The sequence below is a fragment of the Stenotrophomonas sp. Steno-C15 genome (assembly GCF_056393265.1).
Genome location: NZ_JBWJPF010000009.1, coordinates 1 through 57,671, shown reverse-complemented (window position 1 = coordinate 57,671; position 57,671 = coordinate 1). Strand labels below are relative to the sequence as shown.

Annotated in this window: 47 protein-coding genes (1 of these 47 running past the window's edge); 23 read left to right on the top strand and 24 right to left on the bottom strand. The window is 67.4% G+C overall.

Going from position 1 to position 57,671, the window contains the following annotated elements:
* From gyrB to dnaA, 4 genes are all read right to left on the bottom strand, one after another.
* Positions 1 to 1,610, bottom strand: the 5' portion of a protein-coding gene (gene gyrB, locus AC06FB_RS09245; RefSeq protein WP_065174070.1) for a DNA topoisomerase (ATP-hydrolyzing) subunit B. Its footprint begins 850 nt before the window's first position; the window shows 1,610 of its 2,460 coding nt (coding positions 1-1,610); its start codon is at positions 1,608 to 1,610; its stop codon lies off the left edge, out of view.
* A 112-nt stretch (positions 1,611 to 1,722) separates the two neighbouring features.
* Positions 1,723 to 2,817, bottom strand: coding sequence for a DNA replication/repair protein RecF (gene recF, locus AC06FB_RS09240; RefSeq protein WP_478053611.1), 1,095 nt, complete (start codon positions 2,815 to 2,817; stop codon positions 1,723 to 1,725).
* 705 nt (positions 2,818 to 3,522) lie between these two features.
* The gene (dnaN, locus tag AC06FB_RS09235; protein WP_005411731.1) at positions 3,523 to 4,623 is read right to left on the bottom strand and encodes a DNA polymerase III subunit beta; all 1,101 of its coding nucleotides are present in this window, start codon (positions 4,621 to 4,623) and stop codon (positions 3,523 to 3,525) included.
* 275 nt (positions 4,624 to 4,898) lie between these two features.
* A complete protein-coding gene (gene dnaA / locus AC06FB_RS09230) occupies positions 4,899 to 6,230 on the bottom strand; it encodes a chromosomal replication initiator protein DnaA (RefSeq protein WP_065174068.1) in 1,332 nt (443 codons plus the stop codon).
* A 254-nt stretch (positions 6,231 to 6,484) separates the two neighbouring features.
* Here dnaA and rpmH point away from each other — a divergent pair, with 254 nt between their 5' ends.
* The 5 genes from rpmH to AC06FB_RS09205 all read left to right on the top strand — a co-directional run bounded on the left by rpmH (position 6,485) and on the right by AC06FB_RS09205 (position 11,561).
* Positions 6,485 to 6,625 carry a 50S ribosomal protein L34 gene (gene rpmH, locus AC06FB_RS09225; protein ID WP_005411729.1) on the top strand — a complete coding sequence of 47 codons (141 nt, stop codon included), beginning with the start codon at positions 6,485 to 6,487 and terminating at the stop codon, positions 6,623 to 6,625.
* 5 nt (positions 6,626 to 6,630) lie between these two features.
* Positions 6,631 to 7,125 carry a ribonuclease P protein component gene (rnpA, locus tag AC06FB_RS09220; protein ID WP_080375251.1) on the top strand — a complete coding sequence of 165 codons (495 nt, stop codon included), beginning with the start codon at positions 6,631 to 6,633 and terminating at the stop codon, positions 7,123 to 7,125.
* Complete coding sequence (yidC, locus tag AC06FB_RS09215) at positions 7,125 to 8,840, top strand: membrane protein insertase YidC (RefSeq protein WP_478053610.1); 1,716 nt, start codon at positions 7,125 to 7,127, stop codon at positions 8,838 to 8,840. Before rnpA ends, yidC begins: the two co-directional genes overlap by 1 nt.
* 112 nt (positions 8,841 to 8,952) lie before the next feature.
* On the top strand, positions 8,953 to 10,302 hold the full coding sequence (mnmE, locus tag AC06FB_RS09210) for a tRNA uridine-5-carboxymethylaminomethyl(34) synthesis GTPase MnmE (protein WP_461289126.1): 1,350 nt from the start codon (positions 8,953 to 8,955) through the stop codon (positions 10,300 to 10,302).
* A gap of 143 nt (positions 10,303 to 10,445) precedes the next feature.
* On the top strand, positions 10,446 to 11,561 hold the full coding sequence (locus tag AC06FB_RS09205; protein WP_065182139.1) for a glycerophosphodiester phosphodiesterase: 1,116 nt from the start codon (positions 10,446 to 10,448) through the stop codon (positions 11,559 to 11,561).
* 88 nt (positions 11,562 to 11,649) lie between these two features.
* On the opposite strand, the gene AC06FB_RS09200 is transcribed toward AC06FB_RS09205, so the two are convergent.
* Positions 11,650 to 12,420: a rhomboid family intramembrane serine protease gene (locus AC06FB_RS09200; RefSeq protein ID WP_053517228.1), complete on the bottom strand. Its 771-nt coding sequence runs from the start codon at positions 12,418 to 12,420 to the stop codon at positions 11,650 to 11,652.
* 103 nt (positions 12,421 to 12,523) lie between these two features.
* Positions 12,524 to 13,486, bottom strand: coding sequence for a TerC family protein (locus AC06FB_RS09195; protein WP_065174065.1), 963 nt, complete (start codon positions 13,484 to 13,486; stop codon positions 12,524 to 12,526).
* A 350-nt stretch (positions 13,487 to 13,836) separates the two neighbouring features.
* On the opposite strand from AC06FB_RS09195, the gene AC06FB_RS09190 reads away from it, so the two are divergent.
* Both AC06FB_RS09190 and AC06FB_RS09185 read left to right on the top strand, forming a co-directional pair.
* Complete coding sequence (locus AC06FB_RS09190) at positions 13,837 to 15,006, top strand: class I SAM-dependent rRNA methyltransferase (RefSeq protein WP_053517230.1); 1,170 nt, start codon at positions 13,837 to 13,839, stop codon at positions 15,004 to 15,006.
* Between the two features lie 96 nt (positions 15,007 to 15,102).
* Positions 15,103 to 16,344 carry a dipeptidase gene (locus AC06FB_RS09185; RefSeq protein WP_478053609.1) on the top strand — a complete coding sequence of 414 codons (1,242 nt, stop codon included), beginning with the start codon at positions 15,103 to 15,105 and terminating at the stop codon, positions 16,342 to 16,344.
* 51 nt (positions 16,345 to 16,395) lie between these two features.
* On the opposite strand, the gene AC06FB_RS09180 is transcribed toward AC06FB_RS09185, so the two are convergent.
* From AC06FB_RS09180 to AC06FB_RS09170, 3 genes are all read right to left on the bottom strand, one after another.
* Positions 16,396 to 17,823 carry an amino acid permease gene (locus tag AC06FB_RS09180; protein ID WP_053517233.1) on the bottom strand — a complete coding sequence of 476 codons (1,428 nt, stop codon included), beginning with the start codon at positions 17,821 to 17,823 and terminating at the stop codon, positions 16,396 to 16,398.
* Between the two features lie 173 nt (positions 17,824 to 17,996).
* Positions 17,997 to 18,626, bottom strand: coding sequence for a leucine efflux protein LeuE (gene leuE, locus AC06FB_RS09175; RefSeq protein ID WP_053517234.1), 630 nt, complete (start codon positions 18,624 to 18,626; stop codon positions 17,997 to 17,999).
* A 15-nt stretch (positions 18,627 to 18,641) separates the two neighbouring features.
* Positions 18,642 to 19,613, bottom strand: coding sequence for a LysR substrate-binding domain-containing protein (locus tag AC06FB_RS09170; RefSeq protein WP_478053608.1), 972 nt, complete (start codon positions 19,611 to 19,613; stop codon positions 18,642 to 18,644).
* A gap of 91 nt (positions 19,614 to 19,704) precedes the next feature.
* Here AC06FB_RS09170 and AC06FB_RS09165 point away from each other — a divergent pair, with 91 nt between their 5' ends.
* Positions 19,705 to 20,712: a zinc-binding alcohol dehydrogenase family protein gene (locus AC06FB_RS09165; RefSeq protein WP_277381229.1), complete on the top strand. Its 1,008-nt coding sequence runs from the start codon at positions 19,705 to 19,707 to the stop codon at positions 20,710 to 20,712.
* A gap of 72 nt (positions 20,713 to 20,784) precedes the next feature.
* Here the strand turns inward: AC06FB_RS09165 and AC06FB_RS09160 are convergent, their stop codons facing one another.
* Complete coding sequence (locus AC06FB_RS09160) at positions 20,785 to 21,390, bottom strand: glutathione S-transferase family protein (RefSeq protein WP_111187103.1); 606 nt, start codon at positions 21,388 to 21,390, stop codon at positions 20,785 to 20,787.
* A 50-nt stretch (positions 21,391 to 21,440) separates the two neighbouring features.
* On the opposite strand from AC06FB_RS09160, the gene AC06FB_RS09155 reads away from it, so the two are divergent.
* From AC06FB_RS09155 to AC06FB_RS09145, 3 genes are all read left to right on the top strand, one after another.
* Positions 21,441 to 23,003, top strand: a complete 1,563-nt coding sequence (locus AC06FB_RS09155) for a DNA recombination protein RmuC (RefSeq protein ID WP_253118417.1) — start codon at positions 21,441 to 21,443, stop codon at positions 23,001 to 23,003.
* Between the two features lie 71 nt (positions 23,004 to 23,074).
* On the top strand, positions 23,075 to 23,464 hold the full coding sequence (locus AC06FB_RS09150; protein ID WP_065174061.1) for a hypothetical protein: 390 nt from the start codon (positions 23,075 to 23,077) through the stop codon (positions 23,462 to 23,464).
* 68 nt (positions 23,465 to 23,532) lie between these two features.
* A complete protein-coding gene (locus AC06FB_RS09145; RefSeq protein ID WP_065174060.1) occupies positions 23,533 to 24,078 on the top strand; it encodes a glutathione peroxidase in 546 nt (181 codons plus the stop codon).
* Positions 24,079 to 24,135: 57 nt separating this feature from the next.
* Here AC06FB_RS09145 and AC06FB_RS09140 read toward each other — a convergent pair whose 3' ends face one another.
* The 6 genes from AC06FB_RS09140 to AC06FB_RS09115 are packed head-to-tail and all read right to left on the bottom strand — an operon-like array spanning position 24,136 to position 28,222.
* Positions 24,136 to 25,140, bottom strand: a complete 1,005-nt coding sequence (locus AC06FB_RS09140) for an MlaA family lipoprotein (protein ID WP_053517243.1) — start codon at positions 25,138 to 25,140, stop codon at positions 24,136 to 24,138.
* A 1-nt stretch (position 25,141) separates the two neighbouring features.
* Positions 25,142 to 25,453, bottom strand: coding sequence for an STAS domain-containing protein (locus AC06FB_RS09135; RefSeq protein WP_053517244.1), 312 nt, complete (start codon positions 25,451 to 25,453; stop codon positions 25,142 to 25,144).
* Positions 25,443 to 26,105, bottom strand: a complete 663-nt coding sequence (locus tag AC06FB_RS09130; protein ID WP_053517245.1) for an MlaC/ttg2D family ABC transporter substrate-binding protein — start codon at positions 26,103 to 26,105, stop codon at positions 25,443 to 25,445. The genes AC06FB_RS09135 and AC06FB_RS09130 overlap by 11 nt, the downstream gene beginning before the upstream one ends.
* Positions 26,102 to 26,626, bottom strand: coding sequence for an outer membrane lipid asymmetry maintenance protein MlaD (mlaD, locus tag AC06FB_RS09125; RefSeq protein WP_053517247.1), 525 nt, complete (start codon positions 26,624 to 26,626; stop codon positions 26,102 to 26,104). The genes AC06FB_RS09130 and mlaD overlap by 4 nt, the downstream gene beginning before the upstream one ends.
* A 58-nt stretch (positions 26,627 to 26,684) precedes the next feature.
* The gene (locus AC06FB_RS09120) at positions 26,685 to 27,434 is read right to left on the bottom strand and encodes an MlaE family lipid ABC transporter permease subunit (RefSeq protein ID WP_065174057.1); all 750 of its coding nucleotides are present in this window, start codon (positions 27,432 to 27,434) and stop codon (positions 26,685 to 26,687) included.
* Entirely contained in the window at positions 27,434 to 28,222 is a 789-nt protein-coding gene (locus tag AC06FB_RS09115; RefSeq protein WP_065174056.1) for an ABC transporter ATP-binding protein, read from the bottom strand. The genes AC06FB_RS09120 and AC06FB_RS09115 overlap by 1 nt, the downstream gene beginning before the upstream one ends.
* A gap of 190 nt (positions 28,223 to 28,412) precedes the next feature.
* On the opposite strand from AC06FB_RS09115, the gene recC reads away from it, so the two are divergent.
* Genes recC through recD form a run of 3 tightly spaced genes read left to right on the top strand, consistent with a single transcriptional unit; the run spans position 28,413 to position 37,311 of the window.
* Positions 28,413 to 31,763, top strand: a complete 3,351-nt coding sequence (recC, locus tag AC06FB_RS09110) for an exodeoxyribonuclease V subunit gamma (RefSeq protein WP_277381226.1) — start codon at positions 28,413 to 28,415, stop codon at positions 31,761 to 31,763.
* Complete coding sequence (recB, locus tag AC06FB_RS09105; protein WP_478053607.1) at positions 31,760 to 35,434, top strand: exodeoxyribonuclease V subunit beta; 3,675 nt, start codon at positions 31,760 to 31,762, stop codon at positions 35,432 to 35,434. The genes recC and recB overlap by 4 nt, the downstream gene beginning before the upstream one ends.
* The gene (gene recD, locus AC06FB_RS09100) at positions 35,431 to 37,311 is read left to right on the top strand and encodes an exodeoxyribonuclease V subunit alpha (protein WP_478053606.1); all 1,881 of its coding nucleotides are present in this window, start codon (positions 35,431 to 35,433) and stop codon (positions 37,309 to 37,311) included. The genes recB and recD overlap by 4 nt, the downstream gene beginning before the upstream one ends.
* A gap of 47 nt (positions 37,312 to 37,358) precedes the next feature.
* Here recD and AC06FB_RS09095 read toward each other — a convergent pair whose 3' ends face one another.
* The 6 genes from AC06FB_RS09095 to AC06FB_RS09070 all read right to left on the bottom strand — a co-directional run bounded on the left by AC06FB_RS09095 (position 37,359) and on the right by AC06FB_RS09070 (position 43,027).
* Complete coding sequence (locus tag AC06FB_RS09095; protein ID WP_053517252.1) at positions 37,359 to 37,757, bottom strand: hypothetical protein; 399 nt, start codon at positions 37,755 to 37,757, stop codon at positions 37,359 to 37,361.
* A 94-nt stretch (positions 37,758 to 37,851) separates the two neighbouring features.
* A complete protein-coding gene (locus AC06FB_RS09090) occupies positions 37,852 to 39,891 on the bottom strand; it encodes an FUSC family protein (protein ID WP_346480049.1) in 2,040 nt (679 codons plus the stop codon).
* A 3-nt stretch (positions 39,892 to 39,894) separates the two neighbouring features.
* Positions 39,895 to 41,346 (bottom strand): efflux transporter outer membrane subunit, encoded by a 1,452-nt coding sequence (locus tag AC06FB_RS09085; protein ID WP_478053605.1) that lies wholly within the window; start codon positions 41,344 to 41,346, stop codon positions 39,895 to 39,897.
* Positions 41,343 to 42,260 carry an efflux RND transporter periplasmic adaptor subunit gene (locus tag AC06FB_RS09080; RefSeq protein ID WP_478053604.1) on the bottom strand — a complete coding sequence of 306 codons (918 nt, stop codon included), beginning with the start codon at positions 42,258 to 42,260 and terminating at the stop codon, positions 41,343 to 41,345. The genes AC06FB_RS09085 and AC06FB_RS09080 overlap by 4 nt, the downstream gene beginning before the upstream one ends.
* A complete protein-coding gene (locus AC06FB_RS09075) occupies positions 42,257 to 42,466 on the bottom strand; it encodes a DUF1656 domain-containing protein (RefSeq protein WP_053517257.1) in 210 nt (69 codons plus the stop codon). Before AC06FB_RS09075 ends, AC06FB_RS09080 begins: the two co-directional genes overlap by 4 nt.
* A gap of 105 nt (positions 42,467 to 42,571) precedes the next feature.
* Positions 42,572 to 43,027, bottom strand: a complete 456-nt coding sequence (locus AC06FB_RS09070; protein WP_065174050.1) for a MarR family winged helix-turn-helix transcriptional regulator — start codon at positions 43,025 to 43,027, stop codon at positions 42,572 to 42,574.
* Positions 43,028 to 43,654: 627 nt separating this feature from the next.
* Here AC06FB_RS09070 and folE point away from each other — a divergent pair.
* The 4 genes from folE (at position 43,655) to AC06FB_RS09050 (ending at position 49,933) form a co-directional block, all read left to right on the top strand.
* Positions 43,655 to 44,266, top strand: coding sequence for a GTP cyclohydrolase I FolE (gene folE, locus AC06FB_RS09065; protein ID WP_004141296.1), 612 nt, complete (start codon positions 43,655 to 43,657; stop codon positions 44,264 to 44,266).
* Positions 44,267 to 44,378: 112 nt separating this feature from the next.
* Positions 44,379 to 45,848, top strand: coding sequence for a DUF3375 domain-containing protein (locus AC06FB_RS09060; RefSeq protein WP_478053603.1), 1,470 nt, complete (start codon positions 44,379 to 44,381; stop codon positions 45,846 to 45,848).
* Positions 45,835 to 46,536: a DUF4194 domain-containing protein gene (locus tag AC06FB_RS09055; protein ID WP_053520047.1), complete on the top strand. Its 702-nt coding sequence runs from the start codon at positions 45,835 to 45,837 to the stop codon at positions 46,534 to 46,536. Before AC06FB_RS09060 ends, AC06FB_RS09055 begins: the two co-directional genes overlap by 14 nt.
* 16 nt (positions 46,537 to 46,552) lie before the next feature.
* On the top strand, positions 46,553 to 49,933 hold the full coding sequence (locus AC06FB_RS09050; protein ID WP_065176260.1) for an ATP-binding protein: 3,381 nt from the start codon (positions 46,553 to 46,555) through the stop codon (positions 49,931 to 49,933).
* A 105-nt stretch (positions 49,934 to 50,038) separates the two neighbouring features.
* Here the strand turns inward: AC06FB_RS09050 and AC06FB_RS09045 are convergent, their stop codons facing one another.
* On the bottom strand, positions 50,039 to 50,818 hold the full coding sequence (locus tag AC06FB_RS09045) for a sulfite exporter TauE/SafE family protein (RefSeq protein WP_128987800.1): 780 nt from the start codon (positions 50,816 to 50,818) through the stop codon (positions 50,039 to 50,041).
* An 81-nt stretch (positions 50,819 to 50,899) separates the two neighbouring features.
* Here AC06FB_RS09045 and AC06FB_RS09040 point away from each other — a divergent pair, with 81 nt between their 5' ends.
* From AC06FB_RS09040 to AC06FB_RS09020, 5 genes are all read left to right on the top strand, one after another.
* Positions 50,900 to 51,292 (top strand): YchJ family metal-binding protein, encoded by a 393-nt coding sequence (locus AC06FB_RS09040; protein WP_065182154.1) that lies wholly within the window; start codon positions 50,900 to 50,902, stop codon positions 51,290 to 51,292.
* Between the two features lie 84 nt (positions 51,293 to 51,376).
* Positions 51,377 to 52,648: an ergothioneine biosynthesis protein EgtB gene (gene egtB, locus AC06FB_RS09035; RefSeq protein WP_346480047.1), complete on the top strand. Its 1,272-nt coding sequence runs from the start codon at positions 51,377 to 51,379 to the stop codon at positions 52,646 to 52,648.
* Entirely contained in the window at positions 52,645 to 53,619 is a 975-nt protein-coding gene (gene egtD, locus AC06FB_RS09030; RefSeq protein ID WP_053520052.1) for an L-histidine N(alpha)-methyltransferase, read from the top strand. Before egtB ends, egtD begins: the two co-directional genes overlap by 4 nt.
* An 85-nt stretch (positions 53,620 to 53,704) precedes the next feature.
* The gene (locus AC06FB_RS09025; RefSeq protein ID WP_081284397.1) at positions 53,705 to 55,870 is read left to right on the top strand and encodes a lytic murein transglycosylase; all 2,166 of its coding nucleotides are present in this window, start codon (positions 53,705 to 53,707) and stop codon (positions 55,868 to 55,870) included.
* On the top strand, positions 55,867 to 56,424 hold the full coding sequence (locus tag AC06FB_RS09020) for a DUF2628 domain-containing protein (protein WP_065176257.1): 558 nt from the start codon (positions 55,867 to 55,869) through the stop codon (positions 56,422 to 56,424). Before AC06FB_RS09025 ends, AC06FB_RS09020 begins: the two co-directional genes overlap by 4 nt.
* Here AC06FB_RS09020 and AC06FB_RS09015 read toward each other — a convergent pair.
* Positions 56,421 to 57,611: a benzoate/H(+) symporter BenE family transporter gene (locus tag AC06FB_RS09015; RefSeq protein WP_128987795.1), complete on the bottom strand. Its 1,191-nt coding sequence runs from the start codon at positions 57,609 to 57,611 to the stop codon at positions 56,421 to 56,423. The genes AC06FB_RS09020 and AC06FB_RS09015 overlap by 4 nt on opposite strands.
* Positions 57,612 to 57,671: the final 60 nt, after the last annotated feature.

Below are 57,671 nucleotides of genomic sequence, written 5' to 3'. Positions count from 1 at the left end.
AGCTCCGGCATCTGACGGTAGAAGAACGTCAGCAGCAGCGTGCGGATATGGGCGCCGTCGACGTCGGCGTCGGTCATGATGATGATCTTGTGATAGCGCAGCTTGTCCGGGTTGTACTCATCACGGCCGATGCCGGTACCGAGCGCGGTGATCAGCGTACCGACCTGGTCGGACGACAGCATGCGGTCGAAGCGCGCACGTTCCACGTTGAGGATCTTGCCGCGCAGCGGCAGTACCGCCTGGTTCTTGCGGTTGCGACCCTGCTTGGCCGAACCACCTGCCGAGTCACCCTCGACGATGAACAGCTCGGACAGCGCCGGATCCTTCTCCTGGCAGTCGGCCAGCTTGCCCGGCAGGCCGGCGATATCCAACGCGCCCTTGCGGCGCGTCAGGTCACGGGCCTTGCGGGCCGCTTCGCGCGCACGCGCGGCATCGACGATCTTGCCGGCAATCGCCTTCGCTTCGTTCGGATTCTCCTGCAGGAATTCTTCCAGACGCTGGCCGAAGGCACTTTCCACGGCCGGACGCACGTCCGAGCTGACCAGCTTTTCCTTGGTCTGGCTGGAGAAGCTGGGATCGGGCACCTTCACCGACAGCACCGCGATCATGCCCTCTCGCATGTCATCGCCGGTCAGGTTGATCTTTGCCTGCTTGGCGATGCCGTTCTGCTCGATGTAGTTGTTGAGCACACGGGTCAACGCACCGCGGAAACCGGCCAGATGGGTGCCGCCGTCCTTCTGCGGAATATTGTTGGTGAAGCAGTACATCGTTTCCTGGTAGGAATCGGTCCACTGCAGCGCCACTTCCACGGTGATGCCGTTGGATTCGCCGCTGACCGCGATGACGTTCGGATGCAGCGGCGTCTTCAGCTGGGCCAGATGCTCGACGAAACTGCGGATGCCGCCTTCATAGTGGAAGTCGTCGCGCCGGCCATCGCCGCGTTCGTCCGCCAGCACGATCTTGACGCCGGAGTTCAGGAACGACAGTTCACGCAGGCGACGGGCCAGGATGTCGTAGTGGAATTCGACGTTGTCGTGGAACGCGACGGTCGACGGCCAGAAGCGCACGGTCGTGCCGCGCTTGGTGGTGCTTTCCAGCTTGGCCAGCGGGCTGACGGCAGCGCCGTTGCTGAATTCCTGCTGGTAATGGAAGCCGCCCTGGAATACGTCCACCAGCAGCTTCTGCGACAGCGCATTGACCACGCTGACACCCACACCATGCAGGCCGCCGGAAACCTTGTAGCTGTTGTCGTCGAACTTGCCGCCGGCGTGCAGGACCGTCATCACCACTTCGGCTGCCGAGACTTCGCGGCCCAGCTTGGCGCTCATCTGCTCATGCTTGCCGACCGGAATACCACGACCGTTGTCGGAGACCGACACCGAACCGTCGGCGTGGATCGTCACCGCGACATGGTCAGCATGACCGGCCAGCGCCTCATCGATGGAGTTGTCGACCACCTCGAACACCATGTGGTGCAGGCCGGTACCGTCATGGACGTCGCCGATGTACATACCGGGACGCTTGCGGACAGCCTCCAGGCCTTCCAGGGCGGTGATGCTGTTGGCGTCGTAGTTGCCATTGTTTACCGGGGTGTTCTGTTCGTCGCTCATTGCGCTTGCCGTAGGCTCCGCAGGTCGGGCACCACAGGAAGCGGTGCACCGAGAATGAAAGGATTGCAACCCGAATTATACCAGCCAGGGTCGAGCGGCCCTGTTGTACGCACTATGGCACAGCCACGATCTGTCCATGTTCCACGTGGAACCGGGTGATGTCGGTCAGCGCCTGCAGCGCGGCCGGCGTTTCGGTTGCCGTGACGAAGATCTGCGCCGGGCCGGCAAGCAGGCGCTCCAGCACCCGCGCCTGGTGGGTGCGATCCAGTTCGGAGGCCAGATCGTCCAGAGCAATGACCGGCCATTCCCCGCGCTGTTCCGCATAGTCTTCGGCCTGGGCCAGCAGACACGCCAAGGCCGTAAGTTTGGCCTGGCCGCGCGACAGCGCGTCCCGCCCTGGAATATGGCTGAAGTCCACGCTCCAGTCCGCCCGATGGGGCCCAACGGATGTATAGCCCGCCTGCCGGTCCCGCTCGCGTGCCAACAGCAGTGCATCGGCCAGCGGCAGTTCGTGGCGGCGCCATCCCGGACTCAGGTCCAGCGCCTGGATACCCAGCTGGGGGGCAAGACTGGCCGCCAGCGCGATGGTGCGCTCCTGCAGCCGCTCCAGATAACGCTGACGTCGGCTGGTCAACGGTTCGCCGGCCTCTGCCAGTTCGTGATCCCACGTATCGAGCATCCTTGCTGGCCCTCCCTGTTTGAGCAGGGCATTGCGCTGCTTGAGCGCCCGTGAGTAGCGGCGCCACAGGGAGAGAAAATCCGGTTCCACGTGGAACAATCCCCAATCGAGGAAACGGCGACGGGGCTCACCACCACCGCTGACCAGAGCATGGCTGCCCGGCTCGAACGTCACCACCGCCAGTGCAGCACATAGATTGCCAAGCTGGCTGACATCTTCACCATCCAGACGCCCCTTCCAGTCCTGTCCGCTATGGCGGAGACCGGCCTTGCGGCGGTGCGGCGATGACTGGCCGCGCTGTTCGTCCCATTCCACAAAGATGTCCAGCGCATCCTGGCCCTGGCGCACCAGGCCGTCGCGCACCCGACCACGGAAGCTGCGCCCGTAAGCCATCAGATGCAACGCCTCCAGCACACTGGTCTTGCCGGCCCCATTGTCGCCCGTCAGCAGATTCAATCCCGGTTGTGGCGACAGCTCCACCACGCCAAAGCGGCGCAGATGGTGCAGGACGAGGCGACGGATCTGCATGGGGTGCGAAGGACCATCCGCACGAAGCGGTAGAGGGGCAGGGAATCCATCAGCTTACTGCATCGGTCAAGTCCGCCGTTGGCGTCAGGCTATCGCTCTACAGACCATGGCGCTGTTGCGAACGTGTCCTGACCGGCTTACGGACGACGGCCCGCAAAAAACCTGCCGCATTTCTTTGAAATCTGCGCACCAACACCCGTGGCGGTTCCACAGATTTCAAGAATTTCAAGCCAGCGGTTTCACGCTATGCACAGCGGCCCGGTATTACTTATACACAAGGTATGGGCAATCTGTGGATAAAAAAGCCGCTTTGGCCCTGCCTGAAATCTATCCACAGGTTCCCCCCCAGCCCCAGGCGCCGATATGCAGGGGGTTTCAGCACATTAAAAACCAATAAAATCAACGAGATGACCCTGTTTTCCACGAAATCTGGCTCTACCATCACCACCAGGCTTTAGATTTATACCCAGATTTAGAAGCTAGGAAGGGCACACAGCGCCTGCGACGACGTCTGTGGATAGTCGCGTCAGCAACAGGAGCAACTACGCGGATCCGGGCAGGCAGAACAGCTATAGGGATCTGCCACACCGGGGACTGGCCCTTGCAGCACGATGGAGAAACGGGATGCTCCACGTGGAACCCCCCCAAAAAAAACGCCCGGAACGTTCCGGGCGTCTTCTGGTTCCACGTGGAACAGCGCAACCGTCAGAGACGCAGCGGCATCACCACATGGCGGGACTTCTCGCTGCTGGACTCGCGCACCAGCGCCGACGAATTGGAGTCGCGCAGCTGGATGATGACCTCTTCGTCGCGCAATGCGGACAGGGCGTCCAGCAGGTAATTCACATTGAAGCCGATGGCCAGATCGCTGACGGTGGTATCGGCTTCGATCTCTTCCTGCGCTTCTTCCTGTTCCGGGTTATGCGCGCTGATCTTCAGGTTGCCCGGCGAAACTTCCACGCGGATGCCGCGGTACTTCTCGTTGGACAGGATGGCCGCACGCTGCAGCGAGGCGCGCAGTGCCTCACGGTCGACCTTCACTTCGCGGTCGGCACCAATCGGAATCACCGCTTCATAGTCCGGGAAACGACCGTCAATCAGCTTCGAGGTGAACGTGACATCGTCCCGCTTCACGCGCACGTGGCTGCGGCCTACCTCCAGCTCGATCTCCCGATCGCCGCTCTCCAGCAGGCGCTGCAGCTCGGTCACGCCCTTGCGCGGCACGATGATCTGTCGCTTGGAGCCGCTGGGCTTGGCCAGATCCGTTTCACACAGGGCGAGGCGGTGTCCGTCGGTGGCCACCGTACGCAGCGCATCGCCACGCAGGTCGAACAGCAGGCCGTTGAGGTAGTAGCGCACGTCCTGCTGGGCCATCGCGAACGCAGTGCGTTCAATCAGCTCCTTCAGGGTCGCTTCGCCGATCGCCACGCGCTCGGTGGCTTCCACCTCGTCTACCGACGGGAAGTCGTTGGACGGCAGCGTTGCCAGGGTGAAGCGGCTGCGACCCGCCTGCACGGTGATCTTGTCACCGGTCTGCGAGACGGTGATCCGGCTGCCATCGGGCAGGGCGCGGATGATCTCGAACAGCTTGCGCGCCGGAATGGTGGTTTCGCCGTCCTGGGCATCTTCAACCGCGATCCGCGACACCATCTCCACTTCCAGGTCGGTACCGGTCAGCGAAAGCTGGCCGTTCTGCACCTGGACCAGGAAATTGGCCAGAACCGGAAGGGTCTGGCGGCGTTCGACCACGTTGACGACCTGTGCCAACGGCTTGAGAAAGGCTTCGCGCTGCAGTGTGAAACGCATGTGGTTCCGTGCCCCTATGCTTTAAAAAATGTGGAATAAATCAAAAGCTTGGTGGTGCTGGTAGAGACAGAATCGCTGGAAAACAACGTTAAGTCTTTGTAATAAAAAGGATTTCTGGCATCGAAACCCTCTGTATTACCGCCCCCCAGAGGGTGGGGAAAGCTGTGGATAAATTCCACGCGTTGTCAGGCGCCCTTTTTATCCACAGCTCATCCCGCGCTTGCTACCGGATTCTGCACCGTTTTGTGCGATGACGCCTCATCGTCGTCCGTGCATCATTCGCTCAGCTTCCGGATCAGCTTGTCCCAGTCCTCGCGGAGCTTGCCGTCGGTTTCCATCAACGTCCGGATCTGACGGCAGGCATGCAGCACCGTGGTGTGATCGCGACCGGCGAATGCGTCGCCGATCTCGGGCAGGCTGTGCTCGGTCAACTCCTTGGTCAGGGCCATGGCGACCTGGCGCGGACGGGCCAGCGAGCGGGTTCGGCGCTTGGACAGCAGATCCTTGATCTGCAGCCCGTAGTAGTCGGCAACGGTTTTCTGGATGTTGGGAATGCTGATCGCCTGCTGCTGGGCGCGCAGCAGGTCACGCAGGGTTTCCTGCGCGAACTCGGTAGTGATCGCACGGCCGGTGAAGTTGGCGCGGGCGGTCAGGGTATTCAGCGCGCCCTCGAGGTCGCGCACATTGGAGCGCATCTTCTTGGCGATCAGGAACGCAACATCATCGGGAATCTCCGCACCGCGTTCGCGCGCCTTGGCCAGCACGATCGCCGCACGGGTCTCGAAGTCAGGCGGTTCGATTGCGACCGACAGTCCCCAGGCAAGCCGCGACTTGAGGCGCGCTTCCAGCCCTTCGACCTCGCGCGGGTACCGGTCACAGGTCAGGATGATCTGCTGCTTGCCGTCGAACAGGGCGTTGAAGGTGTGGAAGAACTCTTCCTGGGTGCGATCCTTGCCGGCGAAGAACTGGATGTCGTCGATCAGCAGCGCGTCGACCTGCTGGAACTGGCGCTTGAACTGATCCATGGTCTTTTCCTGCAAGGCCCGGATCATCGCGCTGAAGAACTGTTCCGAGCGCAGGTACAGCACCTTCGCACCCGGATTGGCCTGGCGCATGGCGTTGCCGGCGGCGAACATCAGGTGGGTCTTGCCCAGTCCGGTGCCTCCGTACAGCAGCAGCGGATTGTGTGCGCGATCGCCCGGTTTCTGCGCTGCCTGGAACGCAGCGGCGAGGCCGAGCTGGTTGCTGCGGCCTTCGACGAAGTTGGCGAAGGTGTAATGGCTGTCCAGATTGCCGGCGAACGGCACCTGGGGTTCGCTGGCTGCGTGCGCCGAATGCGTGGAAACCGGCGCGGTCTGCGCCTCTACCGGGCGCGGACGGGAGCCGATTTCAAGAAAAACGTCGCTGAAACCAGCGAAATGCGCCAGCAGCTCGCGGATGCGCGGCAGGTACAGCTCGCGCACCTGGTCGACGATGAAGGCATTCGGTGCATACAGCACCAGGCTGTCCACGCGCAGATCGGCCTGCAGCGGCTTCAACCAGGTGTGAACGTCTTCAGGCGGGAACTCCGCTTCGAGGCGTTCGAGACTACGGGACCAGGCATCCATCAGCAATAATCGTCCGATGGCCGGGGTGGGGGCGCGACAAGGCGCCCAAACACAGGCCGGAAAGGGGGGAAATGGATGGCTCAGACTACCACCGAGCGCCCGCCTTCGGAATGCTTGTCCCCTACTTATTCACAAAAACATCCACAGCTATTGCACAGGCCGGTGAACTCGCGTAGTCCCCAGGGCTTGACGCGGGGTGGGGTACCTCTCTAGAATTTCCGGTTCTTTCCGTCCCATTCATACGAGAGGCCCCAATGGCCACCAAGCGCACCTACCAGCCCAGCAACCTCAAGCGTAAGCGCGACCACGGCTTCCGTGCCCGTATGAAGACCGCTGACGGCCGCAAGATCCTGTCGCGTCGCCGCGCCAAGGGCCGCAAAGTCCTGAGCGCCTGATTGCCATGCCGCACATCGCGGCAGACGCAATCCCTTCGACAGTGAATACTGCAGACCCGCGCAAGCGATTCCCTCGCTCTGCGCGGGTTCGCACGCGTGCCGAATACTCAACGGTCTTCAACGGCGCCCGCCGTGTGTCCGATCCGCTGATGACCCTGCACTGGCTGCCGGCTGACCGGCCGGCCAGGCTGGGTCTGGCGGTTTCCCGCAAGGTCGATCCGAACGCCGTCGGGCGCAACCGGATCAAGCGCGTCCTGCGCGACATCCTGCGTCAGACACGAACCGATATCCAGCCAGGCGACTTTGTCGTCGTGGCCCGTAGTGCTGCGCGTCACGCCAGCAATGACGACATCCGCCAGGCCTTCCTGCGCCTGCTGCGCCGCCTGCGTGCATTGCCCGCGCCGGGCGTGGACGGCACAATGCCGCCGCCTGATGGCATCGCAACTCCCTCTTTGACCGAGCCGGCACCGCGTTCCGGCCCCGCCGAGCCTGTCCGCTGATGAACCAGACCCGCGTATTTCTCATTTTTGCCTGGCTGATGGTGGCCGTGCTGCTGTGGATGGAGTGGAGCCGCGAGCAGGCCGCTCCGACCCCTGCTCCGACGACCCGTTCTGCCCCGGCCGCGGCGCAGACCGTGCCGGGCGCCGCCGCAGGCAGCGTTCCCAGCGCCCAGGTGCCGGCGGCCCCGGGCCAGGCGCCTGCGCAGGCCCAGGCCAGCGCGACCCCGACCGCCCAGCGCGTGACCGTCACCACCGACGTCCTGCGCCTGGTACTGGACGGGGGCCGCGTGCTCGACGCCGAGCTGCTGCAGTTCCCGCAGACCAAGGATGAAGGCAGCCCGCCGGTCCGCCTGCTCACCGAAGATCCCGCACATCCGTACAGCGCGATCAGCGGCTGGGCCAGCCAGGACAAGAACGCCCCGGTGCCCGGCGCCGACGGCTTCAAGCTGGTCGGCGACACCCGCGACTTCGTGCTGGCCAAGGGCCAGAACGAACTGCAGATCCCGTTCGTGTGGACCGCCGACAACGGCGTGACCATCAAGCGCACCCTGACCGTCTCGCGCAACGAGTACGCCGTGCGCTTCAAGGATGAAGTCAGCAATGCCGGCGCCACCACGTGGAACGGCTACGTCTACCGCACCCTGGACCGCACCCCGACCATCCTGTCGCGGAGCATGACCAACCCGGATTCCTTCAGCTTCAACGGCGCCACCTGGTACGACAACGACAAGAAGTACCAGCGTCGTGCGTTCAAGGATTACCTGGAGGACGGTGCGCTGAACCAGAACATCACCGGCGGCTGGCTGGCGATGCTGCAGCACCACTTCTTCACCGCGTGGATCCCGCAGAAGGACCAGGTCGCCCACTACGTGCTGTCGCAGGTGGACGGTCGTGACCTGATCGAAGCGCGCGGACCGGCCTTTACCCTGGCCCCGGGCCAGTCCACCAGCACCGAAGCGCGCCTGTGGGTCGGCCCCAAGCTGGTCAACCTGATCGCCAAGGAAGACGTGCCGGGCCTGGATCGCGTGGTCGACTACAGCCGTTTCTCGATGATGGCGGTGATCGGCCAGGGCCTGTTCTGGGTGCTCAACCAGGTGCACAAGCTGGTCGGCAACTGGGGCTGGGCGATCGTCGGCCTGGTGGTGCTGCTGAAGCTGGTGCTGTACCCGCTGTCGGCCGTGCAATACAAGAGTGGCGCCAAGATGCGCCGCTTCCAGCCGCGCATCCAGCAGCTGAAGGAACGCTATGGCGATGACCGCCAGAAGTTCCAGACCGCGATGATGGAGCTGTACAAGAAGGAGAAGATCAATCCGATGGGCGGCTGCCTGCCGATCCTCATCCAGATGCCGATCTTCTTCGCCCTGTACTGGGTGCTGGTGGAGTCGGTCGAACTGCGCCAGGCGCCGTGGCTGGGCTGGATCCAGGACCTGACCGCGCGTGACCCGTACTTCATCCTGCCGGTGATCAACGTGGCGGTGATGTGGTTCACCCAGAAGCTCACGCCTGCGCCGGGCATGGACCCGATGCAGCAGAAGATGATGCAGTTCATGCCGCTGGTGTTCGGCGTCATGATGGCCTTCATGCCGTCCGGCCTGGTCCTGTACTGGGTGGTCAACGGCGGCCTGGGCCTGCTGCAGCAGTGGTGGATGACCAAGCGCCATGGCGGCGACCCGGTCCCGGCCACCGCCGCATCGGCTCCGGTCAAGAAGAAGTAATCGGTAGAGTCGGCCGCTGGCCGGCTGACCGCAGCAGAAGCCCGCCGCAAGGCGGGCTTTTCGCATGAGGCGGTAGAATTCCGCGCGTGCGCAACCGGAGACGTTCCAAGCGATGAATGAGGCAGCCCGCACTGACACCATTGTCGCCATCGCCAGCGCGCCAGGTGCAGGTGGCGTCGGCATCCTGCGCCTGTCCGGGCCGCGCGCCGCCGCCATCGCCAACGCACTGGGCGCAACCGGCCTGCGCCCACGTCACGCGCATTACGCACGTCTACGCGACGCCGACGGCGAGGTGATCGACGATGGCATCGTGCTGTGGTTCCCGGCACCGAACAGCTTCACCGGCGAAGAAGTGGTGGAATTGCAGGGCCATGGCAGCCCGGTGTTGCTGCAGCAACTGGTTGCACGCTGCATCGTGCTCGGCGCGCGGCAGGCGCGGCCCGGTGAGTTCAGCGAGCGCGCCTTCCTCAACGGCAAGCTCGATCTGGCTCAGGCCGAGGCCATCGCCGATCTGATCGCTGCGGGCGACAACCGCGCCGCGCGTGCTGCCCGTCGCTCGCTGGACGGGGTGTTCTCGCGCCGCATCGACGCCGTGGTCGAGCAGCTGGTGCTGCTGCGCGTGCATGTGGAAGCGGCCATCGATTTTGCCGATGAGCCGCTGGATACGCTGGGCGGCGCGCAGGTGCGCCGCGGGCTGGAACTGGCACGCAGCGACCTGGCCCTGCTGCGCCGCGATGCCGAGCGTGGCCGTCGCCTGCGCGATGGCCTGCACGCGGTGCTGATCGGCCCGCCCAACGCCGGCAAGAGTTCGTTGCTCAATGCGCTTGCCGGCAGCGAACGCGCCATCGTCACCGACATCGCCGGCACCACGCGCGACACGCTGCGCGAGACCATCCGCCTGGATGGACTGGAGCTGACCCTGGTCGATACCGCCGGCCTGCGCGACGGTGGCGACGCCATCGAACGCGAAGGCATGCGCCGCGCGCGCGTGGAGATCGAACGCACCGACCTGGCGCTGATCGTGCTGGATGCACGCGATCCGGCGGCGGGAGAGGCGGCCATCGGCGAAGCGGTGCGGGCTGTGCCGCACAAGGTCTACATCCACAACAAGTCGGATCTGCTGCAGGCCGGGCCAACCGTGGACGATCCGGACCGTGTGTTCGTTTCGGCCGCCACCGGTGCAGGACTCGACGACCTCCACGCGCGCCTGCGCGCGATCGCGTCGGCAGGCGCGGGCGAACAGGTGGACGGCGAGTTCTCCGCGCGCACCCGCCACGTGGATGCAATCGAGCGTGCGCAGGAACATGCCCGTCGCGCTGATGGCGAGCTGGCCCACGAACACCTGGAATTGGCAGCCGAAGAGCTGCGGCTCGCGCATGACGCGCTGGGCGAGATCACCGGGCAGATGAGCGCCGATGACCTGCTGGGACGGATCTTCTCCAGCTTCTGCATCGGCAAGTAAGCCGGGGTCAGATTCCCGCAGGGGCTCTGACCCCGTTTGCCACATGGGGTGACAGCCGCTGCGGGGATCCGACCCCAGGTCCCCCACCTGTCACATTGCCGCCGCATACTGCCGCCCATCACCTACCGTTGGGGGACGTTGCAGTGAAGTCGTGGGGTTGTGCGTTGCTGTTGTCGCTGGCCGTGGCACCATCGGTGGCCATGAGTGCTGAATCCTCTCTCCCGGCTGCGGCCAGGGCGTCGGTCTATGGTCATCGCGGCGCCAGCGCGCTGCTGCCGGAACACACCCTGGCTGCGTATGCACAGGCCATCGCCGACGGAGCCGACTACATCGAACCGGACCTGGTGATGACCAGGGACGGGGTGATGGTGGCCCGCCATGAGAACGAGATCGGGGGCACCACCGATGTCGCCTCGCATCCCGAATTCGCCAGCCGCCGCACCCGCAAGGTCATCGACGGGCAGACGGTGGACGGATGGTTCACCGAAGACTTCACCCTGGCCGAGCTGAAGACGCTGTACGCGCGCGAACGCCTGCCCGACCTGCGCAGCACGGCCTACGACGGCCAGTTCCGCATCGCCAGTCTCGATGAAATCCTCGCGTTCCTGGTCCAGCAGGCCGGCCGCGCCAATCGCGGCATCGGGCTGGTGCCGGAGATCAAGCATCCGACCTACTTCCAGTCCATCGGTCTGCCGATGGAAGACAAACTGCTGGCCGCGCTGCGTGGCAATGCCTACACCAACGTCGGCCCGGTCACCATCCAGTCCTTCGAAACCGCCAACCTGCGTTACCTGCGCAGCAAGATCCCGCAGGACAGCAACATCCGCCTGCTGCAGCTGCTGTGGAAGGGCGATACCCAGCCGGCCGACGTCGCCAAGGCCGGGGGCACGCTGACCTATGCACAGATGATGACTCCAGCGGGCCTGAAGGACATCGCGGCCTATGCCGATGGCATCGGTCCTGAACTGCGCTCGATCATTCCGCTGGACGCCAACGGTGCGCTGGGAACGCCGACCGCGCTGGTGCGCGATGCGCACGCGGCCGGCCTGATGGTGATCCCGTATACCTTCCGCCCGGAGAATCAGTTCCAGCCCAGCAACCTGCGCAGGGGAGCGGACAACGCGCGCAACGCCGAAGGCTCGATCGCCGAGATGCGCGCCTATCTGGCCACCGGCATCGATGCGTTCTTCACCGATGACCCGGCGCTGGGCCGGCAGGCGGTGGATGGCACTGGCGCGGCGGGCAACGCGGCGAACTGACACGTCAACGCCGCCGGGCATGGCCCGGCGCTACCCGGGATGCCGGTGAACCGTAGCGCCGGGCGATGCCCGGCGGACCCATCCCACCTCAGCCGCGCGGTTCGTCCGGCCGCCGGAACGGGATGACCACGTAATCCTGCCCTTCGCGCGGCTGCCACAGGACCGGCACACGGTGTGGCGACGGCGGCTCCAGTTCATCGTCGGCCAGCGGTTCTGCGTTGTCTTCCTCGTCCTCCCAGCTGTAGCGCGGACGCGGTGGCAGCGGGTCAGCGGTGCGGAACAGCAGCGCCGCGATGATGCCGGCGAAGGCGCCGCCCATGTGCGATTGCCAGGACACGCCGTCGGCATGCGGCAGGATGGTCATCAGCATGCCACCGTAGAACAGCATGCCGATCAGGCCGGTGGCGATGGCGGCGCGGTCGCGGCGCAGCAGGCCGAGGCCGGCGAGCAGGAACATCAGGCCGTGGGTCACGCCACTGGCACCCAGATGGACGCTGCCGGGATTGCCCAGCATCCATGCGCCCACACCCGATCCCAGCCAGAGCAGGGGCAGGGCGCGGACGGTGGCCCTGGGATAGACGCTTCCGGCCAGGGTGCCGAGGATCAGGATCGCGATGCTGTTGGCGGCGATGTGCTCGACCGAGGCATGCAGCAGCGGGCCGCCGAGCAGGCCGAGCAGGCCCTTGGCTTCCAGCGGCGCTACCGCCCAGGGGCGCCAGTCGAACGTGCCCTGCAGGGCGAACACGACCACCAGCACCAGCACGGCGGCCAGGCTGACATTGAACGCCCGCAGGATGCGGAGGCGGTCGTTGCGGGGGGCCGGCACGTCGCCGGCGGGCAGGGGCGCGTTGCTGTTCATACCTCAAGCAATGGCGGTGGCTGGCGCGAAACCAAGGCCACCGCTGCGGGAGAGTGGAAGCGGCCAGCGGGACAATCCCGCTGGCCATGTCTGCCAGCCGCGATCAGGCCTGGCCTTCGCCTTCCTTGGGCGGGTACTTCAGGCTCAGCACGACGGTGGCGGCAATGATCAGCGCGACCACGCCCAGCGAGACCGGGGTCGGGATCTTGAACAGGTCGATGATCATCATCTTGATGCCGATGAAACCCAGCACCAGTGCCAGGCCGTACGGCAGCAGGTGGAAGCGGTCGGCCATGCCGGCCAGCAGGAAGAACATCGCACGCAGGCCCAGGACCGCGAACACGTTGGAGGTCAGCACGATGAACGGATCGGTGGTGATCGCGAAGATCGCCGGGATGCTGTCCACCGCGAAGATCACGTCGGTGACGGCGATCAGGATCAGCACCGCGAACAACGGGGTGAACCAGCGCACGCCGTCGCGCTTCACGCTCAGGGCGTTGCCGGCGTACTCCGGCAGCAGGCGAAGGTGCTTGCGCATCCAGCGCAGGGCCGGGTTGCTCTCCAGGTCCGGCTCCTGTCCGGCGGCAAACCACATCTTCCAGCCGGTGAACAGCAGGAAGGCGCCGAACACGTAGAGCAGCCAATGGAACTGGCTGATCAGCACGCTGCCGGCGAAGATCATGATCGTACGCAGCACGATCGCGCCCAGGATGCCGATGATCAGCACCTTCTGGCGCTGTTCCTCCGGCACCGCGAAGTAGCTCATGATCATCAGGAAGACAAAGATGTTGTCCACCGCCAGCGCCTTCTCGACCAGGTAGCCGGTCAGGAACTCGAGACCGACCTTGTTGGCCACGGCCTGGCCGGCCGTCTCATTCAGGTAGTACCAGAGGCCGGCGTTGAACAGCAGGGCCAGCGCGACCCAGCCGATGGACCACCACAGGGCCTCCTTGAAGGTGACCTTGTGCGGGCCACCATGGCGCATCAACACGAGGTCGACCAGCAGGGCGATGACCACCACCGCTGCGAAGCCGCCCCACAACCACATGTTACCGATCGTCTGCATTGGGAATGTCCGTTGGAAAGATGAATGCCAGGCCGGACGGCGAGGATCTGCAACGGAGGATCGGGAGGGGATCCAGGGACAGAGCTTCGCCAGTACGGCGAAGGTCTCGCTCGCAGTTCCAGTCGGCTGGAACTGCCGTTGCACCGGAGCCTGCGGGCTCGAAATGACGGCGACAACGTCTGGGAGCTACTCCCCTTCTGGCGCCGATTCTGCGGCCTGCCGCGTCCGCCGTCAAATGCCCGGGCACCGGGGTCGGATCCCCGCAGGGGGCCCGAGCCCATGTTCCCGCCAGAGAGGGGTCAGAGCCCCTGCGGGGATCTGACTCCCGGCGGCCGGTTTACAATAGGTGGATGAATACCCCCCTTCCCGTTGTCCGCCTCAAGAACGCGTGGCGCTCCAGCCACCCGTGGATCTTCCAGAAACTGGTCGAGAAGCCGACCGTCCGGCCCAAGCCCGGTTCCCTCGTCGACGTGGTCGGGGTGGACGGGGAATTCATCGGGCGCGGGTTCTACAACGGGCACTCGCGCATCGCCGTGCGCATTCTTGAAACCCATCAGGCCGTTGCGGTTGATGCCGGCTGGTTCTCGCGCAAGATCGCCCAGGCGGTGTCGCTGCGCCGTGACGTGCTGAAGCTGGACGCCGTGTCCGACGCCTGGCGCGTGGTGCACAGCGAGGGCGATGGCCTGTCCGGCCTGGTGGTCGATCGCTACGGCGACCTGGTGGTGGTCGAGTTCTTTGCCGCCGGCATGTTCCGCCACCGTGAGTGGATCTACGATGCGCTGCGTGAGCAGTTCCCCGGCTGCCGCTTCCACAGCTTCGCCGACGAACACGTGCAGAAGCAGGAAAGCTTCGATTTCCACGGCAACACCACCACCGAAGCGTCGGTGATCACCGAGTACGGGATCAAGTTCCGCGCCGATCCGGCCGGCGCGCACAAGACCGGCTTCTTCGCCGACCAGCGCGAGAACCGGCAATGGCTGAGCCAGCAGGTGGAAGGCAAGAGCGTGCTCGACCTGTGCTGCAACACCGGCGGCTTCGCGGTCTATGCAGCGGCACGCGGGGCCTCGGACGTGGTCGGCATCGACATCGATGAAGACGTCATCCAGATCGCCAAGGGCAATTCGCGCCTGAACAACGTGCGCCCGAAGTTCATCCAGTCCGACATCTTCCCGTGGCTGCGCGATGCCGCCAACCGCGGTGAGCAGTACGACGTGGTGATCCTGGATCCGGCCAAGATGACCCGCGACCGCGACCAGGTGATCAACGCGCTGAAGAAGTACCTGGACATGAACAAGCTGGCGCTGGGCGTGGTCAAGCCCGGTGGCCTGTTCGCCACCTTCTCCTGCACCGGCCTGGTGGCCGAGGACCAGTTCCTGGACATGCTGCGTCGTGCAGCCTATTTCTCCGGTCGCACCCTGCAGATCCTGAAGGTTGCCGGTGCCGGCGCGGATCATCCGTTCATGGCCCACGTGCAGGAATCGCGTTACCTGAAGGCGGTGTTCTGCCGCGTGGTTGATTGACCGCGTGGCGCTGTAGAGCCGAGCCCACGCTCGGCTCTACAAATTGGCCGGCCGCAGCGCTATGGTCGGGTTCTTCCCATTGCCGGTAGGAACCCCATGCCGTCGTTGCGCCGTCTGTCCGTGCTGCTTGCCCTGGCGCTGAGCGCGCCGCTGACCGCCCATGCCATCGAGTTCAGCGCGCAGGAGCTTGCGCGTGCCAAGACATTGCAGCAGCGCCTGCTGACGCTCGACAGCCACCTGGATACGCCGGCCAACTTTGGCCGCACCGGCTTCGATATCGAACAGCGCCATGATCGCAATGCGCTGTCACAGGTGGACTACCCGCGCATGGTCGAGGGAGCACTGGACGGCGGGTTCTGGGCGATCTACACCGACCAGGGCGACCGCAGCGCCGCCGCCCACCTGGCCGAGCGCGATCACGGCCTGCAGCGCCTGCTGGAAATCCGCGAAATGGTGGCGGCCAACGGCGATCGGTTCGCCCTGGCCCTGACCGCTGACGATGCGGCGCGGATCAAGGCCGCCGGCAAACGCGTGGTCTACATCAGCATGGAGAACGCCAGCCCGCTGGTGGCCGACCCCAGCCTGCTTTCGTTCTATCACCGTGCCGGCCTGCGCCTGCTGAGCACGGTGCATTTCGCCAACAACGAGTTCGCTGATTCTGCGACCGATCCGAAGGGACCGGAGTGGAAAGGCCTGAGCCCGGCCGGCAAGGCGCTGGTGCGCGAGGCGGTGAAGCTCGGCGTCGTCATCGACCAGTCGCATGCCTCCGATGCCGTGTTCGACGATCTGCTGGCGATGATGCCGGTGCCGTTCGTGCTCTCGCACAGTTCAGCCAAGGCGGTCTACGACCATCCACGCAACCTCGACGACGCGCGGCTGAAGAAGCTGGCCAAGGCCGGTGGTGTGATCCAGGTCAACGCCTATGGCGGCTATCTGATCGACACCGGCAAGACAGCCGAGCGCAAACAGGCCGAAGAAGCACTCAGCCGGCAGCTGGGAGGCTGGGAAGGCATGGGCATCGAGCAGGGCGTGGCCCTGTTGAAGGCCGAGCAGGCGCTGGACCATGAACACCCCGTCCGGCACGCCAGCCTGGAGGACTTCTTCGCCCACTTCGAGCACATCCTCCAGGTGGTCGGGCCCGAACACGTGGGCATCGGCCTGGACTGGGACGGCGGCGGCGGCCTGAGTGACCTGCCCGATGTCAGCCAGCTGCCGAAGATCACCGCGTGGCTGCTGCGCAAGGGATACACGGAACAGCAGATCGCCGGCATCTGGGGCGGCAATCTGCTGCGGGTGATGCGGCAGGCGCAGGACTACGCCGCCAGGCAGGGCGGGTAACTGCCCCGCCCGGGCCGGATCTGCGCCGGGCCGGGCCCGGCGCGGTCTGGATCAGCGCGCGATCAGCGCATGGCGACGGCTGTACAGGAAGTACAGCACCAGGCCCGCGACATTCCACAGCAGGAAGTACAGCTGCGTGGTGTGCGGCAGGCTGATGAACAGGTAGATGCAGCCCAGCGCAGCCAGTGGCCCGACGATGAAGGCCAGCGGCGTGCGGAAGGTCCGCTCGCGGTTCGGTTCACGCACGCGCAGCACGACCAGGCAGATGCCTACCGCGGTGAATGCCGCCAGGGTGCCGGCATTGGCCAATGCCGCGATCTCGTCCAGGCGTGCCACGCCGGCCAGCGCCGACACCACCAGCGCGGTGAACAGCGTGGTGGCCACTGGCGTGCCGGTGCGCGCGCTGACCTTGGACAGGCCGCGCGGCAGCAGGCCATCGCGGCTCATGACGAAGAAGATGCGGCTCTGCCCGTACAGGAAGGCCAGCAGCACGGTCGGCAGAGCGATGATCGCGATGACACCGATCACCATCGCCGCGGTCGGGTGGCCGAGCTGGCGCATGATCAGCGCCAGTGGCTCGGCGCTGTGGCCGAACACCGCGTAGCTCATCGCACCCACGGCGGCCAGCGCCACCAGCACGTAGACGATGGTGCAGCCGATCATCGAACCGATGATGCCGATCGACAGGTCGCGGCCCGGGTTCTTGGTCTCCTCGGCAGCGGTGGAGATCGCGTCGAAACCGTAGAAGGCGAAGAAGATGATCGCGGCGGCCGCCATCACGCCTCGCTCGACACCATCCGGACCCAGTGACTTGGCGAAGCCATACGGCATGAACGGCTGCAGGTTGCTGCTGTCGAAGGCCGGCAGTGCCACTGCCACGAAGATGGCCAGCGCGATCAGCTTGAACACCACCAGGATCGCGTTGAGGGTCGCGCTCTCCTTGGTGCCGGCCATCAGCATCAGTGCCACCAGCCAGGTGATGACGATCGCCGGCAGATTGATCATGCCGCCTTCCACGTGCGGACCCGCGGCCAGCGCGGCCGGCAGGGTCACGTCCCAGCCGAACTGGGTGTGGACCCACTCCAGGAAGCCGACGAAGTACCCCGACCAGCCCACGGCCACCGTGCTGACCACCAGCGAGTACTCCAGGATCAGGCTCCAGCCCACCACCCAGGCGAACACCTCGCCCAACGCGCTGTAGCTGTAGGTGTAGGCACTGCCGGCGGCCGGCATCATCGTCGACAGCTCGGCGTAGGACAGGGCCGCGCAGGCGCAGACCGCACCGGCGATGGCGAAGGAGATCAGGACGGCCGGGCCGGCGAGATTGGCACCGACGCCGATCAGCGTGTAGATGCCGGTACCGACGATGGCGCCGATGCCCAGCGCGATCAGGTGCGGCCAGCTGAGTGTCGGGACCAGTCGCCTGCCGGCTTCGTGGACGGTGACGGAATCTAGGGACTTGCGCCGGAGCAGGGACATGCAGGCCTCGGAAGGGGTGACTGATAACGACAAGTCTCCGAGTGTGACCGAACGCAGCGCAGCATTACCACTGACGGGGGTCATGCCTGGCGCAGCGCGCGCATGACCGCGACGACACTGCCGGAATCAGCACAAAGGTTGCGGAACGGGCCCGACCGCCGTCTCCGTGCCGGTCAGCCGTTCAGTCCCAGGCGGATGCCGAAGCCGACCAGGAACACCCCGGCCACGCGTCGCAGCGCGTCGCTGACGCGCGGATGCTGGATCAACCGGCGCCGCGCCAGGTTGCCGACCCAGATCAGCAGCGAGCAGTAGGCGATGCTGACCACGAAGATGATCCCCGCCAGCGCGACGAAGGTGGCGATGCCCTGGTGCGCCCTGGGGTCGATGAACAGCGGCAGGAAGGCCATGTAGAACAGGATCGCCTTCGGATTGAGCAGGCTGACCAGGATCGCCTGCTGGAAGTAGCGGCCCGGCTGCATGCGGATCGGGCCGGCATCGCCGCCCTCCTGCCTGGGCGTGCGCAGCAGGCTGATGCCCACCCACACCAGATAGGCCGCGCCCAGGTACTGCACGGCGTGGAAAACCAGCGGGTTGGCCTTCAGCAGGGCCGCCACGCCGGCCAGGGCCAGCCACATCAGGATCTGGTCGCCGACCAGCAGGCCGGCCAGTGCAGTGTAGCCGCCGCGCACCCCGCCCCGGCCGGTGGCGGTCAACAGGGTGAACGTGCCAGGCCCGGGCAGGGCGAGGAACACCAGCACGGCGACCAGAAACGTCCACAGGTCCTGGATGCCCATCCACGGCATGGCGGTGTTCTCTCGCTACGGGGAGCCGGTACTGTCGGCCAGTGCCGCGCGCTGCGACAGGGGGCCGCCGCCGCCCTCGGGCATGCCCGACAGCAGCGGTTGCAGGTGCTGGCGCAGTTGCGCATGCAGCTGCCGCACCGCGGGCGAGAACTGCTTGCGGTGCGGGCAGACCAGCTGCAGTGGGATATGGCTGCCCACACCGCCAAGCAGCAGCTGCAGGCGCCCGGCGAGCACGTCCTCGCGCAGGTCCAGCCAGGACTTGTAGGTGATGCCCTCACCGGCCACCGCCCAGCGCCGCACCACATCGGCGTCGTCGCACACCAGCGGGCCCTGTACCGGGATCACCACGCGACGGCCGTCGACCTCGAAGGCCCAGCGGTCGTAGGCGCGACCACCGAGCTGGTAGGCCAGGCAGTCGTGCTCGCGCAGATCCTCCAGACGCTGCGGCGTGCCGCGCCGCTGCAGGTAGCCGGGCGACGCCGCCAGCACGCGCCGGTTGCCTTCCAGCAGGGGCAGGGCGACATAGCTGGCATCATCGAAGTGCCCGATGCGGATCGCCACATCGACCGGATCGCGGAATACATCAGCCACTTCGTCGGACAGGCGCAGATGCAGCCGCAATCGCGGATGCATCGCACGGAACCGGGTCAGCCACGGCAGCAGCAGGTTGCGTCCGAAGTCCGACGGGGCAGAGAGCCGCAGCGTGCCATGCAGCTCGGCATCCTCGCCCTGCACCCGGGCCTGGCCTTCGCGCAGGGTCGCCAGCACCTCCTGCGCGTAAGGCAGGTACAGCGCGCCTTCGGCGGTCAGCCGCAGGCTGCGGGTGGTGCGCACGAACAGGCGCAGGTCCAGTTCGCGCTCGAGCCGGGCCACGGCGGCGGCGACCTGACCGGGCAGCAGGTCGGCCTCGCGCGCGGCCTGCGAGAAGCTGCCCAGTGCGGCGGTACGGACGAACAGCTGCAGGTCGTCGAAGCGGATCATTTTCATTGCAGGAGTGAAAGTCCTGCCCGATTGTGCGCCTTTCCGGCGGACCGTGCGCGGCGCACGCTGTGGCCTCCTTTCCCACTGGACCGCTGCCATGCGCGCCATTGCCTATTCCCATGCCGGCCTGCCGATCGACGATGCACAGGCCCTGATCGATATCGACCTGCCGCTTCCGCAGCCGGGCCCGCGCGACCTCCGGGTGGCGGTGCGCGCGGTGGCGGTGAACCCGGTCGACACCAAGGTCCGCCGCAACATGGCCACCGATGGCCCGCGCGTGCTCGGCTGGGATGCCGTCGGCATCGTCGATGCGGTGGGCGCTGAGGTGACCTTGTTCCAGCCGGGCGATGCGGTCTACTACGCAGGCGTGATCGACCGGTCCGGCAGCAATGCCGAGTACCAGCTGGTGGACGAGCGCAGCGTGGGCCGCAAGCCGGCCAGCCTCGATGATGCGGCCGCCGCAGCCCTGCCGCTGACGGCGATCACGGCCTGGGAGCTGCTGTTTGATCGCCTGCGCATCGGCGAGGGCGCCGGCGAGGGACAGACCCTGCTGGTGATCGGCGCGGCCGGTGGCGTCGGCTCGATCCTGGTGCAGCTCGCGCGTCGCCTGACCCGCTTGACCGTGATCGGCACCGCCTCGCGCCCGGAGACGCAGGACTGGGTGTACGCGATGGGCGCGCACCATGTGATCGACCACGGCCAGCCACTGGCCGAAGGGCTGGCACGGCTGGGCATCGCGCAGGTGGAGCATGTCGCCAGCCTGACCCACACCGACCAGCATTTCGCGCAGATCGTGGAGGTGCTGGCGCCACAGGGCCAGCTGGGGCTGATCGACGATCCTGGCCAGCTGGATGTGATGGCGCTCAAGCGCAAGGCGCTGTCGCTGCATTGGGAATCGATGTTCACCCGCCCGCTGTACCGGACGCCGGACATGCAGCAGCAGCACGTGCTGTTGAACCGCGTCGCGGACCTGGTCGATGCCGGCGTGCTGCAGACCACGCTGGGCGAGCATTTCGGCCGTATTGAAGCGGCGAGCCTGCGCCGCGCGCATGCCGTGCTGGAGAGTCACCGCGCCAAGGGCAAGATCGTTCTCGAGGGCTGGTAGAGGCCTGTCTGCCTCCTGCAGAGCAAAGCATGACCCGGCCCTGCAGGAGGCCTCGCGGTACGTGCCGCTGCCTCAGGGGTCACCGTTGTCGACGTGTTCGGCGAACCCGGGTCGCGGCCGCAGGCGGTCAAACCAGGCGTCAAGGCAGGGCAGCGCGGGCTTGGCGCCGGGGGTGCTGCGCCAGCGCTGGGTGGACAGGCCCAGCGCGATGTCAGCCAGGGTGAAGTCGTCGCCGGTGACATACGCTCCCGTGCCGGCCAGCTGGGCATCCAGCAGACCCATGAGCTCATTCCAGCGGGCCAGGCCGGTCTCGGCGCGGCCGTCGTCGGGATAGTCAGGATGCTGCCGCACGCGCGCCATGAACACGTGGCGCCAGGCGCTGTTGAGGTCGGTCGCCTGCCAGTCCATCCATTGCTCGACCTTCGCACGCGCCTGCGCATCTGCCGGCAGCAGGTCAGCGCGTCCGGCGCGGGAGGCCAGGTAACGGCAGATGCTGTTCGATTCCCACAGCACGAAGCCGCCGTCGCGCAGCACCGGCACCTGCAGGTTCGGATTCAGCCCGGCCAGCCGCCGTGCCGACGGTGCCGGGTCGTGCTCGATGGCCAGCCTGAGCTCGGCGCACAGCCACAGCACCTTGCGTACGTTGATCGACGTGGGCTTTCCGAACAGCGCGAGCATGACCGGGGCGGGACGCAGCAGTTGAGACTGGCCCAGCCTACACTGGTGCCATGCAAACCGAATCCCTGCTCATCGCCGGCCTCCTGTTGGTCGTACTCATCCTGCAGCTGGTCGCCCTGCTGCGCCGCCCACCGCATGATCGGCTGGAGCAGGCCGTACGCGAGGAGGCGCGGACGGGCCGCAGTGAACTGCGCGAACAGTTGGATGGCTTTGCCCGGGCGCTGACCGACCTGTCGACCCGCACCGACCAGCGCCTGGACCTGCTGCGCGAGGCGCTGGGCGAGGATGCACGCAAGGCACGCGCCGAAGCCGCCGACAGCCAGCAGCGCAGCGGCGCCCTGCTGGCGCAGCGGCTGCAGGAACTGCGAGGCCAGCTGGAGAGCTTCGGCCAGCAGCAGGAGGCGCGCATCCATGCCTTCGGCCAGCAGCTGCAGGAACTCACCGGCCGCACCGATGCCCAGCTCGGCGCGCTGCGCCAGACCCTGGTGGACGATGCACGCAAGGGCCGCGAAGAGGGTGCACTGTCCCAGCAGCGCCTGACCGATAGCCTGGGACTGCGGCTGCAGGAGCTGACCCAGCGCAATGAACAGCGCATCGCCGAGATGCGCGCCACTCTGGAAGAACAGCTGCGCGCGCTGCAGAACGACAACGCCCAGAAGCTGGAGCAGATGCGCCACACCGTCGATGAGAAGCTGCAGTCGACGCTGGAAACACGACTGGGGCAGTCGTTCACCCTGGTCTCCGAACGCCTGGAGCAGGTGCAGCGCGGGCTGGGCGAGATGCAGCAGCTGGCCACCGGCGTCGGCGACCTCAAGCGCGTGCTGACCAACGTCAAGAACCGCGGCAGCTGGGGCGAAGTGCAGCTGGAGAACATTCTCGAGCAGACCCTGACCCAGGAGCAGTACGCGCGGGGCGTCAAGGTCCGTCCAGACAGTGGCGAGATGGTCGACATCGCCGTGCGCCTGCCGGGCCGCAGGAACGACGACACGCCGGTATGGCTGCCGATCGACTCCAAGTTCCCGCGTGAGGACTATGAGCGCCTGCTCGATGCGCAGGAGCAGGGCGATGCCGAGGGCGTGCGCCTGCAGGGCATCCAGCTTGAGCGCGCGGTGCGGGTGCAGGCCAAGTCGATCTGCGAGAAGTACATCGTGCCGCCGCACACCACGGATTTCGCAGTGATGTTCCTGCCTACCGAAGGCCTGTATGCCGAAGTGATCCGGCGTCCGGGCCTGGTTGACGGCCTGCAGCGCGATCACCGCGTGGTCGTGGCTGGGCCGACCACGGTCACCGCTCTGCTCAACAGCCTGCAGATGGGTTTCCGCACGCTGGCCATCGAACAGCGGTCCAGCGAGGTGTGGAGCCTGCTGGGGGCGGTGAAGAGCGAATTCGGGAAGTTCGCCGGCATCCTCGAGAAGGCCGAGAAGCAGATCAGCACCGTGGGCCGCAGCATCGGCGACGCCAGCCGCAAGACGCGCACCATCGAGCGCAGGCTGCGCGGAGTGGAATCGCTGGCCACCGAGCAGGCGCAATCGCTGCTCGGCGACCTGGGCGAAGGGGATGCGGAAGGCAGCGGCGAGGATGATGGAAGTGAAGGCGGGACCGACGCCCGCTGAGCGACGCAGACACCCTGCCGACGGGGGCGATGCGTATGCTGGCGGCCTGTCCATCGCCAACAGGTACCGCCATGCGTTTCCACCTTGCCGCCAGTGCGGCCCTGGCCGCAGTGCTTGCTGCATGCAGCAGTACACCGCCTGCCACGCAGGCCGGTGATGCCCAGCCAGGCCCGGAGGCCGCCCAGGCCTACCAGGACGCGCGGGATGTGGACTGCCAGGCCGCCGGCGGCACCCTGCAGCCGCTGGGACGGCTGCAGCGCCTGCAGTGCGTGATTCCATACGCCGACGCAGGAAAGACCTGCAGCAGCAAGCGTGACTGCACCGGCCAATGCCTGGCCAGCGACGGCATCGCCGCCGGCACGGCAGCCACCGGCACCTGCCAGCGCGACGTCAGCCAGAACTTCGGCTGCCGTCAGCGCATCGACGACGGCAAGGCACAGGGCACGCTCTGCGTGGATTGAGGCGTTCCGGCGCAGCCACGTGGCGCTATGCTGATGGGCCATTCCCCGCTGTTGCCGGAGCACCCCGCGTGAGCACCCCGATCCAGGACATTCCCCTCACCACCATCGACGGCCAGCCGTCCAGTCTTGCCGATTACCAGGGCAAGGTGCTGCTGCTGGTCAACGTCGCCTCCAAGTGCGGCCTGACCCCGCAGTACGAGGGCCTGCAGGCGCTGTATGCGCAGAAGCAGGCACAGGGGCTGGAAGTGCTCGGTTTCCCGGCCAACAATTTCCTTGGCCAGGAGCCGGGCAGCGAGGCAGAGATCCAGCAGTTCTGCCAGCTGACCTACGATGTCACCTTCCCGATGTTCGCCAAGATCAGCGTGGCCGGCGATGACACGCACCCGCTCTACCAGCAGCTGATCGCCGCGCAGCCGCAGGCCATCGGCGAAGGCCCGCTGCGCGAGCGACTGTCCAGCAAGGAGATTCCGATCCACCCGGCGCCGGCGGTGTTGTGGAACTTCGAGAAGTTCCTGGTGGGCCGCGACGGCGCGGTCATCGCCCGCTTCGCGCCGGATGTGGCCGCCGATGATGCGCGTCTGCGCGAGGCCGTCGACGCCGCACTGGGCGCCTGATCGCCCGCAATGAAAAACCCCGCCGAGGCGGGGTTTTTCATCGGGTGCCGGCAGGACTCAGTTGCCCCACTGCGGCATCGGCATCGCATCGATCGGGATCGGCGAATTGGGATCGTCCTGGCCGCGGTTGCGCTTGCCACGCAGATCGTTCTCGATCTGGTAGTTGCGACGCTGCAGCCACGCATCGCGGACCAGCGCGTACTCGTCCACCGCCGAACTGCGCAGATCGTCCACCGCCAGCAGCTGCGCGCGGCTGTCGACCAGCTGCAGGCCCTGCAGGCCGATGCGGACCTTGTCCTCTTCGATGTTGCGGATCGGCGAGAGCGGCATGTCGCCGGCCAGGCCGAACACATCACGCACGGTGCGGGGACCGAAGAACGGCAGCTCGACGTAGCGCGAGCGACGCCAGCCCCATGCACCCAGCGTCTGGCCGAAGTCTTCCTTGCGGTTGGCGACCATCGCCTTGCTGGCCGGATCGAACAGGCCACCGATACCCAGCGTCGAGTTCATCAGGAAGCGACCCAGCGTGTCCCAGGCATCATCCGGACGGCCCTGCAGCAGCTGGTTGACGATCGTTACCGGCGAGCGCAGGTTGCTGAAGAAGTTGCTCACACCGGTGCGGGCAAAGCGTGGCACCACGTGGGTGTAAGCCGTCGCCAGCGGTCGCGCGACGGCATTGTCGACCGCCACGTTGAACCGGTGCACCTTGCGGTTGAACGGTTCCCACGGGTCGTAGGCCACCGCGTTGCCGGCCGCACCGTCGGCGCCGTACAGCGCGTCGAAATCATCGTCGCCGCCGGGCTGCGCAGCGGCAGCCGAGGCACTGGTTCCAGCAGACGCGTCCGTGGCCGGAGGCGTACTGGCCGTGGCCGTTTCGCCGCTGGCCACGGGGGTGGGCTCCGCTGCCGGTGCGGGGGCATCGGTGGCGGTATCGGTGGCGGCGGTCGGGCTGGCCGGAACCAGCGTATCGGCAACCGGCGCATCGCTGCGCGCGGGCTTGCCGGCACAGGCGCTGAGCGCGGCGGCCAGGACGATCAGGGGGAGAGCGCGTACGACGTTCATGTCAGCTCGCAGCAGAAGTAGCGTTGAAATCCAGGTCGGGCGACAGCCGGTAGGCTGCGCTCAGTTCGTTGTAGCCGGCGGGCATGCCGGAGATCACCAGGGGGTGGCCGGCCTTGCGCGCGCGCGCGGCCAGCTCGGCCAGCAGGGCGAGGCCGGCGCTGTCCACGCGCTCGACCTCGCCCAGTTCCAGCCGTGCCAGCTGCGCCGGCAACGCCTGCAGCTGCGGCCACAGTGCAATGACAGCGGCACGATCCAGCGCCCCGCGCAGGCGCAGGGTGCCGCCTTCCAGCAGTGCCAGCGCGTTACTTGCCATTGCCGGCCGGTCCGGCCTGGATGCTGCCGCTGTGCAGTTCGTTGGCCACCTGTCGGATGCCCTTCTGGCGCAGGGGACTGTCGAACTGGTTGCGGAAGGTCTGCACGTAGGAGATGCCCTCGATGTTGACGTCGAAGATCTTCCACTGGCCGTTCACGTTGCGCATCCAGTACTCGACGGGCGTCGGTTCGTTGCCCGCACGCACCAGCTCGGTGCTCACGCGCACGCCGCGGTTGCCGGGCAGCGGGCTTTCACCCTTCAGGCGGAAGCTCGGCCTGCCCTGGATGTTCAGCAGGGCCGAACCGTAGCGCTGCATCAGGCTGTCGGCCATCGCATCGGCGAACAGCTTGATGTCCGCATCCGACGCGCCGCGTGCATGCGTGCCCAGCACCAGGCGCGCCGCGTAGTCGCGGTCGAAGGTGCGGTTCAGTTCGCTGTCGATGTAGGAGCGCAGGCTGGACGGATTGCTGCTGAACTCGCTCTTGCGCTGCTGCAGGGTGGACAGGATGCGGCTGCTGGCATCGATCACCACTTTGCCGGCCTGGGCCTGCGGAGCGGCGGCAGCGGGGGCCGCGGCCTGCGCCTGGGCGAGCAACGGGGTCGCCAGCAGCAGCGAGGACGCGAGCAGGGCCGGGATCAGTTTCATCTTCATGGTTGCGGTTCCTTTGCAGGCGCCTGTGCGCCATCGTTGGGCTTCGGGTCTGCGCCGCCGCCGGCGCCGCCACTGAACATGTACTTGCCGACCAGCTGGATCAGGTCCACCGCCGGCTGGGTGAAGACGATCTCTTCACCGGGCTTGAGCACTTCCGGATCACCACCGGGCTGAAGACCGATATAGCTCTCGCCCAGCAAACCACTGGTGAAGATGCCGGCCGAGGTATCCGCCGGCAGGTCCTTGACCTTGCTGTCCATGCGCAGGGTCACGATGGATTCGAACTTGACCGGGTCCAGGTCGATCGCGGCAACCTGGCCGACGGTAACGCCGCCGATCTTGACCGGCGCCTGCTTGCGCAGCTGGCCGACCTGGGAGAAGCGCGCCTTCAGCTCGTAGCCGTCACCGCCCCAGCTCCAGCGCTGGTTGGTGGAAGCCACGGCCAGCACCAGCAGCGACGCCAGGGCCAGCAGCAGGAATGCGCCGACGGAGAATTCGAGTCTGGGACCGCGGATGGCCATGGGGAGTACCTGATCGAGTCGTTGTGGCCGCGCGCACCGCGCACCGCCGATGGAAGGGTTAGGTGAACAGCATTGCCGACAGCACGAAGTTGAACATCAGCACCAGCAGGGAGGCATTGACCACCGCACGGGTGGTGGCCACCGAAGTGCCTTCGATGGTCGGCTCGGCGTGGAAACCGACATAGGCGGCGACCAGGGCTGCAGTGCCGCCGAAGATCGCCGACTTCAGCATCGCCACGCCGAAATCGTCCCAGAAGTCGACACTGTTGCGCAGCGCCGACCAGAACACGCCATTGTCCAGGCCGAGCACGTGCACCGCTTCGAAGTAGCTGGCGCTGATCGCCAGCGAACAGAAGATGCCGGTCAGCAGCGGCACGGTCAGCACGGCTGCCCAGAAGCGCGGCGCCACGGCCTTGGCCACCGGGTCGATCGCCATCAGCTCCAGTGCCTTGATCTGGTCGGTGGCGCGCATCAGGCCCAGTTCGGCGGCGATCGAGCTGCCGGCACGGCCGATGAACAGCAGCGCGGTCAGCACCGGGGCCAGTTCACGGTAGAGCGACAAGCCGAGCAGGGTCGACAGGGCATCGGCCGCGCCGAAGGTGGTCAGCGTGCGGTAGCCCTGCAGGGTCAACACCAGACCGACGAAGGCGCCGCCGACAGCGATGATCGGCAGCGAGCGCGCGCCGATCTTGTAGATCTCGCGGGTCAGTTCGGCCAGGAAATCACGGGTCGGCAGCGAACCGCGCAGCACGGTCAGCGAGAACAGGCCGGCGCGGCCCAGCGAGCGGGTGGCTTGGATGAAGGGCATCAGGCGACCCTCGCGCGCGGCTCGGCGTCGAACGGGATGGGGCCATCGGGCTGGCCGTGCAGGAACTGACGCAGCAACGGGTCCTGGCTGGACTGCAGCGCGTCGGGCGTGCCCTGGAAGACGATGCCGCCGTTGGCGATGGCGATCACCTGGTCGCAGATCGGCAGCGTCTCGTGCACGTGGTGGCTGACGATGATGCTGGTCAGTCCCAGGCTGTGGTTGAGACGCTGGATCAGGCTCATGATCACCCCGGACGCGATCGGGTCCAGCCCGGTCAGCGGCTCGTCATAGATCATCAGCGGCGGATCCAGCGCCAGCGCACGGGCCAGCGCCACGCGGCGCGCCATGCCGCCGGACAGCTCGCGCGGCCAGGCGTCGGCTGCGGCCAGCAATCCCACCGCATGCAGCTTCATCTGCACCAGCCGGCGCAGTACCGCCGCCGGCAGGCGGGTGTGGGTGCGCAGCGGCAGGGCGACGTTCTCGGCCACGGTGAGGTCGGTCAGCAGGCCATTGCCCTGCAGCAGGACGCCGACGCTCTTGCGCATCTCCAGCAGCTCGGCGCTGCGGTGCGGGATCGGCTTGCCGAACAGGGTGATATCGCCGGCCGCCGGGCGCAGTTCGCCGGTCAGCGCGGCCAGCAGGGTCGACTTGCCGCTGCCGGAGGGACCGAGCACGGCGGTGATGCTGCCCTTCGGCACCTGCAGGGAAACGTCGCGCAGGATCGTGCGTCCGCTCCGGTCGATGCGGACGTTGGACAACTGCACCAGACTGGAGGTGGAAGCCGACATGGGCACCATTAACATTTTTTCGACATCGAAGGATCGGGTCAGCCGGCTGAACATAAGCAGACTGGACGGTGCAGTATTGTGGCACGGCAGGGCCCCGGGCAGGTCGGGACAATCGCCGGGCGACCCGGAACAATCCGTGCCGGTGACAGGTTTGACCATTGAATACTGCCAGCCGTGCTGCACACTGTGCATGATGAGTGACCCGGGCAGCGACTTCCGCCTCTACCATTCCAACTCGCTGGATGTGCTGGCCGCGCTGCTGGCACGCAACGTCCGTGCGCCGATGCCAGGGCAGCCGCTGCTCGCACCGGACGTGGTGCTGATCCCGCAGGTAGCGATGCGGCGCTGGCTGCAGGCGACATTGGCCGCCGAATACGGTGTCGCCGCCAACCTCGAGTTCCTCACCCCGGGTGAGTTCGTCGCCCGTGCGCTCAACGCCAACGTCGATGGCGAAGCCGACGATCTCGATGCTGCCGGCCTGCACTGGCGGCTGTACCGGGCGCTGCGCGATCCGGCGCTGCTCGGGCAACCACCGATGCGCGCGCTGCAGTCCTATCTGGCCGGCAGCGATGGGCTGAAACCCTGGGCCCTGGCCGGCGAGCTGGCGTCGGTGTTCGAGAAATACCAGGCCTGGCGGCGCGACTGGCTGCTGCGCTGGGAGGCCGGGGCCGACCCGGCCGATCCCCAGGCGATCCTGTGGCGCGCCGTTGCCGGTGGGCATGGCTACCGCGCGCGCCGCATCCAGACCTACCTGGACCGCTTCGAGGGTGCCGGCCAGCCATTGCCGCAGGGGTTGCCGCCGCGCATGTCCGCATTCGCGACGCTCAACATCTCCCCGGACGTGCTGCGGGTCATGGCGACGCAGGCGCGGGTGGGCGAACTGCATTTCTACCTCCCCACCCCGGTGCAGTCGTACTGGGGCGACCTGCAGACCCTGGCCGAGCGGCTGCGCAGCGGCGCTCCCGATCCCTTCGGCGAAGCGGCGGGAGAAAACCGCCTGCTGGAAGCCTGGGGCGCAGCCGGCCGCGACTTCATGGCGGTGCTGGGCAGCTATGAAGTGGTACACCCGGCCGGTGAGATCGCCGCCTACATCGACCCGGAAGACGACGCGCGGCCGACGATGGCCGACGGCGGCCTGTCCGACAGCCTGCTGCACCGCCTGCAGCGCGATCTGTTCCACCGTCGGGCGCTGCCGTCCGGCGAACTGCGTGATGGCCTGGCCGGCGATGATCCCAGCCTGCAGGTGCACGCCTGCCACACCCGCCTGCGCGAACTGCAGGTCCTGCACGACCAGCTGCGTGGCCTGCTTGAGGATGACCGCTTCGACCCGCCGCTGCAGGCCCGCGAGATCGCCGTGCTGGCGCCGGACATCGATCCCTACGTGCCCTACCTGGAGGCCGTGTTCGGTGGCCGCGGTGGCGAGGACGACCACATTCCCTACGCGTTGGCCGACAGCAGTCCGCTGGCGGGCGAACCGCTGGCCGATGTGTTCGTGCACCTGATTGGCCTGCCGGTCTCGCGGTTCGGCCTGAATGAAATGCTGGACCTGCTGGCCAGCGCGCCCCTGGCCGAGGCAGCCGGACTGGACGCGACCGACTTCGACCGCCTGCATGGCTGGCTGCAGCAGGCGGGCGCACGCTGGGGGCTGGATGCGGACCATCGCGCCCAGCACGGCGCGCCACCGGATGATGCCTACACTTGGCAGTTCGCGCTGGATCGCCTGCTGCTGGGCCATGCCACCGGCAGCGATGCCGACCTGGCCGGCGTCGCGCCGTGGACCGGGCTGGAAGGTGGCGCGCTGGATGCGCTGGACCGCCTGCTGCGCCTGCTGCGGGTACTGGCCGCCTACCAGCGCCGTCTTGGCGAGACGTTGACTCCGGCGCAGTGGCGGCAGCGCCTGCTGTCGCTGCTGGATGCGCTGCTGCCGACCCCGCCCGGCTCACCCAACAGCCAGCGCGCGCTGGAGCGGCTGCGCAAACTGCTCAACCAGTTCGCCGAAGACGCGGACAAGGCCGGCTTCAGCGACGGGGTGCCTCCCGAAGTGATACGTGCGCATTTCGCCTCCGCCCTGGCCGAAGCCGACACGCGTGCACCGCTGCTGACCGGCGGCATCAGCTTCGGCCGCATGGTGCCGATGCGATTGCTGCCGTTCCGGGTGATCTGCGTACTCGGCCTCAATGATGGCGATTTCCCGCGTCGCGATCCGGCGGCCGGCCTGAACCAGCTCACCGCCGAACTGGACACGCCCCGACGCCGCCCGGGCGACCGTTCCACCCGCGAGGACGATCGCTTCCTGTTCCTGCAGCTGTTCGCCGCCGCACAGGACGTGTTCTACCTCAGTTACCTCGGCGCCGATCCGCGCGATGGCAGCGTGCGGGAACCGTCGGTGCTGGTCAGCGAGCTGATCGACGCCGTGGCGGCCTACCACCTCGATCCAGCCGCCGCCGCCGCGGCATTCACGGTCCGCCACGCGCTGCAGCCGTTCTCCCCCGCCGCGTTCGGCGATGGCGACCCGCGTCGCTTCAGCTACCGCCGGCAATGGCATCCCGCAGCCGGTCGCCTGGCCGGGCAGCGTGGCGGGCTGTCGCCGTGGTTCGACGCGGCGGCGCTGCCGCCGCCGGTCGAAGCTGCGGTGGAAGAGGAGCTGTCTCTGGAAAGCCTGCGCCGTTTTCTGTGCGATCCGGCTGGGCAGTTCCTGTCGCAGTCTCTGGGCCTTCGACTGGCCGATGAGGTCGAGGACGTCGTCGATCTGGAGCCGCTGGTGCTGTCCGCGCGAGGGCCGGACACGCGCAGTGTGCAGGCCGCGGTGGTGCGTGCCACCCTCACCGGCGATGACGACCCGCTCTACCCGAGGCTGCGCGCACGCGCGCTGGTGCCATCCGGCGCGCTGGGCGAGCGGCAGTTCGAGGTGGAACAATCGAAGACCCGCCCCTATGCCGACGCAATGCTGGGCTGGATGCAGGGCGTACAGCCGGAAAGCCGCCGCTATGAGGTCCAGATCGACGGCGTGCGCCTGCACGGCCGGGTTGCCGATCGCCATCCTGGTGGTCTGGTGCGGCTGCGCGCGGGCACGCTCAACGGCAACGCGGTGATCCGCCAGGGGCTGGACTGGCTGCTGGCCAATGCGGCAGGCGACGCGTTGCCGCTGGTCCAGTTCCACGACGGTGGTGACGCCGGTCAGGGTCCGCACGTCCTGCCGGCACTGTCCGTGCCCGCGGCGCGGGCCGCCCTGCGCGCGCTGCTGCAGCTGCGCCGGCGTGGCCTGCGTGAGCCGTTGTGGTTCGCTCCCTACACCGGCTGGGTGCTGTACACGACCAGCGGCGAGAAACAGCGCAGCGAGGGCTGGAAGCAGTGGCATGGCAGCGACCGCAGCTGGGGCGAATCCCGCAGTGACGCCTGGCAGTTGCTGATGCGCGGTGCCGATCCCTTCGCAGACGATGCCCGGTATGCCGAGCTGCTGCACAACAGCCAGGTGGTGTTCGGCGCGCTGCGCGAAGGCCGCGTGCCCGGCGCCGGTTCACATACAGAGGTCACCGGATGAACGCTACCGTGGCAGGCAGCCCCATCGAACATCCCGGTATCGACCCGTATCTCGCACTGCCCCTGGATGGCGTCCGCCTGATCGAAGCCAGTGCCGGCACCGGCAAGACCTTCACCCTGGCCACGCTGTTCACCCGGCTCGTGGTCGAGCAGGGCCTGCGTATCGGCCAGATCCTGGCGGTGACCTTCACCGATGCCGCTACCCAGGAACTGCGCAAGCGCATCCGTGAGCGACTGGCGCTGGCCGCGCGGATGGTCGACCTGCCTCCGGGCGACGGCGAGGCACCCGACATGCGGTTGACCCGGCAGATCCTGAGGCGCCATCTCGATGCCGGCAATGAGAGCGCGGCGGCGCTGAAGCGTCGCCTGCAGGTCGCTGCCGACGAAATCGATCTGGCCGCGATCTTCACCATCCACGGCTTCTGCACCCGCGTGCTGCGCGAGCACGCACTGGAGAGCGGCCACACCTTCGATCCTCCGGAGCTGCTGACCAGCGACCGCGAGCTGATGGAGGAACTGGCGGCTGACCTGTGGCGCGTGCACGCCAACGATCCGGCCACACTGGAGCCGCTGACCTTGTTGTGGTCGAGCCCGGACGCACTGGCAGGCGACCTGCGCGCGCTGCTGGCCGAGCCGCCGCTGCATCCATTGCCATTGCCGACGCTGCCGGACGATCCGCGGCCGCGGATGCTGCAGGCCGCGCAGGTCCTCGCGTCCGCCATCGACTCCGGTCTTGATGCGGCCCGTGGGCAGATCGCCACGGCGTTCGAGAAGAAGGTCTTCGATGGACGTCGTGCCAAGCGGCCGAGCTTCGACAAGGCATTCTCCACCCTGGTCGCAGGGCAGGCGGTCGCGGACTGGTCACGCGATGGAAAACTCCATCTGGAGAAGCTGCTGCCCACTTCGATGCAGGCACTCTGCCGGAACGATCAGCAGGGCGCCTGCCCGGATGCGCCCCTCTTCGACGCATTGCAGGCCTGGTGGGATGCCGCCGACGTGGTCATGTCGTGGCTTCGCCAGCGCGCGATCCGCTTCCTGCACGCCCTGCGCGCCGAAGCCGCGCAGCGACTGGCCCTGTTGAAACAGACGCGACGGGTGCAGACCTACGATGACCTGATCGACGGCGTGGCGCTTGCCCTGCAGGGGCCGCAACGGCTGACGCTGGTGCAACGGCTGCGCGCGCAGTACCGCATTGCCCTGGTCGATGAGTTCCAGGACACCGATGACCGCCAATGGGGCATCTTCCACACCCTGTTCGGCGATTCGCCGGAGGTACGCGAACTGGGACTGGCGCCAGCGCTGTTCCTGATCGGCGATCCGAAGCAGGCGATCTATGGCTTCCGCGGCGGCGACATCCATACTTACCTCAAGGCCAGGCAGGTTGCGCAGCCTGCGCCGGCACTGGACCAGAATTTCCGCTCGCGGCCTGCGCTGCTGCGCGTGCTGCAGATGCTGTACGACAACGGCGGTGAGGACGCCTTCCTCGAGCGTGACATCCGCTTCGAGCCGGTGCGGCCGGGCGGCGTACGTGTAGATGCGGATTACCAGCGTGATGGCCATGCCGCCGCAGCCCTGACCCTGCGCGTGCTGCGCAGCGGCGGTGACAGGCCGCTGGCTGCCGATGCCTCCCGCGAGGCAGCGACGCGGGCGTGTGTGGCCGCCATTCACCAGGTGCTGGTGGACGCGCGCGCCGGCAGGGCCCTGCTGCGTGGTCGCCCGGTGCAGCCGGCTGACATCGCCGTTCTGGTGCGTTCGCATCGCGAGGCCACGCTTGTGCAGCGTGCGCTGGCGGCTGTTGGAATTCCCGCGGTGGCAGCCGGCAGGCAGAGCCTGTTCGCCACCAGCGAAGCCCGCGACCTGCGCGCGCTGCTGCTGGCCCTGCTGCAACCGGCCGACGAAGGCCGCCTGCGCACCGCGCTGGCCACCGTGCTGCTCGGCCAGCCTGCCAGTGCGATCGCAACGATGGAACGCGAAGGCGACCTGCAGCGGGGATTCCAGGCGCAGCTGCTGCACTGGCGCGAACGATGGCAGCGCGGCGGCCCGTTCGCGGTGATCGCCGACGTCTGCGCCGCACAGGGCGAACGCCTGCTGGCGCTGATCGATGGCGAGCGCCGGCTGACCAATTACCTCCAGCTCGGCGAGCTGCTGCAGGAGGCGTCGGCACAGGCGCTGGGCATGCATGGCCTGCTGGACTGGCTGCAGGGCCGGATGGCCAGCGCCGACCAGGACGATGAGCAGCAGCTGCTGCGCCTGGAATCGGACGCGCGCCGTGTGCAGATCATCACCCTGCACAAGAGCAAGGGCCTGGAATACCCCTTGGTGTTCCTGCCGTTCGTGGGCATCGAGCGCGGCGCGAACAACAGCGCTGCACACTGCACCGTGCATCTGGACGGCGAGCGCCAGCTGCACTGGAAGCTGGACAGGGACGAGGTGTGGGACGCCGTCAGCCGCCAGGCGCGGCACGAACAGCAGGCAGAGGACGCGCGCCTGCTGTACGTCGGCATGACCCGAGTCGAGCACGCGCTGTGGATCGCCATCGGTGACCTCGCCGGTCTTGCCAGGACCCCACTGGCGCCGTTGCTGGGCGACCTGCAGGCCCTGCGCGGGTGCGCCGATGTGCAGGTCGACGACAGCGAGCCGGTGGCGCAGCTGCCGCAGCTGGCGGTGGAAATGGACGGCGAACTTCCGGCAGTGCGCACGCAGGCGCGTCGCGTGCCCCACGACTGGTGGGTATACAGCTTCACCCAGCTGGCCCATGCCGATGCCGGCAGTGGCAGTGACATCGAGGCGGCCGCCACCGAACTTCCGGCGCCGGCGGCCGACGAACCGGTTGGCGCGGAGCTGCCCCTGGAGCCCGCGCTGCCGGATCCTGCCGCGACCGAAGAGGCCGCGCCGGTCGACCCGCGTTTCATGGGCAGCCGCTTCGGCAACGTGCTGCACGAAGCGATGGAGAACGTCGACTTCGCCGCATGGGGCGCCTGGCAGCCTGGCCAGGAAGCGCCGGAAGGCCAGGCCGCCGTGCTGCGCAAGGCATTGCGCGACGAGGGCTATGCAGATGCGGACCTGGATGACGGCATCGCGGTGCTGGTGCCACTGGTCGGCCAGACCCTCATCGCGGAGCTGCCGGAGGGCGGCGCGCTGTACAGCGTGCCCGCGCAGGATCGTCGTGCCGAGATCGACTTCCACTTCGCCATCGAGCCGACCGCTGTGCCGGCGCTGCTGGATGTACTGCATGCCCATGGCATCGCCAGCGCGCGCCGGGGCTTCGGCCAGCGCCGCCGGCTGGAAGGGCTGATGACCGGCATGATCGACCTCACCTACGTGCGCGATGGCCGCTGGTACGTGCTCGACTACAAATCCAACCGGCTGCCGGGCTACAGCCCCGACCTGCTGGCCATCGCCATGCGCCACAGCGAGTACGACCTGCAGGCCCTGATCTATACCGTCGCGCTGCATCGCTGGCTGCGCTTCCGGCTGGGGGCGGCCTACCGCTACGAACGCGACATGGGCGGCATCCGCTATCTGTTCTGCCGCGGCCTGGATGGCACTGGCAATGGTGTCTACACCGATCGTTTCCCGCTCGAACTGGTGGACGCGCTCGATGCGTTGTTCGCCGGAGGCAGGCAGGCCCAGGCCGAGCTGGCGGCACGCGCGCTTGGAGCCAGCGCATGAGCCTGCTCAGGGATCTGTACCGCAATGGCCAGCTGCGGACGATCGACCACGCCTTGGCGACCGGCCTGCAGCGCCTGCGCACGGACACCCCGGAGGACGTGGCCCTGGCGGCGGCCCTGGCCTCGCTGGCGGTATCGCTGGGGCATGCCGGTTTCGATCCGGCGCAGCCGCACCGGCTGCTGGAAGGCGTATCCGCCTGGCCGGCGCCGCAATCCTGGATCGAGCAGCTGCGCGCCTCGCCCTGGGTCGCGACCCCCGGGCGCGCCGATGCTGTCGCAGATGACGCCCCGCTGGTGATGGAGAATGGCCTGCTGTACCTGCGCCGCTATCGCGAGTACGAGCGGCAGCTGGCGGCGGGCCTGCAGCGCATCGGCGGCCATCCGCTGCCGGCGCCGGATCTGCCCGCGTTGGCGCCTCTGTTCGCACGGTTGTTCCCGCAGGCCCGGGATGCCGAGGATCATCAGGCGCGCGCGGCAGGCGTGACCCTGCGTCATCCCTTGGCGCTGGTGACCGGAGGACCCGGGACCGGCAAGACCACCACCATCGCGCGCCTGCTGCTGTTGCTGGCTGCGCAGGCAGCGCATGCCGGCCAGCCACCGCCGAAGGTGGCCTTGGCCGCACCGACCGGCCGCGCCGCAGAGCGGATGGCTGAAAGCCTGCGTCTGGCCGTGCAGCGGTTGCAGGAGGAGGGCCTGGACCCGGCGCTGTGCGCCGCATTGCCTACCACCGGTACCACGCTGCATCGCCTGCTGGGCGTCATTCCCGACTCGCCCCGCTTCCGCCACCACGCCGATAATCCGCTGCCGCTGGATGTGGTGGTGATCGACGAAGCGTCGATGATCGATCTGCCGATGATGGCCAAGCTGGTCGATGCCATCGCCAGCGGCACCCGCCTGATCCTGCTCGGCGATCCTGACCAGCTGCCCTCGGTCGAAGCCGGCGACGTGCTGGGCGCGATCCTGCGAGCCAGCGGTGATGGCATGGGCACGCGCGTCGATGATGCACTGGCGTTGCAGGGGGTGTTGGCGGCACCGGCATTGCAGCCGCCGGCGCCGGTCCATGCATTCACCGGTAGGCGGGTGCAGCTGCAGCGCGGTTACCGGCAGAGCGACGCATTGGATCTGGCACCGTTGGCGCGTGCCGTCCGCGATGGCGACAGCGTCACCACGCTGCGACTGTTGCGCAGTGGCGAACTGTCGGGAGTCCGCTTCCACGAAGGGGAGCCGGATCCGCTGCGTGACCAGCGTGAGCATCTGCTGGGCCGCTGGCGTGCATTGGCCGATATCCGGGACCCGGTCCTGGCACTGCAGCAGGCCGGCCGCCTGCGCGTGCTGACCGCGCTGCGTGAAGGGCCGCAGGGAGCCCGTGGCCTCAACGAGCGGATCGAACAGCTGCTGGCCGGCACCACCCCGGGCTACTTCCAGGGGCGCCTGCTGCTGGTAACCGAGAACAGCTATCGGCATCGCTTGTTCAACGGCGATGTCGGCATCTGCCTGCGCGACAGCACGGGCGCGATGGTGGCGTGGTTCCCCGGCGACACCGCCGATCAGCCGCGCGCCTTCCATCCGGCCGCATTGCCGGCGCACGAGAGCGCGTTCGCAATGACCGTGCACAAGGCACAGGGCTCGGAGTTCGATGAGGTCTGGCTGCAACTGCCACGGCAGGACAGTCGCGTGCTGTCGCGCGAGCTGATCTACACCGGGCTGACCCGTGCCCGCCAGGTCCTGCATGTGGCGGCCAGTGCCGACGTGCTGCAGGCCGCGCTCAAGCGCCATGCCAGTCGAATCGGCGGCTTGGCCTGGCGGCTGGGTGCAGAAGATGTGGCCGAACAACCAGCGGGCATGGAACAGCCCACGCTGCAGGGCCAGTTGTTCTGAACCGGGGTCGGATCCCCTTCCCAACGGGAACGGGATCCGACCCGGCGTCATTCCGCGATCAGCACCAGGCCATCGGGGAACACGATGGCCGCTTCATCCGCGCTGACATCAAAGAAGCCCACCCCGTGCTCCTCCGCAAGGTCCTGTACCCGGCCGTGCGCACGCTCGGCCACGGAGTAGGCAAACGCACCGTAGATGACGTGCCGGCCGATGCTGTAGTCGGTGACCTCGGCGCGATCGTCCTCATCGTTGCTCAGCGGACCATTCAAGGGCGGGAACTCCTGTGCCATCGCGGCGAACCAACCCTGCAACGCCGGACTGCTGACCACCGGATCGTCGTACTCGTGGTTCTCGCCCCAGGCGGTCTGCTTCTCGAACCAGGCGATGAACGCTGCCGCCTCACGCGGGGCGACGCTGGCCTCGAACACCATCATGTCGTAACTCATTGAACCGTCCTGTTGTCGGGGCGAAAGGCCGCCGGGCATCGCCCGGCGCTACGGGGTAGCGATGGTAGCGCCGGGCCATGCCCGGCGGATCGCGTTATAGCGACGGAGCGGCAGCATCCGCCAGCCCCGGCGCCAACGCTTTCGCCTCCGGGAACAGGGCGAAGCGCAGGCCCACCAGGCCCATCAACGCCTCGTCGCGTGCCTTGCAGGCCGCCACGCTGCCGACCCGCCCCAGCGACGCATCCAACCGCCCGCGCAGCGCCTGATCGGCGGTGATCGGCCGGCGTGCGGCGACTTGGCGCCGATAGTGCGCGGCAATCTCCTGCAGGATCTGCTCAACGGCCTCGCGGCTGCGTTCGGGCAGTTCCAGTCGGGCACGCCGCAGCTGCAGGATGTTCAGGCCGATGCGGGCTTCATTGAGCATGTCCACCGACGCGATGTCGCTGCCCTCCGGTGTCGCCGCCAGCCGGGGGGCCAGCAGCCCGAGCAGGTCGAGCATGCGCGTGGCGAAGCGCTGCCGGTCCTGCTGTCCGCGGCCTTCGGCCGCTTCCGCCAGGGTGGTCCAGCCTTGCCGGACCAGCCGCCGCGCGGTCCATTCGGCACCTACCGAGCGGAACAGGCGGGTCATCACCACCGCGAAGCCGATGCCGATGAACATCGCCACTGACGAGTTCACGAACGTCTGGATGTTGGCGCTGTAGGTGTTCTGCAGGCTGAGCAGCGCGGCCAGATTGACCGTCAGCGGCAGCGCAAACAACGCACTCTTGGGGTGGTGCAGCAGCAGGCCCAGCGGCAGGAACGCCACCGCCAGCACCAGTGCCAGCAGTCCGAAGTCGTGAACGGCGGGGAATACACCGAACAGGTACACGCCTGCGACCAGCGAAGCCACCATCGCCCACACCAGGAACGAGACCATGCTCGGTGCCGGATCATCCTGTGCCGCGAAGAAGGCCGCCGTCACCGCAGCCATCATCGCGCCGTTGCCACCGCCTTCCCAGCCCAGCGCGATCCACAGCACGCAATAGCCCATCAGCGCCACGCCGGCGCTGAGCGCCGAGAACAGCGCCATGCCGTAGTCGACGTGCCTGTCGGCGGCGACCCGGTCGGTGCGGATGCGATAGTGCGCGCGGTCCAGCGGCGCGTTGCCGTGGTCGATCGCCTGCTGCAGCGTGCGGCAGTCCTGCCACAGGTCCACCAGCTCTTCCAGCCGCAGCAGCAGGCTGGCCAGCTGCAGGTGCTGCAGGTCGCGGTCCACCTGCGGCTTCACTGCGCTGATGCGCGCACGCAGGCGGGCGTAATCACTGGCACTGGCCGGTTGCTGCAGCCATTCGTGAATGTCGTCGATCACTGCCGACAGCCCATCGGGCAGCGACTGGCCATTGCTTCGCAGCGCACTCAGGCGATCGGCAATGGAGGAAAGCACCGGCAACAGCAACAGCATGCGCTCGCGCAGCCGCTCCATGGAGACCGCCGCGCCGGTGTGGCGCGGATCATCGCGGCGCAGGAACTCGATCAATGCCTCGAACTGCACCAGATCGGCGGCCAGGCGGTTGCGCGGTGCATGCGCGCGGCCTCGCTCCAGGATCTGCCGGCACCACTGCGCCGCATCCTCCATCCAGGTGCCGATGCGTGCGCGCAGCATCGGCCGCACCGAAGCCGGGAACAGCAGCGAGGCGAACAGCACCGCCACCACCGTGCCGAGGATGATCTCCTCGCTGCGTGCCACGACCGTGTCGAAGATCGTCTCCGGCGAGGTCACGGCGGGGAAGCCGATGAAGGCGGTCGTATAGCCGGCGAGCAGGAAGGCATAGCCGCGCGGGCCGCGGTTGAGCAGGGCCAGGAACAGGCAGCCGGCCAGCCAGAACGACATCGCCGCGCTCAGCAGCAGTGGGGTTTCCACCAGCGCGGGCAGCACCAGCAGTGTGGCCAGGCCGGCCACCAGGGTGCCGACGATGCGGTATACGCCCTTGGCGCGGGTTGGTCCCAGCAGCGGCTGGCTGACGATGTAGACCGTACCCATCGCCCAGTACGGGCGCGACAGGTTGCCGGCCATGGCGATGTACAGGGCGGCGATCGCGGCCAGGTAGGTCTTGATCGAGAACAGCCACGCCTGGCGATCGGTCACGGCGTTCATCACTTAGTTCGCCGTGGCCCGTGGAGCGGCCGTCGCCTGCCAGCCACCGCCGAGCACCAGGAACAGGTGAATCTGATCGCGCGAGACCTGTGCTTCGGCCGCGGCCAGTGTGGCATCGCTGGTGGCCAGGCTGCGGTCGGCGTCCAGGCTGGCCAGGTACGGTGTCCGCCCACCCTGGTAAAGCCGGCGGTTCTGCTCGGCTGCCAGCGCGGCCTGTTCCTGGGCGATGCGCAGCGACTGCAGGCGGCGCAGGTCCTGTGCGTAGCGGTCCAGAGCGGTCTGCGTCTCACGCAGTGCCTGCAGCACGGTGTGGTCGAACTCGGCCAGCGCCGCATCGGCGCCCGCTTCGGCAGCGTGGATGCGTGCATGACTGCCCGATGACGGCAGCGTCCAGGAGATCAGCGGCCCGATCGACCACTGCTGGGTCATGGGCTGGCCGAAATCTTCCAGCAGGCCGGCGGCGCCGATCGAAGCCCCCAGACGGATGTCCGGATAGAGTTCGGCAGTAGCCACGCCAATGCGCGCGGTGGCCGCGGCCAGCCTGCGTTCGGCCTGGCGCACATCCGGACGACGCTGCAGCAGCGCACGGCCATCTCCGACCGGCAGCGGTTGCGTCAGCGACGGTGCCTGTGCGCAGTCGATCACTCCGCCCGGCAACTGGCCGGGGGTCTGGCCGAGCAGGGCGGCCAGGGAGTACGCCGCCGCCGAGCGCTGCGCGCGCAACGGCGGCAACGCGGCCTCCAGCAGGGCGACCTGGGCATTGGCACGGGCCAGTTCCGGCGGCGTGCCGCGGCCGGCCGCGATCAACCGCTCGGTCACCGAGCGGCCGCGCTGCTGCAGCTGCAGCGAATGCTCGGCCACATGCAGTTCGTGGTTGGCGTGGCAGATCTCCAGATAGCTGTCGGCCACCTGCGCGACCACGCTGACCTGGGCCAGGTCGCGCGCCGCTGCGACCGCCTGCTCGTCGGCCCGCGCCGCTTCCGCACCGCGCTTGAGCTTGCCGAACAGATCGAACTGATAGCTGACCGCGAACTTGCCATCGGCCAGGTTGATCACCGGCAGTTCGTGTTCCTGCAGGAACGATTCGGCCGACAACTGCGCGCGGCTGACGCCGGCCTCGGCCTCGTACTCGAAGCCACCGGCGTCCAGTGCCTGTTCGTACACGGCCGCCGCGCGGCGCAGGTGGGCATCAGCGGCTTTCAACTCAACGTTGTCGCGCAGCGCCTGGCTGATCAGGCCGTCCAGCACCGGATCGTCGTACAGCGACCACCAGCGCGCCGGCAGCGGCTGGTTGGCGGCGATCTGCGGGTTCTGCGTTTCGATGAACGCCGCATTCGCCTCCGGGCGCTTGAATGCCGAGCCTTCCGGTAGTGCATAGTCGGGACCAACGGTCCTGCACGCGGCCAGGCTGGCCAGTGCGACGATCAGGCCGAGGCGGGACAGTGCGGTATTCACAGGCGGCCCCGCGTCGGCGTGGGGCCGGCCTTGCTGTCATCCGCGCGGCGGCCGGTATCCACCGTCACGGTGGCGGTGCGGCCGGCGATCAACTCAACACCCGCGGGAAGATCATCGATGGCAATCCGCACGGGAATGCGCTGCGCCAGCCGCACCCAGTCGAATGCGGGTGTGACGTTCGGCAACAGGCTGCTGCCGTTGCTGCGGTAGCGGTCCTCGATGCCGGCGGCGATGCTCTCCACATGTCCCTGCAATGGCCTGGATTCACCCATCAGGCGGATGTCCACGCGCTGCCCGGGCACCACACCCTGCAGGCGGGTCTCCTCGAAATAGCCATCGATGCGGAATGAGCCGGTATCCAGCAACGCCAGTACCGGTTTGCCGGCCACCACGTAGTCTCCGACGCGCAGCGTACGGTCGTTGACCCGGCCGTCTGCCGGTGCGCGCACTTCGGTGCGGCCCAGATTGAGTTCGGCCAGATCGACTGCGGCCTGTGCCGTGGCCAGCGCGGCCTGTGCGGCCTGCAGCTTGGCCCGGCGCACTTCGGCGTCCTCGGCAGCGACGAGGTCCTGCAGGCTGCGATCACGACCGATCTCGCGCTTCAGCTGGGCCACCGACGCCTGGCGCTCGGCCAGGCTGGCCTGTGCCTGCTCCAGTGCGATGCGGTAGCGCGCACGGTCGACCACGAACAGCAGGTCGCCCTTCTTCACCGCCTGGTTGTCGGCGACGTTCACCGTCTCCACCAGGCCGGACACATCCGGCGCCATCTGCACCACGTCCGCGCCGACATGGGCGTCACGGGTCCAGGGCTCGTCCATGTAATAGACCCACAGCTGGCGCAGCACCAGCAGCGCGACGATCAGGGCGGCACCGGTGAGCAGCACCGGCAGGGACTTCTTCACGATCTTGTTCACGATTGCATCCAGCGCAGAAGGTGGAAAAGCAGGCCCAGCACGATCCCGTACAGCGCCAGGTTGAACAGCGCCGGGTGCCAGACATGGCGGTAGGCACCGGCGCGTTGCAGCAGCGCGTGCAGACCGCTGTTGAGCAGATAGGCCAGCAGCATCAACCCGAGCAGGGTCGGGACGAACACTCCGTGGAGACTGAATTCACCAGGCATCGGTAGGGCAGGGCAGATGGGGGAGGGGAGGAACAACGGCACAACAACAACGGGTGACTGCCGCTGGCGTGGCAACGGCAGCGGCGGCATCCGGGGACATCGGTCTCACGTGATGCGGTCGGCGGCCTCGGCCAGCAGGCGCCATGCCTTCAGCACGGCGTGCAGTTCATCCATGGAAAGCGCGCCGAACACGTCCTGACGCAGGTCGATCAACTGATCTTCAAGTTCCTGCACCAGCGCCTGGCCGGCCTCGGTCAGCCACAGCAGGTTGGCGCGACGGTCGCTTGCATCACTTTCACGGCGGACCAGGTCGCTGGCACAGAGCTTGTCCAGCAGGCGTACCAGCGAAGGCCCCTCCATGCCCAGCTGCTGGGCCAGGGCGACCTGGCGGATGCCGCCGCCGGAGCGGCCGATCATCAGCAGGGGCATGGTGCAGGCGGTGGAGATCCCGTAGCTGCCCAGCCGGCTGTCGGCCAAGCGCTGCCACTGCCGCCCTGCATACAGCAGGCCGGAGCTGAGCTGCATCTGCAGCACGGTGCGCTCGTCGAGGGGGCGGTCCATAGATAGATAGGATACTACTAATTTCATTCCTATCAATAGGTTTGCTGAATGGGCGCCCCATTGCGGTAGCGCCGGGCCGTGCCCGGCGAGCGGCATGGGGCCCGTCCACAGAGCCCGCCGGGCATGGCCCGGCGCTACCGCAGCACGTTCCGGAGCCATGAGCCTCGGCCCTCGACCCCGACTGCCGGGGCGCGATGAACCATCCCCACGGGACGACCCACCCCCGGTCCTCCGCCACCCGCCCCACATCCCGCGAACGCGGTGGGTGGGCTCCTTAAAGGCAAGAGCAGAAGCAGTGCGGACCAACGGTCCGCACCCACCAGGGCAGCGGCGCGCCGCTCCCGAAGCCATGAACCCCCGCTTTTGACCCCGCTTTCGGGGGCCGACCGCGCCAGCAGGACATTGTCGGAGAGGGGAGGGGCAGGCCGGGCAGGACCGTCCACGGCATGGATGCCGTGGCCGAGCCTACAGGGACGTACTTGCGGCGTGTCCTGCCCGGCCTGCCCCTTCCCCCTCTCGCTCAGCAGCCACGAGGCGCCGGAAGAACCCCCGATGAACCATCCCCACAGGACGACCCACCCCCCGGTCAGGTACGATGCTCGCCCCCCGTTCGGGACGCTGTACGCAATGAGCAAGAACAACGAAAAGGCCGCCCCGCAGGGCGACGTGACCCAGGACCAGGCCGAGGATGCCGTGCGCACCCTGCTGCGCTGGGCCGGAGAGGACCCGTCCCGCGAAGGCCTTCTGGACACCCCCCGCCGCGTCGCCGAAGCCTACGGCGACTGGTTCAGCGGTTACCGCGATGACCCGCGCGCCTACATGGAGCGGACCTTCGAGGAAGTCGCCGGTTACGACGAACTGATCGTCCTGCGTGACATCGAGTACGAAAGCCACTGCGAGCACCACATGGCGCCGATCATCGGCCGCGTGCATGTCGGCTACCTGCCGGCCGGCAAGGTGGTGGGCATCAGCAAGCTGGCGCGCGTCGTCGAGGCCTATGCCCGCCGTTTCCAGGTGCAGGAAAAGATGACGGCGCAGATCGCCCAGTGCATCCAGGATGTGCTGCAGCCGATCGGCGTCGGCGTGGTCGTCGAAGGGGCCCACGAGTGCATGACCACCCGCGGCATCCACAAGCGTGGCGTCAGCATGGTCACCTCCAAGATGCTCGGCAGCTTCCGCGACGATGCGCGTACCCGCGCCGAGTTCCTGCGCTTCATCGAAGTGGGCGGCAAGCGCTGAGCCGCTTCTCCCCGCACCGCCGGCCCATGGTGGCCGGCCTGCCCACGGCTGTCCCCGCGACGGCCGTGCGTGGCTGCCCGCAGCCGCCTGTCTTTCCCGATCCCCTCGCTGCATGAAGCATCGCGAACGCATCTCCCGCTACCGTCACCTGCGCGAACAGCCCCAATGGAAGCTGCTTGCCGCCGACCACGCGCCCGAAATCATTGGTCTGCTGCAGAGCCTGCTGATGGACGGCGAACGCACCTTGCCGTCCTCGGTGCTCAACGAGCGCCTGCAGCGCGCGCTGGACCAGCTCAATGGCGACGAACTGGCCCGTGACCTGCCGCGCACGGCGCAGGCCTACATCGCACACTGGCTGTCCCAGGGCTGGCTGGAGCGGCGGTTGCCCGAGGGTGCCGACCAGGAGCAGTACGAACTGTCGACCCAGGCCCTGCAGGCGATCCGCTTCGCCGACAGCCTCGAGCAGGCGCGCGTGGCTGCCACCGAGAGCCGCCTGGCACTGGTCATCGAACAGCTCTCGCAGCTGGCTGCACAGACCGAATCCGACCCCGACGCACGCCTGTCTGCGCTGCGCGACGAGCGCGACCGCATTGACGCCGAGATCGCGCGGGTCAGCGCCGGTCGTGTGGTTGCCCTGGACGGCAAGCGTGCACTGGAGCGCGCCCGCCAGATCATCGGTCTCGCCGACGAGCTGACCGAAGACTTCCGCCGGGTGCGTGACGGCTTCGAGCAGCTCAACCGCGAGTTCCGCGAGCGCATCATCGACGACGAAGGCGAACGTGGCGATGTGCTGTCGCAGCTGTTCGAGGGTGTGGACGTGATCGGCGAAAGCGATGCCGGCCGCAGCTTCCAGGCATTCTGGCGCCTGCTCAATGATGCCGAGCAGAGTGCGCAGCTTGATGCCGCGCTGGAAGCCGTGCTGGCACGGGGCTTTGCACGCCGCCTGGATCGCAACGAGCGCAACTTCCTGCGCAGCTTCACCAGCACCATGCTTGAACGCGGCGGCCAGGTACACGATGTCCTGCAGAATTTCGCGCGCAGCCTGCGCGGCTTCGTGCAGAGCCGCGGTTATCTTGAACAGCGTCGCCTCAATCAGCTGCTCAAGCAGGCCCAGTCCGAAGCGCTGGCTCTGCGCGACGAGTTCCCGGCCCAGCGCACGATTGGCCGTGACCTGCAGTTGACGACCAGCCGGCTGCGCTCGTGGTCGCAGTGGAAGCTGCACGACCCCCGCAGCGCCCAGGTCGATGGCAATGTCGAGTACAACGACGCGGCCAGCATCAGCCTGGAGAGCGTCGGTGATCTGGTGGCCTCGTCCGAAATCGATTTCCGCACCCTGCGCCGCGACCTGCACGACCTGCTCGATGCGCAGCCGCGGCTCAGCATCGCCCAGGCGCTGTCGCAGCGCGAAGCGCCGCAGGGCCTGGGCAGCGTCATCGGCTACCTGTCGCTGGGCACGCGCTTCGGCAGCGTGGTCACTGGCGAACAGGAGCTCGCCGAATGGCGTGGCGGCGACGGCCAACTGCGCCGCGCACGCATCCCGCTGGTTTGGTTCACCCAGGAGAGACGCCATGAGCTGGCATGAAGACCCCATCGAAGCACCGTCTGCCGACCAGGCCGAGGACGCCTACGAGGCCGAGCCGGCGATGCTCGAAGCGCAGCCACGGCGCGGCAACAGCGTGTACTACCTGGGTGATACCGGCCGCCTGCCGCTGGATGCCCGGCGCGCGCTGTGCCAGCTGCTGATCGGTCCCAGCATCGACCAGCTGCGCCACGCCAAGCTGTGGCCGGCACTGGTGCGCAGCGAGGCGGGCATCCGTTCAGCGCTGTCCGACCTGTTCCTGGAACTGGTGCTCGACCGCGAAAGCGGTGTGGCATTCACCCGCCAGGCCGACACCGAAGACGTCGATGCACCGGTACTGCTGCGGACCTCGCCGCTGACCTTCATCGACTCGGTGCTGTTGTTGTTCCTGCGCCAGCAGCTGGCTGAGGCCGACGCGCGCGGCAACCGCGCGGTGGTCGCCGACGCCGAGATGGCCGAAGCGCTGGCCATCTACGAGAAGAACCTGTCCACCGACCGCGCCGGCTTCAACCGCCGCGTTGCATCGGCCGTGCAGAAGATGAAGGACAACCACATCCTGACCCGCCTGAGCGGCCAGGACGACCGCCACGAAGTCTCGCCGGCGCTGAAGCTGCTGTTCTCCGCCGAAGACGTGTCCCAGCTTTCGGCGGTGTACCGCCAGCTGCGCGAAACCCCGGCCGCCGAAGCCTGAGAGACCCGAACACCGCATGGCCATTTCCAAGCACACCCCCGCCCTGTTCAATGAAGGCCTGCCGGACCCGCGCCTGCAGCAGTTCCGCATGCGCCGCCTGCAGGTGCACAACTGGGGCACCTTCAACGGCCTGACCGAAGTACCGATCGCCGAGCGTGGCTTCCTGTTCGTCGGCCGTTCCGGCTCGGGCAAGTCGACCCTGCTCGATGCCATGTCCGCGCTGCTGACGCCGCCGGCCATCGTCGACTTCAACGCGGCCGCACGCGAAGCCGAGCGCAGTGGCCGCGACCGCAACCTGGTGTCCTACGTGCGCGGCGCGTGGGCCGACCAGCAGGACAGTGGCACCGGCGAGATTGCCACGCAGTACCTGCGCAAGGGTGCGACCTGGACCGCACTGGTGCTGGAGTACCGCGCCGGCGACGGCCGCGTGGTCAGCCTGGTGCGCCTGTTGTGGATCTCCGGCAACGGCACCTCGGCCGGCGACGTGCGCAAGCACTACATGATCGCCGAGCGTCCGTTCGACATCGCCAAGGATCTGGGCGGCTTCGATCTGGACCTGCGCAAGCTCAAGCAGAAGCTGGCCGACGTCCACCACTTCGACACCTTCTCCGGCTATGCCGAGCGCTTCCGCGACCTGCTCGGCATCGACAACGAGATGGCGCTGCGCCTGCTGCACAAGACGCAATCAGCGAAGAACCTGGGTGATCTCAACGTCTTCCTGCGCGACTTCATGCTCGACACGCCGAAGACGTTCGACGCCGCCGAGCGCCTGGTGAGTGATTTCGCCGAGCTTGACGGGGCCCATCAGGCGGTGGTCACCGCCCGTCGCCAGGTGGAGACGCTGTTGCCGGCGCGCGCCTATTACGCCGATTTGAAGGAAATGCACCGGCAGCGCGGTGACGACGAGGCGCTCAAGCTGGGCGTCGACAGTTTCCGCGAGAGCCGCCGTCAGGCGCTGATCGAAGCGCGCCTGCGCGAGATGGACGTGCGTGACCGTGGCCTGCTGGGGGAAGAGGCGCAGCGCCGCGCTGCGCTGGACAACCACAGCGAACGCCTGGCCGAGCTGGAACTGCAGCGGCGTCAGCAGGGCGGCGAGCGCATCGAAGAGCTGGAGCGTGAGCAGGGCCGCGCCGAAGCCGAGCGCGATCGCCGCAAGGCCAAGCGCGACCAGGCGCAGGAAGCCGCACGGAAACTGCAGGCCGAACTGCCCGACGATGCCCATGGCTTCGCCGAACTGGTCGAGCGTGCGCAGAACGAACTGCAGGATCGCCAGCGCGCTTCGGCCTCGCTGGACGATGCCATCAGCGAGCGCCTCGGTGGCAAGCGCGATGACGAGCGTCGCTTCGCTGAAGTACGCCTCGAACTTGACGCGATGCAGCGCACGCCCTCCAACATTCCGGCGCCGATGCAGAAGCTGCGTGCACGGTTGGCGGAAGAGACCGGCATTTCCGAGGTGGCGTTGCCGTTCGTCGGCGAGCTGATCCAGGTCCGCTCCGAAGAACAGGGCTGGCAGGGTGCGATCGAACGCGTGCTGGGTGGCTTCGCGCTGTCGCTGCTGGTTGACGACAAGCACTACAACGCGGTTGCCGACTGGGTGAACCGCACCCACCTCGGCATGCGCTTCACCTACTACCGCGTGCGCCGCAACGACGAGGCGTTCGCCCGCGAACCATCGGCGAAGTCGCTGCTGCACAAGCTGGAGCTGCGCGACCACGTGTTCGAGAGCTGGCTGCGGCGTGAGCTGGGCAAGCGATTCGACTACGAGTGCGTGGACGCCAGACAGCTGCGCAACGTCGACCGCGGCATCACCCGCGAAGGCCAGGTCAAGCATCCGGGCGATCGCTTCGAGAAGGACGACCGCAGTGCCGTGGGCGACCGCCGTCGCTGGATTCTCGGTTTCAACAATCACGACAAGGTCGGTGCGTTCGAACGTGAGGCGCAGGAACTGGCCAAGCGCATCGCCAGCTGCGAGACCGATATCGCGAGCCTGCGTGGCCAGCGCGATCGTGACAACGAGCGCCGCCTGGCCTGCCACGAGCTCGCGGGTATCCAATGGAACGAGATCGACGTCGCCGCGCCCCAGCAGCGCCTGACCGACATCGAAGCCAGCCTGCGCGACCTGCGCGAAGGGAATGCCGACCTGGCCAGGCTGGCACAGCAGATCGACGCCGTGCGCGCCGACATCGAGCAGGCCCGCCGCACCTATGAGGATGTCCGCGTCGAGCGCGGCCAGCTGGTCCGGGAACGTGACCGCCTCGACCGCGCGCGCCAGCAGAGCCGCGCGCTGGTTCTGCCAACGCTGGCCGAAGCGCAGGAGAGCGGCCTGGCAGAGCGGTTGCAGCAACAGGGCCCGCTCAGCCTGGAAACGCTGGAAGCGCACATGCGCCAGGTCAGCAACGCGCTGAACGAACAGTTGTCGTCCTCGCAGCAGGACCTCAACCGTATCGAAAACCAGCTGGTCGGCTGCTTCCGCCGCTTCATCCAGCAGTGGCCGGAAGAATCCGGCGACTTCACCGCATCGGTGGCGTCGGCCGAGGACTTCCTCGCCCGCCTCGACCGTCTCGAACGCGATGGCCTGCCGCAGCATGAGGAACGCTTCTTCGATCTGCTGCAGAACCAGAGCAAGAACAACCTGCTGGCCCTGCAGCGCCACAGCGCCGAGGCTCGCAAGTCGATTGGCCAGCGCCTGGACGAAGTCAACGCCAGCCTGGAGCAGGTGCCGTTCAACCGGGGCACCCTGCTGACCATCGAATTGAGCGACCGCCGGCTGCCGGAAGTGCTGGAGTTCCAGCTGCAGCTGCGCGAAGTGCTGTCGCAGCAGCAGACCGAGCAGCGTGAACTGGCGGAGTCACAGTTCACCGTGCTGCGCCAGCTGGTCAACCGCCTGGGTTCGCAGGAAGGTGAGGACAAGCGCTGGCGCGAGCTGGTCCTGGACGTGCGCATGCACGTGGAGTTCATCGGCGTCGAACTCGATGCGGAAACGCGCCAGCAGGTCGAGATCTACCGCAGCGGCGCCGGCAAGTCCGGTGGCCAGCGGCAGAAGCTCGCCACCACCTGCCTGGCCGCAGCGCTGCGTTACCAGCTCGGCGGCGCTGACAGCCAGCTGCCCAGTTACGCGGCGGTCGTGCTCGACGAGGCCTTCGACAAGGCCGACAACGAGTTCACCGCGCTGGCGATGAACATCTTCGACAACTTCGGTTTCCAGATGGTGGTCGCCACGCCGCTGAAGTCGGTGATGACCCTGGAGCCCTTCATCGGTGGTGCCTGCTTCGTCGAGATCAGTGGCCGCCACGATTCGGGCGTGCTGCTGATCGAGTACGACGAAGAAGGAAGGCGCCTGAAGCTGCCCGAGCGCAGCCGCCAGCAGGCCAATGAACCGGAGGAAGCCGAAGCCTGACCGCCTCGGGCAATCCACCTGTAGAGCCGAGCCATGCTCGGCTGCTCTTCGCGACCTGAAACAACGTGCCAACCAAGGTTGGTACCTACCATTTCATAACGTCCCTCACGAACCGCCGAACGTATCCCAGCCCATCCGCGCGATCAGCACTACCACCAGGCCCACGAACAGTTTGCGGATGAACGGCGTGCCGCCTTTCAGTGCCAGCCGCGTGCCGACCACCGAACCGATGATGTTGGCCGTGGCCATCGGCAGTGCGAACAACCACAGGATGTTGCCGGTCGGCACGAAGAACGAGATCGCCGCCATGTTCGTCGCCAGGTTCACGACCTTCGATGCGGCCGACGCACGCAGGAAGTCCAGGCCGAAGAAGCGCACGAACAGGAAGATCAGGAAGCTGCCGGTGCCTGGCCCGAAGAATCCATCGTAGAAGCCGATCGCAGCGCCGATCACCAGCGCGATGGTCAGTTCGCGCCGGCCGATCTCCTGCGGCCGGTGCAGCGCGCCGAAATCCTTCTTCCACAGGGTGTAGGCCAGCATCGCCACCAGCAGCACCAGCACCAGCGGCCGCACGGCATCCTTGGGCAGCAGGCTCACCGCCGTAGCCCCGGCGAACGAGAACACGAATGCCGTGCCCGCGGCGAACAGTACCGGCTTCCAGGGGAACCGCACGTTGCGTGCATAGCGCCACGCCGCCGCCGCCGTGCCGAACATCGAACTGAACTTGTTGGTACCGAACAGCATCGCCGGCGTCTGCTGGGGCAGCACGGTGAACAGGCCGGGCAGCTGTACCAGTCCCCCTCCACCCACGGCAGCATCGACAAGGCCGGCAATGAAGGCGATCACCACCAGCCACCACAACTCGGGGGGAACCAGTTCCAGCACGGGGATCATTCAATGTGGGGGCGCGACAGCATACGCCTATCGCCGATGGATGCCCGACGTGACTCGAGCGACAATACCCCCATGAGCCGAAACCCTGCCGATTCCTGCCCCTGTGGCCTCGCCACGGGCTACGCCGACTGCTGCGGCCGCTTCCATGCCGGCGAGCCCGCACCGGACGCCGAGCGCCTGATGCGCTCGCGCTACAGCGCGTACGTACGTGGTCTGGCCGACTACCTGCGGGCCACCTGGCATCCGGCCACCCGTCCCGCCGAACTGTCACTGGACGAGGCGCCCGGCCAGCGGACGCACTGGCTTGGCCTGACCGTCCACGAGCACCAGGTGAATGGGCCCGACCATGCCGAAGTGCGATTCACCGCCCGCTACCGGGTGGGCGGCGGCAGTGCGGTGAAAATGAACGAGCGCAGCCGGTTCGAGCGCATCGACGGACGCTGGTACTACCTCGACGCGATCTGAACCGGTTACGCGACGGCATCGATGTGAACGGCGCGATGTCACGCCATGACGTTGCGCTCACCCGCACCGCTGGATGCTGGCTGCATGGACAGCGCTACCGTCGCCGTCGCTGCTCCGCAGCGTGAACTCGCCCACCGCTATGCGCAGACGCGCGCCCGCAGCGTGCTGCTGGCCGAACCGCTCAGTGCCGAAGATGCCATGCTGCAGAGCATGGCGGACGCCAGCCCGAGCAAATGGCATCTGGCGCACACCACGTGGTTCTTCGACCGCTTCGTGCTGGCCGGTCTATCCGGCGCACCGGCACGTGACCCCGCGTGGGACTACCTGTTCAACAGCTACTACAAGAGCATTGGACCGGCGCATGCCAGGCCGCAGCGTGGCCTGCTCTCGCGCCCGTCGCTGCAGCAGGTACTCGATTACCGGCAGCAGGTCGATGCACACCTGCTGACGCGTCTCCGCGACGGCGATCTTGACGATGAAGCCCTGCAGCATCTCCAGCTGGGCCTGCAGCACGAGCAGCAGCACCAGGAGCTGCTGCTGACCGACATCAAGCACGCGCTCTGGTGCAATCCACTGCATCCGCCCTACCGCCAGGACCTGCGCGCCGCCGTCAGCGTAGCCAGTCCGCTGGGCTGGATCGAATCTCCCGAGCGCATCGTCACCGTCGGCGCACCGGCGTGGCCACAACACGCCGCCTTCGCCTACGACAACGAATCGCCACCGCATCGCGTGCTGTTGCCGGCCCACATGCTGGCTGATCGACCGGTCTGCAACGCGGAGTACCGGGACTTCGTCGAAGCCGGCGGTTACCGCGATCCGCGCTGGTGGCTCAGTGAGGGCTGGGCTCTGCGCGAAAGCGAGGACTGGCAGCATCCCCTCTATTGGGATGACGCCCTCCAGCGCGAATACACGCTCGGCGGCTGGCGTGACCTCGACGCGCATGCGCCGGTGTGCCATCTCAGCTACTACGAAGCCGATGCGTATGCCCGCTGGTCCGGTGCGCGCCTGCCCAGCGAATTCGAGTGGGAGGCCGCCGCGACGTCGCAGCCGGTCGCCGGCCATTTCGCCGAGGACGATCATCTGCATCCTGCTGCAGCACAGGGCAGGGGACTGCGGCAGCTGTTCGGCGACGTCTGGGAATGGACCGGCAGCGCCTATGGCGCGTACCCCGGTTTCCGTCCGTTCGCCGGCAACCTGGGTGAGTACAACGGCAAGTTCATGTGCGGGCAGTGGGTCCTGCGCGGCGGCAGCTGTGCCACCCCGCGCGGGCATGTGCGCGCCAGCTACCGCAACTTCTTCATGCCACCTGCGCGCTGGCAGTTCTCCGGCCTGCGCCTGGCGAGGGATCTGCCGTGAGCACCGTACAGGATGCGCTGCAGGCGCTGACCGATCTGACGCCCAGCCGCGAGCAGATCCTCGCCGACACACTGGCCGGACTGTCGCGCACTGCGCGCCAGCTGCCGTCGAAGTACTTCTATGATGCGCGCGGTTCACGCCTGTTCGAACAGATCACCCACACGCCGGAGTACTACCCCACGCGCACCGAGCTGGCCCTGTTGAATCGGGTACTGCCGGATATCGCACGCGTGGTGGGCCCGCGCCTGCACGTGGTCGAGCTGGGCAGCGGCAGTGGTCGCAAGACCGCGCTGTTGCTGGCCGCGCTACAGGATCCCGTGGCCTACACCCCCATCGAGATCTCCCGGGCGGCGCTGCTGTCGAGCATCGATCACCTCGCTCCCGCGCTTCCCGACGTGGAAATGCTGCCGGTCTGCGCTGACTTCACCCGTCCGGTGGACGTGCCCGCACCGGAGCGCGAGCCCGCGCGGCGCCTGCTGTTCTTCCCGGGGTCCACGCTCGGCAACTTTGCCGGCGAGGACGCCCTCGCCCTGCTGCGGGCCATGCGTCAGACCATGGGTGACCACGGCCTGGCCCTGATCGGCATCGACCTGCACAAGGACCCCGCGCTGATCGAAGCCGCCTACAACGACGCCGAAGGCATCACCGCGGCATTCACCCTCAACCTGCTCGTCCGCCTCAACCGTGAGGTGGGCAGCGACTTCGATCTGGACGGCTTCCGCCACCGTGCCCGTTACAGCACCGAACGTCTGCGTATCGAGACCGATCTGGTCAGCCAGCGGGCGCAGGACGTCCACCTCGATGGCCGCACCTTCCACTTCGAGGCCGGTGAGGCGATCCGCGTCGAGTACAGCCACAAGTACACCGATGACGGCTTTGATGCGCTGGTGCGGCAGGCCGGCCTGCAGGTTGCGCAGCGCTGGGACGCTGACAGTCCAGCTTACGGCCTGCGGCTGCTGCGTACGCTCTAGAGAGGCCAACGGCCGGCAACCGCTTCAGCATCGCCGGTCGCTCAGCCTCTAGTATGGTGTCAGCACCGGCAACACGGAGGACGCCATGCCCACCCTGACCGCACTCGGCCTGGCCGCGGCACTGGCCGCGCCGTCAACGGCGCCCGACCTGACCCCGCCCGATCCCGCGTTCACCCGGTGTTTGGCACAGCTGCAGGCAACGGCAGCTACCCAGGGCATTGCCGCAGACCGCTTCGGTGCGATCACCGCCGACCTGCGTCCTGATCCCAGCGTGCTCGGCTTGCTGGATGCGCAGCCCGAATTCTCCACCCCGATCTGGGACTACCTGGCTGCACTGGTGGACCGCCAGCGCGTCGACGATGGACGGGCCATGCTGCAGCAGCACCGCGACCTGCTTGATCGCATCGCCGCGCAGTATGGTGTCGATCCGGTCACCATCGTCGCCGTCTGGGGCGTGGAGAGCGACTATGGCCGCGTATTCGGCAAGCGTCCGCTGCTGCAGTCGCTGGCGACGCTGTCCTGCGCCGGCCGGCGGCAGGCGTTCTTCCGTGGCGAACTGCTGGCCCTGCTCACGCTGATCGATCGCGGTGATCTGCAGGCTCAAGGTCTGACCGGGTCCTGGGCCGGCGCGTTCGGCCATACGCAGTTCATGCCCAGCACCTACGCACGCATCGCCGTCGACGGCGATGGCGACGGTCGCCGTGACCTGGTGGGCAGCATTCCCGACGCACTGGCGTCTACCGCCAACTACCTCAAGCGCGCCGGCTGGCGCACGGGAGAACCGTGGGGCATGGAGGTGCGTGTTGCCGACGGCTTCAATTCCAGCCTGGCCGGCCGTACCCAACGCCGGTCACTGGCTGAATGGCGTACGCAGGGCGTGACAGCGCTGGACGGCAGCGCGCTGGCTCCGGCGGGTCTGGCTGCCGACGCGCGGGCGGCACTGCTGCTGCCCGCCGGCATCAAGGGGCCGGCCCTGCTGGTGTTCCGCAACTACGATGCGATCTACAGCTACAACGCCGCCGAAAGCTATGCGCTGGCGATCGCGACGCTGGCTGATCGCCTGCGCGGCGGCAGCGGCCTGGCCACCGCCTGGCCGACCGATGACCCCGGGCTGGGCCGTGATGAGCGCCGTCAGCTGCAGACCCTACTGCTGGCGCGGGGGCATGATATCGGTACCGCTGATGGCATGATCGGCACAGCCAGCCGCCGGGCGATCCAGGCCGAACAGCGCCGCCTGGGATGGAGCACGGCCGATGGACGAGCCGGCCAACGCATCCTGCGCGCGCTGCAGAGCGCGGCGCCGCCTGCGGTGGCCTCCACCCGCTTCACGCTTCCCAGCAACTACAGTGCCGTGCAGTCGCCGGCCATACGGAGTCGATCCAACGTGCAACAGATCCAGGGCGTACGCAGTGGCCAGTTCCAGGGGCTTGATGCCTGGCTGGTGGAAACCCCCCAGGCCACCGCAGCCATCAGTGTGTTCGGCGGCCAGCTGCTCTCCTTCGTACCCAAGGGGCAGCCCGATCTGCTGTGGCTTTCGCCACGCCGTGCCGCATTGCCGACCCCCATCCGCGGCGGCAGCCCGGTGTGCTGGCCGTATTTCGGGCGACAGGGGCAAGGCGACGATGTGCCCGCGCATGGTTTCGTGCGCACCCTGCCGTGGGAGCTGAAGAAGGCCCGCCGGCTGGACGACGGCAGCATCGAACTCGTATTGGCTCCCCCTGCATTGGACAACCTCGCTCTGCGCCTGGCCATGACCGTGCGCATCGGCCGTGAACTACGGCAGCAGCTGGTGACCGACAATCCTGGCACCGTGCCGGTGACGATCACCCAGGCGCTGCACAACTACTTCCGCGTGGGCGATGCCAGCAAGGTCGAAGTCGATGGCGTGGACGGGCTGGAGTATCTGGACAAGTTCGAGAACTATGCACAGGCGCGGCGCCAGCAGGGCCCGTGGTCCCTGCGCGATCCGCGCGACCCGGGCCGCAGTGACCGCATCTATACCGGGGCAGGTGGCCACTACGTCCTGCGCGATCCGGTGCTGAAGCGTCGCATCACGATCCGTACCGAAGGCAGCCGCTCGCTGGTGGCCTGGAATCCCGGCGCGGAAGCGGCAGCGAAGATGGCCGACGTGGGAGACGGCTGGCGCGATTACGTCTGTCTGGAAGCGGCCAATGCCGGGCCCGACGTGATCACCATCGCACCGGCCGGTCGCCACGTGCTGGTACAGACCTTGTCCAGCTCGCCACTGTGAGTGGACATCCCGCCACGGATGGCAATCCCTACGCTGCACCGGTTGCCGGCGATGCGCCGTCGAGCCTGGACGCCGCAATGGCGGTCTATGACCGTCATCCACGGCTCGCCCGCGTGGTGGCCGACAACTTCGCTGTCTATGCTGAGTTGTGGCGGCTGCGTCGGGATCCGCCGGGCTGGCCGCGTCCCTGGAACTGGGCCGCGTTCCTGTTCGATTTCAAGTGGCTGCTGTACCGGCGCATGTACGGCATGGCGGTGGCCTACGTCCTGATCAGCATGGTGGGGGGGGCCGCCATCGTGCTGGCCGGAATGGACGACGCGGCGATATGGGGGTTGACGTTGGCCTTGAAGATCGCAGTGTCACTGGCGGCCAATGCGCTGTATCTGCGCCGCTGCAGGGCGGTGATCGCCCGCGCCGAAGCCGCCGGCGCGGGTGACGGCGCACGCGTCGAGGCCTATATCGACCGGCGCAGCGGCGTCAGCCGGCTGGCCCTGGGCCTGGGCATCGCGTTCAGCGTCGCACTGCAGGCGTTGGACCTCTTCGGCGGCGCCTAGCTGCGGGGCTCACGTGGCCGCAGGACCAGCAGGCACAGCGCGCCAGCGACCAGCCCCCAGAAGGCGGAACCGATACCGGCCAGCGACATCCCCGACGCAGTGACCAGGAAGGTGACCAGTGCCGCCTCGCGGTCGCGCTCCACCGCCAGTGCGCTGGCGAGGCTGTTGCCGATGGTGCCGAACAGTGCGATGCCAGCCACGCAGGCCACCAGCTCCCGCGGGAACGCGGCGAACAGTGCGGCCACGGTGGCGCCGAACAGGCCGATGACGATGTAGAACACACCTGCCGCCATCGCCGCGGTGTAGCGCCGGGCAGGATCCTCATGGGCATCGCGGCCCATGCAGATGGCTGCGGTGATCGCGGCCAGGTTCAGCGCATAGGCACCGAAGGGGGCCAGTACCGTGTTGACCACGCCGATCCAGCCGATCAGCGGCGATACCGGGGCGTCGTAGCCGGAGGCGCGCATCACGGCGACGCCGGGAATGTTCTGCGAGGCCATGGTCACCACGAACAGGGGCAGGGCGATGCCTGCCACGGCAGTCCACGACAGGGAAGGTGTCACCCACTGCGGGACCGCCAGCTGCAACTGCAGCTGCTGCGCGTGCAGCAGACCGCGGCTGGCCGCGACCGCGATGCCAACCAGCAGGGTCGCGATCACGGCGTAGCGCGGGAACAGGCGCCGGCCAGCCAGCCAGGTCGCGAACATCGCCAGGGCAAGTACCCTCTGGCTGTCCATTGCGACGAACACATCCAGGCCGAAGCGCAACAGCACACCGGCCAGCATGCCCGCCGCCAGCGCCATCGGCACACGTTGCATGAGCCTGGCGAAGATGCCGGAGAAGCCGGCCAGCATTGCCAATGCCGCAGCAAGCAGGAACGCGCCTGTCGCCTCGGAGAGCGAAGCGCCGCCGGCGCCCACCACCAGCATCGCGGCGCCGGGCGTCGACCACGCGGTGACCACCGGCACCCGATAGCGAAGTGACAGCCCGATGCAGGTCACGCCCATGCCCAGTCCCAGCGCCCACATCCAGGATGCGATATGGGCCTGATCGGCACCGACCGCCTGCGCGGCCTGGAACACGATCACCGCCGAACTGGCGAAGCCCACCAGTACGGTGATGAAGCCGGCGACGATCGCCGGCATCGATAGATCCCGCCACCATCCGTGGCGCACCTGCGTACTCATTGCCTGCTCTCCCGTGTGCATCCCTGCATTGATAGCGCCTGCGGGGGGGGGGGGGGGGGG

Bases quoted from the DNA above. Each gene is read 5' to 3' on its own strand.
- mnmE (WP_461289126.1), top strand. From the start codon at position 8,953: ATGAATGAGGCAGCCCGCACTGACACCATTGTCGCCATCGCCAGCGCG.
- AC06FB_RS09115 (WP_065174056.1), bottom strand. From the start codon at position 28,222: ATGTCGGCTTCCACCTCCAGTCTGGTGCAGTTGTCCAACGTCCGCATC.
- AC06FB_RS09015 (WP_128987795.1), bottom strand. From the start codon at position 57,611: ATGAGTACGCAGGTGCGCCACGGATGGTGGCGGGATCTATCGATGCCG.
- AC06FB_RS09195 (WP_065174065.1), bottom strand. From the start codon at position 13,486: ATGCAGACGATCGGTAACATGTGGTTGTGGGGCGGCTTCGCAGCGGTG.
- AC06FB_RS09135 (WP_053517244.1), bottom strand. From the start codon at position 25,453: ATGGCAAGTAACGCGCTGGCACTGCTGGAAGGCGGCACCCTGCGCCTG.
- rpmH (WP_005411729.1), top strand. From the start codon at position 6,485: ATGGCCACCAAGCGCACCTACCAGCCCAGCAACCTCAAGCGTAAGCGC.
- AC06FB_RS09180 (WP_053517233.1), bottom strand. From the start codon at position 17,823: ATGTCCCTGCTCCGGCGCAAGTCCCTAGATTCCGTCACCGTCCACGAA.
- recB (WP_478053607.1), top strand. From the start codon at position 31,760: ATGAACGCTACCGTGGCAGGCAGCCCCATCGAACATCCCGGTATCGAC.
- AC06FB_RS09155 (WP_253118417.1), top strand. From the start codon at position 21,441: ATGCAAACCGAATCCCTGCTCATCGCCGGCCTCCTGTTGGTCGTACTC.
- mlaD (WP_053517247.1), bottom strand. From the start codon at position 26,626: ATGGCCATCCGCGGTCCCAGACTCGAATTCTCCGTCGGCGCATTCCTG.
- AC06FB_RS09055 (WP_053520047.1), top strand. From the start codon at position 45,835: ATGAGCTGGCATGAAGACCCCATCGAAGCACCGTCTGCCGACCAGGCC.
- AC06FB_RS09190 (WP_053517230.1), top strand. From the start codon at position 13,837: ATGAATACCCCCCTTCCCGTTGTCCGCCTCAAGAACGCGTGGCGCTCC.
- AC06FB_RS09120 (WP_065174057.1), bottom strand. From the start codon at position 27,434: ATGCCCTTCATCCAAGCCACCCGCTCGCTGGGCCGCGCCGGCCTGTTC.
- AC06FB_RS09070 (WP_065174050.1), bottom strand. From the start codon at position 43,027: ATGGACCGCCCCCTCGACGAGCGCACCGTGCTGCAGATGCAGCTCAGC.
- AC06FB_RS09090 (WP_346480049.1), bottom strand. From the start codon at position 39,891: ATGAACGCCGTGACCGATCGCCAGGCGTGGCTGTTCTCGATCAAGACC.
- rnpA (WP_080375251.1), top strand. From the start codon at position 6,631: ATGCCGCACATCGCGGCAGACGCAATCCCTTCGACAGTGAATACTGCA.
- recC (WP_277381226.1), top strand. From the start codon at position 28,413: ATGATGAGTGACCCGGGCAGCGACTTCCGCCTCTACCATTCCAACTCG.
- AC06FB_RS09050 (WP_065176260.1), top strand. From the start codon at position 46,553: ATGGCCATTTCCAAGCACACCCCCGCCCTGTTCAATGAAGGCCTGCCG.
- AC06FB_RS09040 (WP_065182154.1), top strand. From the start codon at position 50,900: ATGAGCCGAAACCCTGCCGATTCCTGCCCCTGTGGCCTCGCCACGGGC.
- AC06FB_RS09140 (WP_053517243.1), bottom strand. From the start codon at position 25,140: ATGAACGTCGTACGCGCTCTCCCCCTGATCGTCCTGGCCGCCGCGCTC.
- AC06FB_RS09060 (WP_478053603.1), top strand. From the start codon at position 44,379: ATGAAGCATCGCGAACGCATCTCCCGCTACCGTCACCTGCGCGAACAG.
- AC06FB_RS09160 (WP_111187103.1), bottom strand. From the start codon at position 21,390: ATGCTCGCGCTGTTCGGAAAGCCCACGTCGATCAACGTACGCAAGGTG.
- egtB (WP_346480047.1), top strand. From the start codon at position 51,377: ATGGACAGCGCTACCGTCGCCGTCGCTGCTCCGCAGCGTGAACTCGCC.
- AC06FB_RS09150 (WP_065174061.1), top strand. From the start codon at position 23,075: ATGCGTTTCCACCTTGCCGCCAGTGCGGCCCTGGCCGCAGTGCTTGCT.
- AC06FB_RS09185 (WP_478053609.1), top strand. From the start codon at position 15,103: ATGCCGTCGTTGCGCCGTCTGTCCGTGCTGCTTGCCCTGGCGCTGAGC.
- AC06FB_RS09130 (WP_053517245.1), bottom strand. From the start codon at position 26,105: ATGAAGATGAAACTGATCCCGGCCCTGCTCGCGTCCTCGCTGCTGCTG.
- recF (WP_478053611.1), bottom strand. From the start codon at position 2,817: ATGCAGATCCGTCGCCTCGTCCTGCACCATCTGCGCCGCTTTGGCGTG.
- AC06FB_RS09165 (WP_277381229.1), top strand. From the start codon at position 19,705: ATGCGCGCCATTGCCTATTCCCATGCCGGCCTGCCGATCGACGATGCA.
- dnaA (WP_065174068.1), bottom strand. From the start codon at position 6,230: ATGGATGCCTGGTCCCGTAGTCTCGAACGCCTCGAAGCGGAGTTCCCG.
- recD (WP_478053606.1), top strand. From the start codon at position 35,431: ATGAGCCTGCTCAGGGATCTGTACCGCAATGGCCAGCTGCGGACGATC.
- AC06FB_RS09200 (WP_053517228.1), bottom strand. From the start codon at position 12,420: ATGAACAGCAACGCGCCCCTGCCCGCCGGCGACGTGCCGGCCCCCCGC.
- AC06FB_RS09025 (WP_081284397.1), top strand. From the start codon at position 53,705: ATGCCCACCCTGACCGCACTCGGCCTGGCCGCGGCACTGGCCGCGCCG.
- dnaN (WP_005411731.1), bottom strand. From the start codon at position 4,623: ATGCGTTTCACACTGCAGCGCGAAGCCTTTCTCAAGCCGTTGGCACAG.
- AC06FB_RS09095 (WP_053517252.1), bottom strand. From the start codon at position 37,757: ATGAGTTACGACATGATGGTGTTCGAGGCCAGCGTCGCCCCGCGTGAG.
- AC06FB_RS09075 (WP_053517257.1), bottom strand. From the start codon at position 42,466: ATGCCTGGTGAATTCAGTCTCCACGGAGTGTTCGTCCCGACCCTGCTC.
- leuE (WP_053517234.1), bottom strand. From the start codon at position 18,626: ATGCCGTGGATGGGCATCCAGGACCTGTGGACGTTTCTGGTCGCCGTG.
- yidC (WP_478053610.1), top strand. From the start codon at position 7,125: ATGAACCAGACCCGCGTATTTCTCATTTTTGCCTGGCTGATGGTGGCC.
- AC06FB_RS09170 (WP_478053608.1), bottom strand. From the start codon at position 19,613: ATGAAAATGATCCGCTTCGACGACCTGCAGCTGTTCGTCCGTACCGCC.
- folE (WP_004141296.1), top strand. From the start codon at position 43,655: ATGAGCAAGAACAACGAAAAGGCCGCCCCGCAGGGCGACGTGACCCAG.